Source organism: Candidatus Pelagibacter sp. PS_44, assembly GCF_059417735.1.
The window spans coordinates 401,241-456,887 of sequence record NZ_CM182063.1 but is presented as its reverse complement, the minus strand read 5'-3'; the positions used below and the strand labels follow the sequence as shown (position 1 = coordinate 456,887).

The 55,647-nt window shown below is 31.0% G+C and carries 67 protein-coding genes and 5 tRNA genes (2 of these 72 running past the window's edge); 18 read left to right on the top strand and 54 right to left on the bottom strand.

What is annotated here, in order from left to right; translation table 11 throughout:
* From secY to AC5SLO_RS02340, 36 genes are all read right to left on the bottom strand, one after another.
* Positions 1-820, bottom strand: partial view of a preprotein translocase subunit SecY gene (gene secY / locus AC5SLO_RS02515; protein WP_494573612.1) — the 5' portion only. Its footprint begins 461 nt before the window's first position; only the first 820 of its 1,281 coding nucleotides appear in the window; the start codon lies at positions 818-820; its stop codon lies off the left edge, out of view.
* Between the two features lie 10 nt (positions 821-830).
* Positions 831-1,289 (bottom strand): 50S ribosomal protein L15, encoded by a 459-nt coding sequence (gene rplO, locus AC5SLO_RS02510; protein ID WP_494573611.1) that lies wholly within the window; start codon positions 1,287-1,289, stop codon positions 831-833.
* Positions 1,289-1,801 carry a 30S ribosomal protein S5 gene (gene rpsE / locus AC5SLO_RS02505; RefSeq protein ID WP_494573610.1) on the bottom strand — a complete coding sequence of 171 codons (513 nt, stop codon included), beginning with the start codon at positions 1,799-1,801 and terminating at the stop codon, positions 1,289-1,291. Before rpsE ends, rplO begins: the two co-directional genes overlap by 1 nt.
* Positions 1,802-1,803: 2 nt before the next feature.
* A complete protein-coding gene (gene rplR, locus AC5SLO_RS02500) occupies positions 1,804-2,160 on the bottom strand; it encodes a 50S ribosomal protein L18 (RefSeq protein ID WP_494573609.1) in 357 nt (118 codons plus the stop codon).
* Positions 2,160-2,699 (bottom strand): 50S ribosomal protein L6, encoded by a 540-nt coding sequence (rplF, locus tag AC5SLO_RS02495; RefSeq protein WP_347186778.1) that lies wholly within the window; start codon positions 2,697-2,699, stop codon positions 2,160-2,162. Before rplF ends, rplR begins: the two co-directional genes overlap by 1 nt.
* Entirely contained in the window at positions 2,699-3,094 is a 396-nt protein-coding gene (rpsH, locus tag AC5SLO_RS02490) for a 30S ribosomal protein S8 (protein ID WP_347186777.1), read from the bottom strand. The genes rplF and rpsH overlap by 1 nt, the downstream gene beginning before the upstream one ends.
* Before the next feature lie 10 nt (positions 3,095-3,104).
* Entirely contained in the window at positions 3,105-3,410 is a 306-nt protein-coding gene (gene rpsN, locus AC5SLO_RS02485) for a 30S ribosomal protein S14 (RefSeq protein WP_347186776.1), read from the bottom strand.
* A gap of 2 nt (positions 3,411-3,412) precedes the next feature.
* Positions 3,413-3,967 carry a 50S ribosomal protein L5 gene (gene rplE / locus AC5SLO_RS02480; RefSeq protein ID WP_347186775.1) on the bottom strand — a complete coding sequence of 185 codons (555 nt, stop codon included), beginning with the start codon at positions 3,965-3,967 and terminating at the stop codon, positions 3,413-3,415.
* Complete coding sequence (gene rplX / locus AC5SLO_RS02475) at positions 3,967-4,215, bottom strand: 50S ribosomal protein L24 (RefSeq protein WP_347186774.1); 249 nt, start codon at positions 4,213-4,215, stop codon at positions 3,967-3,969. Before rplX ends, rplE begins: the two co-directional genes overlap by 1 nt.
* Positions 4,215-4,583 carry a 50S ribosomal protein L14 gene (rplN, locus tag AC5SLO_RS02470; RefSeq protein WP_347186773.1) on the bottom strand — a complete coding sequence of 123 codons (369 nt, stop codon included), beginning with the start codon at positions 4,581-4,583 and terminating at the stop codon, positions 4,215-4,217. Before rplN ends, rplX begins: the two co-directional genes overlap by 1 nt.
* Positions 4,580-4,816: a 30S ribosomal protein S17 gene (rpsQ, locus tag AC5SLO_RS02465; RefSeq protein WP_494573608.1), complete on the bottom strand. Its 237-nt coding sequence runs from the start codon at positions 4,814-4,816 to the stop codon at positions 4,580-4,582. Before rpsQ ends, rplN begins: the two co-directional genes overlap by 4 nt.
* Entirely contained in the window at positions 4,809-5,000 is a 192-nt protein-coding gene (gene rpmC / locus AC5SLO_RS02460) for a 50S ribosomal protein L29 (RefSeq protein ID WP_347186771.1), read from the bottom strand. Before rpmC ends, rpsQ begins: the two co-directional genes overlap by 8 nt.
* A gap of 2 nt (positions 5,001-5,002) precedes the next feature.
* Positions 5,003-5,413 (bottom strand): 50S ribosomal protein L16, encoded by a 411-nt coding sequence (gene rplP / locus AC5SLO_RS02455; protein WP_494573607.1) that lies wholly within the window; start codon positions 5,411-5,413, stop codon positions 5,003-5,005.
* 2 nt (positions 5,414-5,415) lie between these two features.
* Complete coding sequence (rpsC, locus tag AC5SLO_RS02450; RefSeq protein ID WP_494573606.1) at positions 5,416-6,096, bottom strand: 30S ribosomal protein S3; 681 nt, start codon at positions 6,094-6,096, stop codon at positions 5,416-5,418.
* On the bottom strand, positions 6,080-6,478 hold the full coding sequence (gene rplV, locus AC5SLO_RS02445; protein ID WP_494573605.1) for a 50S ribosomal protein L22: 399 nt from the start codon (positions 6,476-6,478) through the stop codon (positions 6,080-6,082). The genes rpsC and rplV overlap by 17 nt, the downstream gene beginning before the upstream one ends.
* A gap of 2 nt (positions 6,479-6,480) precedes the next feature.
* Complete coding sequence (rpsS, locus tag AC5SLO_RS02440) at positions 6,481-6,774, bottom strand: 30S ribosomal protein S19 (RefSeq protein WP_494573604.1); 294 nt, start codon at positions 6,772-6,774, stop codon at positions 6,481-6,483.
* The gene (gene rplB / locus AC5SLO_RS02435) at positions 6,774-7,619 is read right to left on the bottom strand and encodes a 50S ribosomal protein L2 (RefSeq protein ID WP_494573603.1); all 846 of its coding nucleotides are present in this window, start codon (positions 7,617-7,619) and stop codon (positions 6,774-6,776) included. Before rplB ends, rpsS begins: the two co-directional genes overlap by 1 nt.
* A 3-nt stretch (positions 7,620-7,622) precedes the next feature.
* Positions 7,623-7,916 (bottom strand): 50S ribosomal protein L23, encoded by a 294-nt coding sequence (rplW, locus tag AC5SLO_RS02430; RefSeq protein WP_494573602.1) that lies wholly within the window; start codon positions 7,914-7,916, stop codon positions 7,623-7,625.
* A gap of 1 nt (position 7,917) precedes the next feature.
* On the bottom strand, positions 7,918-8,541 hold the full coding sequence (gene rplD / locus AC5SLO_RS02425; RefSeq protein ID WP_494573601.1) for a 50S ribosomal protein L4: 624 nt from the start codon (positions 8,539-8,541) through the stop codon (positions 7,918-7,920).
* Positions 8,541-9,251: a 50S ribosomal protein L3 gene (gene rplC / locus AC5SLO_RS02420; RefSeq protein WP_494573600.1), complete on the bottom strand. Its 711-nt coding sequence runs from the start codon at positions 9,249-9,251 to the stop codon at positions 8,541-8,543. Before rplC ends, rplD begins: the two co-directional genes overlap by 1 nt.
* Before the next feature lie 2 nt (positions 9,252-9,253).
* The gene (gene rpsJ / locus AC5SLO_RS02415; protein WP_006996810.1) at positions 9,254-9,562 is read right to left on the bottom strand and encodes a 30S ribosomal protein S10; all 309 of its coding nucleotides are present in this window, start codon (positions 9,560-9,562) and stop codon (positions 9,254-9,256) included.
* Positions 9,563-9,567: 5 nt separating this feature from the next.
* Positions 9,568-11,646 (bottom strand): elongation factor G, encoded by a 2,079-nt coding sequence (fusA, locus tag AC5SLO_RS02410; RefSeq protein WP_494573599.1) that lies wholly within the window; start codon positions 11,644-11,646, stop codon positions 9,568-9,570.
* Positions 11,647-11,652: 6 nt separating this feature from the next.
* Entirely contained in the window at positions 11,653-12,123 is a 471-nt protein-coding gene (rpsG, locus tag AC5SLO_RS02405; protein ID WP_494573598.1) for a 30S ribosomal protein S7, read from the bottom strand.
* A gap of 5 nt (positions 12,124-12,128) precedes the next feature.
* Positions 12,129-12,500 (bottom strand): 30S ribosomal protein S12, encoded by a 372-nt coding sequence (gene rpsL, locus AC5SLO_RS02400; RefSeq protein ID WP_006996807.1) that lies wholly within the window; start codon positions 12,498-12,500, stop codon positions 12,129-12,131.
* A gap of 172 nt (positions 12,501-12,672) precedes the next feature.
* Complete coding sequence (gene rpoC / locus AC5SLO_RS02395; RefSeq protein WP_494573597.1) at positions 12,673-16,842, bottom strand: DNA-directed RNA polymerase subunit beta'; 4,170 nt, start codon at positions 16,840-16,842, stop codon at positions 12,673-12,675.
* 2 nt (positions 16,843-16,844) lie between these two features.
* A complete protein-coding gene (rpoB, locus tag AC5SLO_RS02390) occupies positions 16,845-20,936 on the bottom strand; it encodes a DNA-directed RNA polymerase subunit beta (RefSeq protein ID WP_494573596.1) in 4,092 nt (1,363 codons plus the stop codon).
* Between the two features lie 57 nt (positions 20,937-20,993).
* Positions 20,994-21,362 (bottom strand): 50S ribosomal protein L7/L12, encoded by a 369-nt coding sequence (gene rplL, locus AC5SLO_RS02385; protein WP_494573595.1) that lies wholly within the window; start codon positions 21,360-21,362, stop codon positions 20,994-20,996.
* 20 nt (positions 21,363-21,382) lie between these two features.
* The gene (rplJ, locus tag AC5SLO_RS02380; RefSeq protein ID WP_494573776.1) at positions 21,383-21,889 is read right to left on the bottom strand and encodes a 50S ribosomal protein L10; all 507 of its coding nucleotides are present in this window, start codon (positions 21,887-21,889) and stop codon (positions 21,383-21,385) included.
* Between the two features lie 5 nt (positions 21,890-21,894).
* Positions 21,895-22,584, bottom strand: coding sequence for a 50S ribosomal protein L1 (gene rplA / locus AC5SLO_RS02375; protein WP_494573594.1), 690 nt, complete (start codon positions 22,582-22,584; stop codon positions 21,895-21,897).
* Positions 22,584-23,009, bottom strand: coding sequence for a 50S ribosomal protein L11 (gene rplK, locus AC5SLO_RS02370; protein WP_494573593.1), 426 nt, complete (start codon positions 23,007-23,009; stop codon positions 22,584-22,586). Before rplK ends, rplA begins: the two co-directional genes overlap by 1 nt.
* Complete coding sequence (gene nusG, locus AC5SLO_RS02365) at positions 23,009-23,539, bottom strand: transcription termination/antitermination protein NusG (protein ID WP_494573592.1); 531 nt, start codon at positions 23,537-23,539, stop codon at positions 23,009-23,011. Before nusG ends, rplK begins: the two co-directional genes overlap by 1 nt.
* Positions 23,539-23,730, bottom strand: a complete 192-nt coding sequence (secE, locus tag AC5SLO_RS02360) for a preprotein translocase subunit SecE (protein WP_006996799.1) — start codon at positions 23,728-23,730, stop codon at positions 23,539-23,541. Before secE ends, nusG begins: the two co-directional genes overlap by 1 nt.
* An 18-nt stretch (positions 23,731-23,748) precedes the next feature.
* Positions 23,749-23,824 (bottom strand) — tRNA-Trp (locus tag AC5SLO_RS02355).
* Between the two features lie 7 nt (positions 23,825-23,831).
* The gene (gene tuf, locus AC5SLO_RS02350; RefSeq protein ID WP_494573591.1) at positions 23,832-25,022 is read right to left on the bottom strand and encodes an elongation factor Tu; all 1,191 of its coding nucleotides are present in this window, start codon (positions 25,020-25,022) and stop codon (positions 23,832-23,834) included.
* A gap of 46 nt (positions 25,023-25,068) precedes the next feature.
* Positions 25,069-25,142: transfer RNA gene (locus AC5SLO_RS02345), tRNA-Gly, on the bottom strand.
* A gap of 46 nt (positions 25,143-25,188) precedes the next feature.
* Positions 25,189-25,274: transfer RNA gene (locus tag AC5SLO_RS02340), tRNA-Tyr, on the bottom strand.
* A 130-nt stretch (positions 25,275-25,404) separates the two neighbouring features.
* Between AC5SLO_RS02340 and rlmB the strand changes: the two genes are divergently transcribed.
* Positions 25,405-26,148: a 23S rRNA (guanosine(2251)-2'-O)-methyltransferase RlmB gene (gene rlmB, locus AC5SLO_RS02335; RefSeq protein ID WP_494573590.1), complete on the top strand. Its 744-nt coding sequence runs from the start codon at positions 25,405-25,407 to the stop codon at positions 26,146-26,148.
* Between the two features lie 33 nt (positions 26,149-26,181).
* A tRNA-Thr gene (locus AC5SLO_RS02330) sits at positions 26,182-26,257 on the top strand.
* Between the two features lie 188 nt (positions 26,258-26,445).
* Here AC5SLO_RS02330 and AC5SLO_RS02325 read toward each other — a convergent pair.
* Genes AC5SLO_RS02325 through AC5SLO_RS02315 form a run of 3 tightly spaced genes read right to left on the bottom strand, consistent with a single transcriptional unit; the run spans position 26,446 to position 27,321 of the window.
* On the bottom strand, positions 26,446-26,721 hold the full coding sequence (locus tag AC5SLO_RS02325; RefSeq protein ID WP_494573589.1) for a hypothetical protein: 276 nt from the start codon (positions 26,719-26,721) through the stop codon (positions 26,446-26,448).
* A gap of 43 nt (positions 26,722-26,764) precedes the next feature.
* Positions 26,765-27,040 (bottom strand): hypothetical protein, encoded by a 276-nt coding sequence (locus AC5SLO_RS02320; RefSeq protein ID WP_494573588.1) that lies wholly within the window; start codon positions 27,038-27,040, stop codon positions 26,765-26,767.
* Positions 27,040-27,321 (bottom strand): hypothetical protein, encoded by a 282-nt coding sequence (locus AC5SLO_RS02315; protein WP_494573587.1) that lies wholly within the window; start codon positions 27,319-27,321, stop codon positions 27,040-27,042. Before AC5SLO_RS02315 ends, AC5SLO_RS02320 begins: the two co-directional genes overlap by 1 nt.
* A 231-nt stretch (positions 27,322-27,552) precedes the next feature.
* On the opposite strand from AC5SLO_RS02315, the gene AC5SLO_RS02310 reads away from it, so the two are divergent.
* Together AC5SLO_RS02310 and AC5SLO_RS02305 are read left to right on the top strand one after the other, a co-directional pair.
* The gene (locus AC5SLO_RS02310; protein ID WP_494573586.1) at positions 27,553-27,711 is read left to right on the top strand and encodes a hypothetical protein; all 159 of its coding nucleotides are present in this window, start codon (positions 27,553-27,555) and stop codon (positions 27,709-27,711) included.
* A gap of 195 nt (positions 27,712-27,906) precedes the next feature.
* Positions 27,907-28,851: a phytanoyl-CoA dioxygenase family protein gene (locus tag AC5SLO_RS02305; RefSeq protein WP_494573585.1), complete on the top strand. Its 945-nt coding sequence runs from the start codon at positions 27,907-27,909 to the stop codon at positions 28,849-28,851.
* Between the two features lie 188 nt (positions 28,852-29,039).
* Here AC5SLO_RS02305 and AC5SLO_RS02300 read toward each other — a convergent pair whose 3' ends face one another.
* From AC5SLO_RS02300 to AC5SLO_RS02285, 4 genes are all read right to left on the bottom strand, one after another.
* On the bottom strand, positions 29,040-29,810 hold the full coding sequence (locus tag AC5SLO_RS02300) for an NAD kinase (protein ID WP_494573584.1): 771 nt from the start codon (positions 29,808-29,810) through the stop codon (positions 29,040-29,042).
* A 5-nt stretch (positions 29,811-29,815) separates the two neighbouring features.
* Positions 29,816-29,901: transfer RNA gene (locus AC5SLO_RS02295), tRNA-Leu, on the bottom strand.
* Positions 29,902-29,979: 78 nt separating this feature from the next.
* Positions 29,980-30,381 (bottom strand): gamma-glutamylcyclotransferase family protein, encoded by a 402-nt coding sequence (locus tag AC5SLO_RS02290; RefSeq protein ID WP_494573583.1) that lies wholly within the window; start codon positions 30,379-30,381, stop codon positions 29,980-29,982.
* 5 nt (positions 30,382-30,386) lie between these two features.
* Positions 30,387-31,136, bottom strand: a complete 750-nt coding sequence (locus AC5SLO_RS02285; RefSeq protein ID WP_494573582.1) for a competence/damage-inducible protein A — start codon at positions 31,134-31,136, stop codon at positions 30,387-30,389.
* Between the two features lie 21 nt (positions 31,137-31,157).
* Between AC5SLO_RS02285 and sfsA the strand changes: the two genes are divergently transcribed.
* Genes sfsA through grxD form a run of 9 tightly spaced genes read left to right on the top strand, consistent with a single transcriptional unit; the run spans position 31,158 to position 38,387 of the window.
* Positions 31,158-31,856 (top strand): DNA/RNA nuclease SfsA, encoded by a 699-nt coding sequence (gene sfsA / locus AC5SLO_RS02280; protein ID WP_494573581.1) that lies wholly within the window; start codon positions 31,158-31,160, stop codon positions 31,854-31,856.
* Complete coding sequence (gene map, locus AC5SLO_RS02275; RefSeq protein ID WP_494573580.1) at positions 31,849-32,619, top strand: type I methionyl aminopeptidase; 771 nt, start codon at positions 31,849-31,851, stop codon at positions 32,617-32,619. The genes sfsA and map overlap by 8 nt, the downstream gene beginning before the upstream one ends.
* Before the next feature lie 3 nt (positions 32,620-32,622).
* Positions 32,623-33,915, top strand: coding sequence for an adenylosuccinate lyase (gene purB, locus AC5SLO_RS02270; RefSeq protein ID WP_494573579.1), 1,293 nt, complete (start codon positions 32,623-32,625; stop codon positions 33,913-33,915).
* Positions 33,915-34,697, top strand: coding sequence for a phosphoribosylaminoimidazolesuccinocarboxamide synthase (gene purC, locus AC5SLO_RS02265; protein ID WP_494573578.1), 783 nt, complete (start codon positions 33,915-33,917; stop codon positions 34,695-34,697). The genes purB and purC overlap by 1 nt, the downstream gene beginning before the upstream one ends.
* A gap of 1 nt (position 34,698) precedes the next feature.
* Entirely contained in the window at positions 34,699-34,941 is a 243-nt protein-coding gene (gene purS / locus AC5SLO_RS02260; RefSeq protein WP_494573577.1) for a phosphoribosylformylglycinamidine synthase subunit PurS, read from the top strand.
* A 6-nt stretch (positions 34,942-34,947) separates the two neighbouring features.
* Positions 34,948-35,631: a phosphoribosylformylglycinamidine synthase I gene (gene purQ / locus AC5SLO_RS02255; protein ID WP_494573576.1), complete on the top strand. Its 684-nt coding sequence runs from the start codon at positions 34,948-34,950 to the stop codon at positions 35,629-35,631.
* The gene (purL, locus tag AC5SLO_RS02250) at positions 35,631-37,823 is read left to right on the top strand and encodes a phosphoribosylformylglycinamidine synthase subunit PurL (protein WP_494573575.1); all 2,193 of its coding nucleotides are present in this window, start codon (positions 35,631-35,633) and stop codon (positions 37,821-37,823) included. The genes purQ and purL overlap by 1 nt, the downstream gene beginning before the upstream one ends.
* A 1-nt stretch (position 37,824) precedes the next feature.
* Entirely contained in the window at positions 37,825-38,055 is a 231-nt protein-coding gene (locus AC5SLO_RS02245; RefSeq protein ID WP_494573574.1) for a BolA/IbaG family iron-sulfur metabolism protein, read from the top strand.
* Positions 38,055-38,387: a Grx4 family monothiol glutaredoxin gene (gene grxD / locus AC5SLO_RS02240; protein WP_494573573.1), complete on the top strand. Its 333-nt coding sequence runs from the start codon at positions 38,055-38,057 to the stop codon at positions 38,385-38,387. The genes AC5SLO_RS02245 and grxD overlap by 1 nt, the downstream gene beginning before the upstream one ends.
* Positions 38,388-38,394: 7 nt before the next feature.
* On the opposite strand, the gene rpsD is transcribed toward grxD, so the two are convergent.
* Genes rpsD through AC5SLO_RS02200 form a run of 8 tightly spaced genes read right to left on the bottom strand, consistent with a single transcriptional unit; the run spans position 38,395 to position 47,407 of the window.
* Entirely contained in the window at positions 38,395-39,012 is a 618-nt protein-coding gene (gene rpsD / locus AC5SLO_RS02235) for a 30S ribosomal protein S4 (protein WP_494573572.1), read from the bottom strand.
* A 40-nt stretch (positions 39,013-39,052) separates the two neighbouring features.
* Positions 39,053-39,766, bottom strand: a complete 714-nt coding sequence (locus tag AC5SLO_RS02230; RefSeq protein WP_494573571.1) for an RNA methyltransferase — start codon at positions 39,764-39,766, stop codon at positions 39,053-39,055.
* The gene (gene cimA, locus AC5SLO_RS02225) at positions 39,766-41,367 is read right to left on the bottom strand and encodes a citramalate synthase (protein WP_494573570.1); all 1,602 of its coding nucleotides are present in this window, start codon (positions 41,365-41,367) and stop codon (positions 39,766-39,768) included. Before cimA ends, AC5SLO_RS02230 begins: the two co-directional genes overlap by 1 nt.
* Positions 41,364-42,725: a cysteine--tRNA ligase gene (cysS, locus tag AC5SLO_RS02220; RefSeq protein WP_494573569.1), complete on the bottom strand. Its 1,362-nt coding sequence runs from the start codon at positions 42,723-42,725 to the stop codon at positions 41,364-41,366. Before cysS ends, cimA begins: the two co-directional genes overlap by 4 nt.
* Positions 42,726-42,770: 45 nt before the next feature.
* Complete coding sequence (nadE, locus tag AC5SLO_RS02215; RefSeq protein WP_494573775.1) at positions 42,771-43,508, bottom strand: NAD(+) synthase; 738 nt, start codon at positions 43,506-43,508, stop codon at positions 42,771-42,773.
* Between the two features lie 41 nt (positions 43,509-43,549).
* A complete protein-coding gene (locus tag AC5SLO_RS02210) occupies positions 43,550-44,929 on the bottom strand; it encodes a class II 3-deoxy-7-phosphoheptulonate synthase (RefSeq protein WP_494573568.1) in 1,380 nt (459 codons plus the stop codon).
* A gap of 35 nt (positions 44,930-44,964) precedes the next feature.
* Positions 44,965-46,785, bottom strand: coding sequence for a glutamine--fructose-6-phosphate transaminase (isomerizing) (gene glmS, locus AC5SLO_RS02205; protein WP_494573567.1), 1,821 nt, complete (start codon positions 46,783-46,785; stop codon positions 44,965-44,967).
* A 1-nt stretch (position 46,786) separates the two neighbouring features.
* Entirely contained in the window at positions 46,787-47,407 is a 621-nt protein-coding gene (locus tag AC5SLO_RS02200) for a DapH/DapD/GlmU-related protein (RefSeq protein ID WP_494573566.1), read from the bottom strand.
* A gap of 70 nt (positions 47,408-47,477) precedes the next feature.
* On the opposite strand from AC5SLO_RS02200, the gene AC5SLO_RS02195 reads away from it, so the two are divergent.
* From AC5SLO_RS02195 to AC5SLO_RS02180, 4 genes are read left to right on the top strand one after another with little or no spacing between them, the layout of a single operon-like run.
* Positions 47,478-48,167 carry an HAD-IA family hydrolase gene (locus AC5SLO_RS02195; RefSeq protein ID WP_494573565.1) on the top strand — a complete coding sequence of 230 codons (690 nt, stop codon included), beginning with the start codon at positions 47,478-47,480 and terminating at the stop codon, positions 48,165-48,167.
* A 50-nt stretch (positions 48,168-48,217) separates the two neighbouring features.
* A complete protein-coding gene (locus AC5SLO_RS02190; RefSeq protein WP_494573564.1) occupies positions 48,218-49,720 on the top strand; it encodes an MmgE/PrpD family protein in 1,503 nt (500 codons plus the stop codon).
* On the top strand, positions 49,720-50,616 hold the full coding sequence (gene prpB / locus AC5SLO_RS02185) for a methylisocitrate lyase (RefSeq protein ID WP_494573563.1): 897 nt from the start codon (positions 49,720-49,722) through the stop codon (positions 50,614-50,616). Before AC5SLO_RS02190 ends, prpB begins: the two co-directional genes overlap by 1 nt.
* Positions 50,616-51,740: a bifunctional 2-methylcitrate synthase/citrate synthase gene (locus tag AC5SLO_RS02180; protein ID WP_494573562.1), complete on the top strand. Its 1,125-nt coding sequence runs from the start codon at positions 50,616-50,618 to the stop codon at positions 51,738-51,740. Before prpB ends, AC5SLO_RS02180 begins: the two co-directional genes overlap by 1 nt.
* Here AC5SLO_RS02180 and AC5SLO_RS02175 read toward each other — a convergent pair whose 3' ends face one another.
* Genes AC5SLO_RS02175 through AC5SLO_RS02165 form a run of 3 tightly spaced genes read right to left on the bottom strand, consistent with a single transcriptional unit; the run spans position 51,741 to position 55,297 of the window.
* Positions 51,741-52,352, bottom strand: coding sequence for an FkbM family methyltransferase (locus AC5SLO_RS02175; RefSeq protein WP_494573561.1), 612 nt, complete (start codon positions 52,350-52,352; stop codon positions 51,741-51,743).
* A 6-nt stretch (positions 52,353-52,358) separates the two neighbouring features.
* Positions 52,359-53,369 carry a ribonucleotide-diphosphate reductase subunit beta gene (locus AC5SLO_RS02170; RefSeq protein ID WP_494573560.1) on the bottom strand — a complete coding sequence of 337 codons (1,011 nt, stop codon included), beginning with the start codon at positions 53,367-53,369 and terminating at the stop codon, positions 52,359-52,361.
* Entirely contained in the window at positions 53,360-55,297 is a 1,938-nt protein-coding gene (locus AC5SLO_RS02165; protein ID WP_494573559.1) for a ribonucleoside-diphosphate reductase subunit alpha, read from the bottom strand. The genes AC5SLO_RS02170 and AC5SLO_RS02165 overlap by 10 nt, the downstream gene beginning before the upstream one ends.
* A gap of 157 nt (positions 55,298-55,454) precedes the next feature.
* Here AC5SLO_RS02165 and AC5SLO_RS02160 point away from each other — a divergent pair, with 157 nt between their 5' ends.
* Positions 55,455-55,647: the 5' portion of a phosphomannomutase/phosphoglucomutase gene (locus AC5SLO_RS02160; RefSeq protein ID WP_494573558.1), read on the top strand. 1,262 nt of this gene lie beyond the right edge of the window; the window shows 193 of its 1,455 coding nt (coding positions 1-193); the start codon lies at positions 55,455-55,457; its stop codon lies off the right edge, out of view.

The window sequence follows — 55,647 nt, the reverse complement described above, 5'->3', positions numbered from 1 at the left end:
ATAACAATAAAGCAGAAGCAAAAATAGCAGGGATAACTCCAGCTTGGTTTATCTTTAAAGGTAAATGAGAAGACTCTCCACCATACATTTTGTTACCCATTTGTCTTTTTGGATAGTTTATAAGAATTTTTCTTAATGCTCTTTCCATAAAAACGATAAACATTATTGTGGCAATTAATAAAACAAATATTGCTATAATCATGAATGTTGAAACAGCTCCTGTTCTACCTAACTCAAAAGTAGTAACTAAAGCTCTTGGTATTTCAGCAACTATACCAGCAAAAATAATTAGCGAGATACCGTTTCCAATCCCTCTTTGTGTAATTTGCTCACCTAACCACATTAAAAACATTGTGCCAGCAACAATAGTTGAAACAGTAGTTATTTTAAAAAATAGACCTGGGTTTATAACTAAGTTTGGTGAAGACTCTAGACCAATCGATAATCCGTAACCTTGAATTGTAGCAAGCAAAACAGTTCCGTATCTTGTAATTTGAGTAATTTTTGCTCTACCTGTTTCACCTTGAGATTTTAAGTGCTTAAAGTAATCAGAAACACCAGTTAACAACTGAACAATAATAGATGAGGAAATATAAGGCATTATACCTAATGCAAATATAGCCATTCTACTAACAGCTCCTCCTGCAAAAACATTAAACATGCCTAGCAACCCTTTTTGATTACCATCCATCATTACCTGCAATTGATCTGGGTCAATACCTGGAAGAGGTACAAATGTACCAAATCTGTAGACTGCTAGAATAAATATTGTAAAAATTATTCGATTTTTAAGATCATTAGTTTGAGAAGATGCACTCATAATATCTTAATTATTTTTTTAACTGTATTGATCCACCTGCTTTTTCAAGTTTTTCTACTGCGGACTTTGAGATTAAATCAGCTTCAATATTTATTTTATCTTTGATCTCTCCTGTACCAAGGATTTTTAATTTATCTGAGTTTTTATTAATCAATTTTAATTTTTTTAATAAAGCTATATTAATAACATCACTTGAATTGATAGTTTTTTCATCAATAAATGATTGAATTTTTTCTAAATTAATAATTGCAATTGCTGCCTGGTATCTTTTGATTGCATTAAATCCTCTTTTAGGCAGTCTTCTATATAAAGGCATTTGTCCACCTTCAAAAGCTTTTATTGCTACACCAGATCTTGACTTTTGACCTTTCACACCTCTTCCAGATGTTTTACCCTTACCAGATCCAATACCTCTACCTACTCTAATTTTTTTCTTTGTAACTTTTCCAGTTGTATTAAGTGTGCTCATTATCCTCTTTTTTCAATTACATCAGAAATTTTTTTATTTCTAATCGTTGCTATGTGTTTTGGTGAATTTTGTTTTGATAAAGCTTTCATTGTTGCTCTAATCATATTATGTGGGTTAGATGTTCCCATAGATTTTGCAACAATATCTTTTATACCTAAAACTTCGCAAACAGACCTAACAGGTCCACCAGCAATAATACCGGTTCCTTTAGGAGCTGATCTTAAAACAATTTTACCAGCACCATCTTTACCATAAACATCATGGTGAATAGTTCTTCCTTCTCTAAGTGGAATATGTATTAATTTTCTACGTGCTGTTTCATTAGCTTTCTTTATAGCATCAGGTACTTGTTTTGCTTTTGCGTGAGCTATACCAATTTTTCCTGCTTGATTTCCAACAACCACAAGTGCTGAAAAACCAAACCTACGTCCACCTTTTACAACTTTTGTAATTCTATTGATGTGAACTAATTTTTCTAAGATACCGTCATCGTTCTTATTTTTAAAATCCATAATTAAAATTCCATTCCATTTTTACGTAAAGTATCAGCAAAAGCCTTAACTCTACCGTGATATTTATATATTCCTCTATCAAAATATATTTTTGTTATCTTTTTTTCTTGTGCTTTTTTTGCTAATTTTTCAGCTACAATTTTTGAAATTTCAGTTTTGTTAGTTTTATCCATTGCCCTGATATCTTTTTCTACAGATGAGCATGAGACCACAGTTATATTTTTTGTATCATCAATAATTTGAGCTGAAATATTATTTGCAGATCTAGAAATACTCAATCTTAGTCTGTCTGGAGAAGATACCTTTTTTAACTTTCCAGTTACTCTAAACTTTTTTCTTTGAATTGTGTTTAATTTCATTATTTTTTCTTTCCTTCTTTTCTTAAAATATACTGTCCTTTTTCTCTTATACCTTTGCCCTTATAAGGTTCTGGCTTTCTAAAAGATTTTATTTTTGAAACAACCATTCCCACTTGTTGTTTGTCTGATCCACTAACTTTAACTATAGTTTGTTTTTCTACAGCAATTTTAATACCTTCAGGGATATCAAAGTTTATATCATGACTGTAACCTAGCTGTAAATTTAGCTGTTTGTCTTTAAGGGCAGCTCTATAACCAACTCCTACAAGCTCAAGTGTTTTTTCATAGCCTTTACTTGAACCAATTACTGCATTATTTATTAGACTTCTATTCATGCCCCATAATCTTTTTGAATTTTGATCTAATTTTTTTGGTTTAATTGATATTTCTTTGCCTTCAGCAATATCTACATTAAACATATCTAAATCAACGTTTAACGATTTTTTACCTAATGGCCCCTCTATGTTCAAAACATTGCCAGATAGAACTGCTTTTACTTTTTCTGGGATTGAAATACTTATTTTACCAATTTTAGACATTAAAATACCTTACAAATAATTTCGCCACCTACTTTTTGTTTTCTAGCTTCAATATCAGTCATTACACCTTTTGGTGTTGATACAATTGCTATTCCAAGACCACCGTTAATTTTTGGTAAGCTATCAGCACTAGAAAATATTCTTCTTCCTGGTTTAGACACTCTTTCAAAAGTGCTAATTACTGGATTTCCTGAGTAATACTTAAGGTCAACAGATAATGTTGGTTTTTTATCATCTGTTTCAATTTTATAATCTTTTATAAAGCCTTCACTTTTTAAAATATCTGCAATCTTAACTTTAAAGTTAGAAGAAGGCAGTGATACTTTTTTATGGTTTCTAAGTAGAGCGTTCTTTATTCTTGCAATCATATCCCCAATTGGGTCACTTAAACTCATATTATCCTTTCTACCAACTGGACTTAGTCATGCCAGGAATTAATCCATGCAGTCCCAAGTCTCTTAAGGCTATTCTTGATATTTTTAATTTTCTGTAAACACCATGCGGTCTACCTGTAATTTGACATCTGTTCATAACTCTATTTTTTGCAGAATTACGTGGTAAATTTGATAATTTTTGTTGAGCTTTAAATCTTTCTTCTAATGATATTTTCTTATCCATTACAATCTTCTTTAAAGCTTGTCTCTTTTTATAAAGCCTATCAGAAAGTTTAATTCTCTTATTGTTTTTATTAATTGCGCTTACTTTTGCCATTTTTAATTATCTCCTTTTTTAATGAACGGGAAATTAAGTTTTTCTAGTAGAGCAAAACTATGCTCTTTACTTATCGCAGAAATCACGACAACAATATCAAGACCTCTAATTTTATCAATTCTATCGAAGTTAACTTCAGGAAAAATTATATGTTCTTTGATTCCAAAAGTATAATTTCCAAACTTATCAAAACCCTTAGGTGATAAGCCTCTAAAATCTTTAATTCTAGGTAAGGCAATATTCACTAATCTATCTATAAATTCATACATCTTGTTACCTCTTAACGTAACTTTTAATCCTGCATTTGTGCCTTTTCTTGTCTTAAAATTTGCAACTGATTTTTTAAATTTAGTAACAACTGGTTTTTGGCCAGCAATTTTTCCTAAATCTTCTTCGGTAGATTTCATGATTTTTGCATCCGCACCATCTAAACCTAGGCCCATATTTATAACTACTTTTTGTAATTTTGGACCCATGTAAGTGTTTTTAAAACCAAGCTGCTCTTTTAACTGTGGCTGGATTTCTTTGTAATAAAGTTCTTTTAATCTAGGTGTCATTATTTCTTAGCCTCAATTTTTTTTGCTTTCGATTTGTCATCAACAAGTTTTAAATTAGATAAATGAATAAAGCTTTCTTTAGAAATTATTCCACCTTTTTTTTCTTTTGTTGTTTTGACATGTTTTTTAACAATGTTAATTCCTTGAACTTTTGCTCTATTATTAGGTCTATCAATTTCTATAACTTCACCTTCTTTTTTTCTATCTCTTCCAGTTAAAATTCTCACTTTTAAACCTTTTTTAATCATTATAAAACCTCTGGAGCCAATGAAATAATCTTCATTTGACCTCTATTTCTTAATTCTCTTGTTACAGGACCAAAAATTCTTGTGCCAACAGGTTCACCTTTATCATCAACTAGAACAGCTGCATTGTTATCAAATCTAACTTTAGACCCATCATCTCTATGAATGCCTTTCTTAACTCTTACTACTACAGCTTTATGAACTGATCCTTTTTTTACCTTACCTTTTGGTAAAGCTTCTTTAACAGCAATTACAATGGTATCTCCAATACTTGCATATCTACGTTTAGAACCACCTAAAACTTTGATACATTCAATTCTTTTTGCACCAGTGTTATCAGCTACTAATAATTCCGTTTGTACTTGTATCATTTAGATCCATCCATTACTTGAAACTTTTTATTTTTTGAAAAAGGTTTACTTTCAATAATTGAAACTGTGTCTCCAATTTTATATTTATTTTTTTCATCATGAGCGTTATATTTTTTTCTTACTTTAACAACTTTCTTTAATACAGGATGTGAATATTTTCTTTCAACTGAAACAGTTATAGTTTTATTGGCTTTATCGCTAGTTACTACTCCTGTTAATATTTTTTTAGGCATTTAACTTTCCTTTTAGTATAGTTTTTAATCTTGCTATAGTTTTTTTAGTCTGTCCTATTTTAGATGGATTTGTAACTTGTGAGTTAATTTTTTGAAATCTAAAATTAAATAAATCTTTTTTTAATTTATCAATATTCTTGATAACTTCATCTTTTGATAATTTTTTAATTTCTTGTTTTTTCATTTTTATACAAATCTTTTAATAAATTTAGTTTTAATTGGTAATTTAGCTGAAGCTTTGTAAAGGGCTTCTTTAGCAATAGTTTCTGAAACACCATCAATTTCAAATAAAATTCTGCCTGGCTTAACTCTACAAGCCCAATATTCTGGTGCACCCTTACCTTTTCCCATACGTACTTCTACAGGTTTTTTTGAAACAGGAATATTTGGAAAAATTCTCGTCCAAACTCTGCCTTGTCTTTTCATGTGTCTAGTTAAAGCGACTCTGGCAGCTTCAATTTGTTTACCAATAATTCTTTCTGGGGCCATTGCTTTCAAAGCATAAGATCCATAATTTATTTTACTTGCACGTGTTGCTGTACCATGAATTCTTCCTTTATGCGCTTTTCTGTATTTTGTTCTAACTGGCTGTAGCATAATTATTCTTTAACCTCTTTTGGTACTATTTTATTTGTTTCTTGGCTAAATTCTTTAGCAAAAACTTCTCCTTTATAGATCCATACTTTGATACCAATAATCCCAAAAGTAGTTAGTGCTTCAGCTTCAGCATAATCAATATCAGCTCTTAAAGTGTGAGAAGGAATGCTTCCGTCTCTTAACCATTCAGTTCTTGCAATTTCATTTCCACCTAATCTCCCACTAATAGATACTTTAATTCCTTTTGCTCCTAACCTTAGACAAGATTGCATAGCTCTTTTCATTGCTCTTCTATATGAAATTCTTTTAACAAGTTGCTGAGCAATATTTTCTGCAACTAAATATGCATTAGTTTCAGGTTTTTTTACCTCTTTAATATTTAGAGTAACTTCATTGCTAGTAAATTTTGATAAATTATTTTTAATTTTATCAATATCACTACCTTTTTTACCAATCACAAAACCTGGTCGAGAAGTATAAATGGTAACGTAACATTTGTTTGATGTTCTTTCGATCATAACTTTTGAAACACCAGAATTAACTACATTTTTTTTGATATATTCTCTTATTTTAAAATCTTCTATTAAATAATTTCCAAAATCTTTCTTTTTTGCATACCAAACAGAGTCCCATCCTCTATTCACACCAAGTCTAAAACCTACTGGATTAACTTTTTGTCCCATGACTCTCCATTTTTTTTGCTTCTGATAAAATTATAGTAACTGTTGAATATGGTTTCAAAATCGGAGCTGCTCTTCCTTTGGCTCTTGGTCTAAACCTTTTCATAACAACTTTTTTTCCACAATATGCCTCTTTAACTATTAGTTTATCTATATCGTATTGATTATTATTTTCTGCATTTGCAACTGCAGATGAAACTGTTTTTCTGATTTCTTTAGTAATTCTTTTAGCAGAAAATTGAAGTTCTCGAATTGCAACATCAACTTTTTTGCCTACTATAGCTTTTAAAATTGGATTTAGTTTTCTAACACTAGATCTGATGTTGTTATTAACTGATCTAACAGTGTTTTCTTTTAATTTATTAATTTTTTTTGTCTTACTCATAATTATTTTTTCGTTTCAGCTGGTTTTGCTTTTTTATCAGCTGGTGTATGTCCAAAAAATGTTCTTGTTGGAGAAAATTCGCCAAGTTTATGTCCGACCATATCTTCTGATATCGTTACAGGAATAAATTTTTTACCATTGTAGATTAAAAAGCTTACTCCAACAAATTCCGGAATAATTGTAGACTTTCTTGACCATGTTTTAATAGGCATTTTTTTTGGATCTAATTTTTGTTTTTCAACTTTTTTGATCAAGCTTTCTTCAACAAATGGTCCTTTCCACACTGATCTAGACATTATTTTTTAGAATCCTTCCTATTATTTCTTCTTCTTACAATAAATTTGTCAGTACTCTTATTATCTCTTGTTTTTAATCCTTTGGCTGACTGACCCGTAGGTGATACAGGGTGTCTTCCACCTGCTGTTTTACCTTCACCACCACCGTGAGGGTGATCAACTGGGTTCATCACAACTCCTCTAGTATGAGGTCTTCGACCAAGCCATCTAGATCTACCAGCTTTACCTATTTTTATATTTTTTTGATCAGGATTTGAAAGTACCCCAATAGTTGCCATACATCTTGAGTCAATTTTTCTAACTTCTCCAGAGGTCATCTTAATTAATGAATAATTTCCATCTAGACCGCTGATTGTAACTGAAGTTCCTGCAGATCTTGCAATTTTTCCACCTGCTCCGGGCTTTAATTCAACATTATGAATGTTTATACCTACTGGAATATCTCTTAGTGGCATACAGTTACCAACTTTAATTTCTTTTTCAGGACCATTTTCAACTTTATCTCCAACTTGAATTTTTTGAGGAGCTAAATAGTAAAAATGTTGTCCGTCATCAAACTTAACAAGCATGATGTAGCAAGATCTATTTGGATCATACTCAATTCTTTCTACAGTACCTGGCATATCAATTTTTTTTCGGTAGAAATCTACAACTCTATACATTTGCTTATGTCCACCACCTGACATATTACGAGAAGTTATGTGACCATTATTATTTCTTCCACGCATAGAACTTTTTGGTTCTACTAAAGCTTTAAAAGGTTTTCCCTTCCATAGTCCAGTTCTATCAACTAAAATTGTTCCTCTAGTTGATTTTGTATATGGTTTAAAAGTTTTTAATGCCATTTCTTAAATTCCTGTTGTTAGGTCAATACTTTGACCTTTTTTAAGTGTTACTATTGCTTTTTTGTAACCTTGGACATTAACTTTTTTGCCTCTTGTTACTTTAGATCTATTCTGTTTATTGATAATATTTATTTTTGTTACATTCACTTTAAAAATTTTTTCAATATTTTTTTTTAAGTTTGTTTTGTTTGCAGCACGAGGCACCCTAAACACAATTTTATTTTGCTCAGATAAATTTGTGGTTTTTTCAGTAACCATCGGTGATAAAATCTTATCGTATAGATGTATCTTGTCCATATTACGAATATCTCTTTTCTAGCTCTTTAACTGAACTTTCAGTAAAGACTACTTTTTTAAATTTTATTATATCAAAAGCACTAAAATGATTAATATCTGTAACTTTAACATTTGGAATATTTCTTACAGATTTTTCTATTTTTTCTTTAGATAATTTATCTAAAACAATTAATGAGTTTGTAATTTCAAATTTCTTGATTATTAAATTCATCTCTTTTGTTTTTTTAATCTCACTTCCAAAATCATTAAAGATTAATAGATTATTTAATTTATTTTTTTCAGTTATCAATGAAGCAATACTTAGTTTTTTTTCACTTTTATTTAATTTTCTTTTTTTGTAGGCTAACTCTCCCTTTGGACCATGTGCGACACCACCACCTACGAAAATAGGCGCTTTTCTACTAGCATGTCTAGCACCACCAGTTCCTTTTTGAGCATAAATTTTAGAGGTAGATCCAGTAATTTCATTTTGTTGTTTGGTTTTTGCGTGTCTACCCTTGTAGTTTGCATTTGTTTTAAATAAAACATTATCAACTAATTTCTTATTGATTTTAGCTCCAAAAACTTTGTCTAAAACTTCAATAGAAACTTTTTTTCCGTCTAAATTTATTTTATCAATTTTCATTATTTTTTCTTTTTATCCGGTGTTTTTTTAGCTTCTTCTGCAGCAACAATTTTTTCATTAATAGTCATTTTATTAATAACTTTAACTGATTTTTTAACCAAAATTTCAGTGTTTTTTGATCCAGGAATTGAACCTTTTAAATATAATAATTCATTTTCTAAATCGGTTTTAACGATTTCTAAATTTTGCATAGTTCTTAATCTGTCACCCATATGTCCAGCCATTTTTTTTCCTTTAAAAACTTTACCTGGATCTTGTCTTTGACCAGTTGAACCATGAGATCTGTGAGAGACTGAAACACCATGTGTGGCTCTTAATCCCCCAAAATTATGTCTTTTCATTGCTCCAGCAAAACCCTTACCAATAGTTTTGGATGTGGTATCAACAAATTTTACTTCATTAAATATTTCTAATCCAAACTCATTGCCTTCTTTATACTGTTCGGTATCTTCTACTCTAAATTCTTTTAATTTCTTTTTTGCTTCTGTATTTTTTTTAGCATAAAAACCTTTCATTGCCTTGGTAAGTTTTGAAGCCTTAATTTTACCGAAACCAAGCTGCACAGCCTTGTATCCTCGTTTATCCTCGTTAATTACTTGAATAACTCTTGCTTTTTCCATCTTAATGACTGTAACGGGTACTAGTCGTCCTGTTTTATAGAACTCCCTAGTCATACCAATTTTTTTTCCAATTAAAGCAATTTCACTCATAATTAAATTTTAATCTCCACATCAACACCTGATGCTAAATCAAGTTTCATTAAAGCCTCAACAGTTTGAGGTGTTGGCTCTATAATATCTATTAGTCTTTTATGCGTTCTTGTTTCAAATTGTTCTCTACTTTTTTTATCGATATGTGGACCTTTTAAAACTGTATATCTTTCAATTCTAGTTGGTAAAGGTATTGGACCCTTAATCGTAGCACCTGTTCTTTTTACTGTGTTTACAATTTCTTCTGTAGAAGCATCTAAAATTTTATTATCGTATGCTCTTAATTTAATTCTTATATTTTGTTTTTCCATAATGATTAGCCTGCAATCTTTTTAGTTACTTCATCCTGAACGTTTTGTGGGACTTTAGAATAATGGTCAAAAAACATTGAATATTGAGCTCTACCTTGTGACATTGATCTTAAGCTATTAATATAACCAAACATATTAGCTAGAGGTACCATTGCTGTAATAACTGTGGCATTTCCTCTTTGCTCTTGAGTGCTAATTTGACCTCTTCTACTATTTAGGTCTCCAATAACATCACCCATATAATCTTCAGGAGTTACAACTTCAACTCTCATTACTGGTTCTAATAGTTTTAAAGTTCCTCTTGTACAGGCTTCTTTAAAACAAGCTCTTCCAGCTAATTCAAAAGCTAAAACACTTGAGTCGACATCGTGGTGTAAACCATCAAGTATTGTCACTTTATAATCAATCATTGGAAATCCAGCTAAAATTCCACCATCAGAAATTGTTTCAATTCCTTTTTCAACACCTGGAATAAACTCTTTAGGAATAGCTCCTCCTTTAATTTTACTTTCAACTAATCTTCCAGAACCAGGTTCTTGTGGTTCTACTAAAAGCTTAACTTTTGCAAATTGTCCAGCACCACCACTTTGTTTTTTATGAGTGTACTCAAATTCAGAAGGATTTTGTAAAGTTTCTCTATAAGCAACTTGAGGAGCTCCTACATTTGCTTCAACTTTAAATTCTCTTTTCATTCTATCAACGATAATATCTAAGTGTAACTCTCCCATACCTTTAATAATAGTTTGTCCTGACTCTTCATCAGAGGTAACCCTAAATGAAGGATCTTCTGCTGCTAATCTACCAAGGGCTTCACCCATTTTTTCTTGGTCAGCTTTTGTTTTTGGTTCAACTGCAATCTCTATTACTGGTTCAGGGAATTCCATTGGTTCAAGTAACACTGGATTGCTTTCATCACATAATGTGTGACCTGTAATAGTATATTTAAGACCAGCTAAAGCAACTATATCTCCAGTATTAGCTTCTTTGATATCTTCTCTAGAGTTTGCATGCATTAATAACATCCTGCCAACTCTTTCCTCTTTGTCTTTTGATGTATTATATACAGCTGTACCAGTTTTAATTGTACCAGAATAAATTCTAATAAATGTAAGAGATCCAACAAATGGATCGTTAGCAACTTTAAAAGCTAACGCAGAAAATGGCTCTTTATCATCAAACTTCATATCTAACTCATCTTCTGTTCCAGGTTTTGTACCTTTAATTGATCCAATATCAATTGGACTTGGAAGATAATTTATTGTTGCATCAAGAAGTGGTTGTACACCTTTATTTTTAAAAGCAGAGCCAGTTGTTATTGGTACAAAAGTGAAATTTAATGTACCTTTTCTTATACATCTAATTAAATCTTCTTCTTTAATTTCTTCACCATTTAAATAGGCTTCCATTAATTTCTCATCTTGCTCAACAGCCAACTCAACTAATTCTGTTCTATATTTTTGAGAAATTTCTTTTAAATCATCAGGGATTTCTTTGTACTCCCACTCTGCACCTAGAGCTTCATTTTTCCAAATTTGTGCTTTCATTTTTACTAAATCTACAACACCCACTAAATCTGCTTCAATACCAATAGGAATTTGAATAGGCAGAGGTGTACAACCTAGTCTATCTTTAATCATTTCAACGCATCTATAGAAATCAGCACCTGTTCTATCTAATTTATTAACAAAACATATTCTTGGAACTTTATATTTGTCAGCTTGTCTCCAAACAGTTTCTGATTGAGGTTCTACACCTGCTACACCATCAAAAACACAAACAGCTCCATCTAAAACTTTAAGAGATCTTTCAACTTCGATAGTAAAATCTACGTGGCCAGGGGTATCAATAATATTAATTCTATGATCGTTCCAGAAACAAGTTGTAGCGGCAGAGGTAATTGTTATTCCTCTTTCTTGTTCTTGTTCCATCCAGTCCATTGTTGCAGCACCATCATGTACTTCACCAATTTTATGACTTTTACCAGTGTAGTATAATATTCTCTCTGTAGTAGTAGTTTTTCCAGCATCAATGTGTGCCATGATACCAATGTTTCTGTATTTATCTAAAGTATGTGTTCTAGCCATAATTTTTTACCACCTGAAATGAGCAAATGCTTTATTTGACTCAGCCATTTTGTGAACATCTTCTCTTTTTTTAACTGCAGAACCTTTTTTTTCATAAGCATCATACAGTTCGTTAAAAATTTTATCAGACATTTGTTTATCTTTTCTTTTTCTAGATGCATCAACTAACCATCTAATTGCCAGAGCTTGTGCTCTTTTTGATTTTACTTCAACTGGCACTTGATATGTTGCGCCACCAACTCTTCTAGATCTAACTTCTACAGTTGGTTTGATGTTATTAATTGCTTCATTAAAAACATTAATTGGCTCTTCTTTTGTTTTTGATTTAATTTTTTCTATTGCTTCATAAACTATTTTTTCAGCTACAACTTTTTTTCCATCATACATAATCGAGTTTATCAGTTTTGGAATAATTGTAGAGTTAAATATCGGGTCTGGAGTAACAACTTTTTTGGGTTGTGTTTTTTTTCTAGACATTTTTATTATTTACCTTTTTTAGTTCCATACAAAGATCTACGCTTCTTTCTATTTGCAACACCTTGAGTATCTAAATTTCCTCTTAGAATATGATAACGTACACCTGGTAAATCTTTTACACGACCACCTCTGATCAATACAACAGAGTGTTCTTGTAGATTGTGACCCTCGCCACCAATGTAAGCAGTAACTTCGAAACCATTTGATAATCTAACTCTTGCAACTTTCCTTAATGCTGAGTTAGGTTTTTTTGGAGTTGTTGTATAAACTTTTACACAGACACCTCTTTTTAAAGGCTGCTTCTGCAAAGCTGGAACTTTGTTCCTAGCCACAGGTTTAATTCTTTTTTTTCTTAACAACTGGTTAATAGTTGGCATAAATTTTTATAATTAATTAATATATTTTTGAATGAAAATAACTGACAGGTTATTTTGTGGCAGCGTTTAGTTCCATAAAGTAGGTACTACATTCCAACCAAAAACATCGCCAAACTACTATTTAATTCTAGTTTGTCAAACTAAAAACTACTTTTGAAGAGTGTTATTTTGTTTAGTTTGCTTGAGTTTCAGTGGGTTCTGCTGGTTCAATTTTATCTTGATCGGCCAAGAACTTATTATCTGCTTCTAAAGCATTCTTGTTCCATTTGTTCTTAATGTGACCTGTTCCAGCTGGAACTAATCTACCAACAATGACGTTCTCTTTTAAGCCATTAAGCGGGTCAACTTTACCTTTAATAGCCGCATCTGTAAGAACTCTTGTAGTTTCTTGGAATGAAGCTGCTGATATAAAAGACTCTGTTTGTAAAGATGCTTTAGTAATACCCATTAAAACTCTTTCTCCAGTTGCTGGATTTTTTCCTTCAGCAACAAGCTTTTCATTTGTATTATCAAATTTAATTCTATCTATCATCTCACCTGGTAAATAACTCGAGTCACCAGACTCTTTAACTTCTACTTTTTTAAGCATTTGTCTTAGAATCGTTTCAATATGTTTGTCGTTTATAATTACACCTTGTAACCTATAAACTTCTTGTACTTGGTTAACAAAGTATTCTGTTAAATCTTTTATACCAAGTATTCTTAAAATATCATGTGGTAATGGCTGTCCGTCTAAAAGATACTCACCTTTTTTAATTTTTTCACCTTGGTTGAAATTAATATGTTTGCCTTTTGGAATTAGATAGTTTGAAGGTTCTCCATTTTCAGGTTGAATAGAAATTCTTTGTTTTCCTCTTACTTCTTTACCAAATAAAACTTGACCATCATTCTCTGCAATTATTGCACTATCTTTTGCTTTTCTAGCTTCAAATAATTCAGCAACACGAGGTAGACCTCCTGTAATATCTTTTGTTTTAGTAGTTTCTTTTGGAAGTCTAGCTATTATGTCACCAGCAAATATTTTTTGACCATCTTTCACTGAAAGAATTGAGTCTGGAACTAAATAATATCTGGCTTCATTGTCATCAGCTTTTTTAATAACATTACCTTTGTCATCTCTTAGAGTAATTCTTGGTTTTAAATCAGTATTTTTAGATTGAGCTCTCCAATCAATAACTGATTTAGATGAAATTCCTGTTGCATCATCAGTAGTTTCTTGAATTGAAACACCGTCAATTAAATCAACATAACCTGCTATACCACTTTTTTCAGCAATAACTGGTGTTGTATAGGGATCCCATTCACAAATTTTTTCATTTGCTTTAACTTTATCTCCATTCTGGAAAAATAATTTTGAACCATAGGCGACTTTATAAACAGCAACTTGAACACCATTATCATCTTCAATTGATAGCTGAGTATTTCTTCCCATTACTATCAAATTCTTTTTAGAGTCTTCTAATAAGTTAGAATTAATTATTTTTAAAGTACCAGCTGATTTAGTGATGATTTGCGATTCTTGTTTAACAGAAGCTGTTCCACCAACGTGGAAAGTTCTCATTGTTAATTGCGTGCCTGGTTCACCAATAGATTGAGCTGAGATCATACCAATTGCTTCACCCACATGTACCATTTTTCCTCTAGATAAATCACGTCCATAACAAGTTGCACAAACTCCTTTTTTAGAGCTACAAGTCATAACAGAGTATGCTTTAATAAATTTAACCCCTGCTGCATCAATTTTATCGCAACCAGCTTCATCGATCATTGTTTCTTTTTTAATTACAACTTCACCAGTAATAGGATTTTTAACATCAAATGCTGTTACCCTTCCAAGAGCTCTTTCAGATAAACTGACAACAACATTTCCACCTTCAAGAATTTCTGCTAATTCAATAAAACCTGGATTATCACATTTAATTTTTGAAATTGTTAAATCTTGAGCAACATCACATAATCTTCTTGTTAGATATCCAGAACTTGCTGTTTTTAATGCAGTATCTGCCAGACCTTTTCTAGCTCCATGGGTAGAGTTAAAGTATTCTAAGGCTGTTAGACCTTCTTTAAAGTTTGATATAATAGGTGTCTCAATAATTTCACCAGATGGCTTAGCAATTAATCCTCTCATCCCAGCTAACTGTTTCATTTGGGCTGCAGATCCTCTTGCACCACTATCTGCCATCATAAATACAGAATTAATTTTCATTCCATCAGCAGTACTTTCAGTAGCAGAGATACCTCTCATCATTTCACCAGCAACTTTATCTGTACACTTAGACCAGGCATCAACTACTTTGTTATATTTTTCACCTCGAGTAATCAAACCTTCAGAATATTGATTTTCATAATCAGCAATTAGTTTTTTGGTATCTTCAATTAATTGACCTTTGTTTTCTGGAATAACTAAGTCATCTTTACCAAAAGAAATACCTGCTTTAAATGCATGTTTGAAACCTAAATCTTTTAAGTGGTCACAGAATATAACGGTAGTTTTCTGACCACAAAATCTAAATACGCTATCAATAATTTCAGATACCGTTTTCTTAGGTAGTAATCTATCAATCATTGAAAATGTAATATCTTTATGTTTAGGTAGTAAGTTTGCTAATAAAAATCTTCCAGCAGTTGTAGTGTGTTTTTCAACTTTCTTATTTCCATTTTCATCAAGAGTTTCAAATCTTGAAACAATAGTAGAATGAACTTTTATTTGACCTGTAGACAAAGCATGTTCAATTTCATCATTATTTATAAAATAGCCATCTGGTTTTTCTGTTTGAAAAGGAGCTTGAGACAAATAATATAAACCTAAAATCATATCCTGACTCGGTACAATAATAGGTTTTCCATTTGATGGACTTAAAATATTATTAGTAGAAAGCATCAAAATTCTTGCTTCTAGCTGTGCTTCCAAACTTAATGGAACGTGAACTGCCATCTGATCTCCATCAAAGTCAGCATTAAAAGCTGCACAACATAACGGGTGTAACTCAATGGCATCACCTTCAATTAACTTAGGTTCAAATGCTTGCACACCTAATCTATGAAGAGTTGGAGCTCGGTTTAATAAAACTGGGTGTTCTCTTACAATAAGTTCCAATGCATCCCAAACTGCATTAGTTTCTTTTTCAACTAACTTTTTAGCTTGTTTGATTGTTGATGCTAATCCTAATTTATTTAATCTTGCATATAAAAATGGTTTGAATAGTTCAAGAGCCATTTTTTTTGGTAAACCACATTCATGAAGTTTAAGGTCTGGTCCTACAACGATTACAGATCTTCCTGAATAATCTACTCTTTTACCTAATAAGTTTTGTCTAAACCTACCCTGCTTACCTTTAAGCATTTCAGCTAATGATTTAAGAGGCCTTTTGCCTGTTCCAGTAATTACTCTACCTCTTCTTCCATTGTCGAAAAGTGCATCCACTGACTCCTGAAGCATTCTTTTTTCATTTCTAACAATAATGTCTGGAGCCTTAAGATCCATTAATCTCTTTAGACGATTATTTCTATTGATTACTCTTCTATAAAGATCATTTAAATCTGAAGTAGCAAATCTACCTCCATCCAAAGGTACTAGAGGTCTTAATTCAGGCGGGATAACTGGAATTACAGTTAAAATCATCCATTCTGGTTTTTGACCAGTTTCAATAAATGACTCAATTAATTTTAGTCTTTTAATTGATCTTTCTTCATTAACTTTAGATTTTGTTTCTTTAATTGAGTTAATTAATTTAGTTCTTTCAAGTTCTAAATCCATTGCTTTAAGAATTGTTAAAATTGCTTCTGCTCCAATTCCAGCTTCAAATGACTCTTCACCAAATTCATCTTGATATTTAGCTAATTCTTCTTCGTTTAACAATTGATTTTTTTGTAAACCAGTTAAACCAGGTTCAATTACAATAAAGTTTTCAAAGTACAAAACTCTCTCAACTTCTTTTAACTTCATATCAACTGCGAGTGATATTCTGCTTGGTAATGATTTTAAGAACCATATATGTGCAACAGGTGTTGCTAAATTGATATGACCCATTCGCTCTCTACGAACATTAGATTTTGTTACTTCAACACCACATTTTTCACATATTATTCCTCTGAATTTCATTCTTTTGTACTTGCCGCACAAACATTCATAATCTTTAATTGGACCAAAAATTCTAGCACAAAAAAGACCATCTTTTTCAGGTCTAAAAGTTCTATAATTTATTGTTTCAGGTTTTTTAATTTCACCGTAAGTCCATGATTTTATCTTTTCAGGACTTGCTAAAGTAATTTTAATACTATTAAAATTTTGAGCTTCAGAAACTTCACTATTTTTAAATAAATCTGTTAATTCTTTTTTCATACTTAATTTAACTCAATGTTTAGTGCTAATGATTTTATTTCTTTTACTAATACGTTGAATGACTCTGGTATTCCAGATTCAAAATTTTCTTCACCTTTAACTATTGTTTCGTAAACTTTAACTCTACCAGCCACATCGTCTGACTTAACAGTTAAAATTTCTTGTAAAGTATAAGATGCTCCATAAGCTTCAAGAGCCCATACTTCCATCTCACCAAATCTTTGACCACCAAGTTGTGCTTTACCACCTAAAGGTTGCTGTGTAACAAGACTGTAAGGTCCAGTAGATCTAGCATGTATTTTGTCTTCAACTAAGTGATGAAGTTTTAACATATAAATTATTCCAACAGTCACTGGTCTATCAAACATTTCTCCTGTTCTTCCATCCCATAAATTAGTTTGTCCAGATGTTGGTAGTTTTGCTAAATTAAGCATCTCAGAAACATCCTTTTCTTTAGCACCATCAAAAACCGGTGTTGAGATAGCTATACCATTTTGAAGATTTTCACATAAATCACTAAATTCCGTTTTATTTAATTTGTCTATGGCACCGTCAAAAACATCATTTCCATAAACAGACTTTAAAAATGAAGAAATCTTCTCTGTTTTTTCAAATTTTTTATTATTTTCATTAACTAATCTTTTAACTTCTTCACCAAACTCTTTACATGCCCAACCTAGGTGAGTTTCTAAAATTTGACCAACATTCATACGACTTGGAACACCTAATGGATTTAAAACAATATCAACTGGTCTACCATCTTCTCTGTATGGCATATCTTCAACTGGAACAATTTTACTAACAACACCTTTGTTTCCGTGTCTACCCGACATTTTATCTCCAGGTCTTAGTCTTCTTTTAATAGCAACAAAAACTTTTACCATTTTCATTACACTTGGTAGTAAATCATCACCACTTCTAATTTTTAAAACTTTATCTTCAAATCTTTCTAAAATTGATTGTTTTGCTTTATTGTATTGATCTTTTAATTGAGCAAGACTTGCTTCATCATTGACATTTCCTACTGTTATTTTGAAAATATCATTTATGCTAATTTTGTTGATTGTCTCAAGATCTAATTTCGTTCCAACTTCTAAATCTTTAATTTTTTTTGTTAAAGATGAACCAGATAAGATTTGATTTGCTCTTTGCTTAATACTTCTCTCTAGAATTTCTTCTTCGACAATTTTATCTTGTTGAACAGTTTCGATTTCAGCTCTCTCAATTGTAATTGATCTTTCATCTTTTTCAATTCCATGTCTGTTGAAAACTCTAACATCAACAATAGTACCACTACTTCCTCTAGACATTCTTAAAGAGGTATCTGTAACATCAATTGCTTTTTCACCAAAAATTGATCTTAATAATTTCTCTTCTGGACCTGAAGCTGAGTCTCCTTTAGGTGTAACTTTACCAACAAGAATGTCTCCAGCTTTAACTTCTGCACCAATATAAACGATCCCTGATTCATCAAGATTTTTTAAAGCTTCTTCATTCACATTTGGTATATCTCTAGTAATTTCTTCTTCACCTAATTTAGTATCTCTAGCCATAACTTCATACTCAACTATATGTACCGATGTGAATACATCGTCTGTTACACATCTTTCTGAAATTAAAATAGAGTCTTCAAAATTGTAACCTTGCCAAGGCATAAATGCTACGGTAACATTTTTACCTAATGCTAATTCACCAAGCTTTGTAGATGGTCCATCAGCAATTATATCGCCAGATTTAACTTTATCACCAACTCTAACTAAAGGTTTTTGGTTTATACATGTATTTTGATTTGATCTTTTAAATTTTTGTAAATTATAAATATCTACACCAGACTTAGTAAAATCAGTCTCTTCTGTTGCTTTGATAACAATTCTTTTACCATCAATTTTATCAACTGTACCATCTCGTTTAGCAACAATTGTTACTCCTGAGTCTAGAGCAACATCCCTTTCTATACCGGTTCCAACTAATGGTGATTCAGGTTTTAATAAAGGTACAGCCTGTCTCATCATGTTAGATCCCATTAGAGCTCTGTTTGCATCATCATTTTCTAAAAAAGGAATTAATGATGCTGCAACTGAAACTAGTTGTTTTGGAGATACATCTATGTAATCAATATTCTCAGGTCTTGATAAAATAAAGTTTAAGTTTTCTCTACAAGAAACTAGATCTTCTATAATTTTTCCATTCTTATCTAATTTAGTGTTTGCTTGAGCAATAGTATATTTAGTTTCTTCCATTGCAGATAAATATTCCACTTTATCTTCTACAACTCCGTTTTTAACTTTTTTGTACGGGCTTTCAATGAAACCATATTTATTAATTTTTGCATAAGTAGATAAACTATTAATCAACCCAATGTTTGGTCCTTCGGGCGTTTCAATTGGGCAAATTCTTCCGTAATGCGTTGGGTGTACGTCACGTACTTCAAAGCCAGCTCTTTCTCTAGTTAAACCACCAGGTCCTAAAGCTGATACTCTTCTTTTATGAGTAATTTCAGATAAAGGATTGGTTTGATCCATAAACTGTGAAAGTTGAGAACTAACAAAAAAATCTTTTAAAGAAACTGTTAGAGGTTTAGCATTAATTAAATCTTGAGGCATTGCAGATTCAATATCAAGAGTTGTCATTTTTTCCTTGATAGCTCTTTCCATTCTGTAAACACCAATACGAGCTTGATTTTCTACAAGTTCTCCAACAGACCTAACTCTTCTATTTCCAAGATGGTCAATATCATCAACTTCATCTTTACCATCACGAAGATCTAACATTTTATGAACTATAGCTATAATATCGTCATTTCTTAAAATTGTAATTTTGTCAGAACATTCTAAATTTAATCTAGAGTTCATTTTTACTCTGCCTACATCAGAAAGATCGTATCTATCTGAACTGAAAAATAAGTTATTAAAAATTTGAGTAGCTATTTCAATTGTCGGTGGTTCACCTGGTCTTAAAACTTTATAAATTTCAGTAATAGCATCATTTTTGTTGTTATTTTTATCATTTAAAATTGTTGTTAGTAAGTAAGGGCCTTTATTAATTGAATTAGTTATAGAGATATCAATTGAATTGATGTTCGCTTCTAAGATTTGTTTAATGATTGTATCATTTAGCTCAGTTCCAATTCCAAAAGTACCTTCTTCCTCGTTGTCGCTAACAACAATTTCTTTATGAAGATATTTTCCATAAAGTGACTCTTGTGAAACTAAAATGTCTTTTAAACCATCGTTAGCAAGTTTTTTTGCAGTTAAAAAATTAATTTTATCACCTAGTTTAATAACAACATTGCCATTTTTTGCATCTATAACTTCTTCTGAAAAATTTTTAGCTTTATAGTTTTCTGGATTAAATTTTGTTTTCCATTTATTTGTTTTAGGATCAAATGTGTAAGTTTCTTTATCATAAAATTCATCAGCAATTTCAGTTTTGGTAAAACCTAGGGCCATTAATAAAGTTGATACAAAAATTTTCTTCTTTCTATCAATTTTAAAATATAAAAAGTCTTTTACATCATACTCAAGATCTAACCATGAGCCTCTATTTGGTATAACTCTACAATTAAAAAGAAGTTTACCACTTGCATGAGACTTTCCCTTATCATGATCAAAAAATACACCTGGACTTCTATGCATTTGATTGACAACTACTCTTTGAACACCGTTAGTAATAAAAGTACCACTATCAGTCATCATTGGAACTTCTCCCATGTAAACTTCTTGTTCTTTTGCAGATAAAATATCTTTAGTATTATTTTCTTGATCTATTTCATAAACAACAAGTCTTAAAGTACATTTAAGTGCAGAGCTAAAAGACAAACCTCTTTGTATACATTCTTCGGTATCAAATTTTGGTTTTTCTAATCTATAAGAAACATATTCTAAAGTAGCTTTGTCATTAAGGTCTTCAATTGGAAAAATGCCTTTAAAAACTCTATCAAAACCTTTTGTCAGATCTCCTGCATCTGAATCAAAGTCAGTTAATTGTTTGTATGAATTTTTTTGAACTTCAATTAAGTTTGGAATAGATAAAGTCTCAGCTAACTTACCAAAGCTTTTTCTTACATTTTTCTTTTCAGTAAAAGATAATTGCATTTATAATCAGTTACTAGTTAATTAAATTAACTAGCAATTAAGTTCTTTCTAATTAAATTATTTAAGTTCTACTTTTGCGCCAGCTGCTTCCAACTTAGCTTTGATCTCTTCAGCATCTTTTTTGTTTACACCCGATTTAACTTCTTTCGGTGCACCTTCAACTAGATCTTTTGCTTCTTTAAGACCTAAAGATGTTGCCGCTCTAACTTCTTTAATAACATTAATTTTTTTATCTCCTGCAGAAACCAACATAATTGTAAAATCATCTTTTGCTTCTTCAGCTGCTCCACCTGCTGCTGCTGCTGCTGGTGCTGCTGCAGCCATAGCTGTAACACCCCATTTTTCCTCAAGTTGTTTTGAAAGTTCAGCTGCTTCAACTACAGTTAAACTTGATAAATCTTCTATAATTTTATTTAGATCAGGCATAATTTTTATACTTCTTTAGGTTATTTTTCAGAATTTTCTGGGGACAAACTACTCATTTTTTCAGAACGTGCAAGTAAAATACTTACAAATTTTGATGCTGGTGTTGCTAGAATACCTACTATATTTGCTCTAGCTTCATCTAATGTTGGTAAATTAGCTACATTTTGAACTCCAGCTTGGTCCAAAACATCATTGCCCATTATTCCACCTAAAAGTTTTAGATTTTCATTAGTTTTCGCAAATTTGGATAAAATTCTAGCCGAGATAATAGCATCGTTAGAAAAAGCTACAGCAGTAGCTCCTGTAAATAAATTAGCAAGATCTTTACATTTAGTTTTTTCAATTGCCAACTTAGTAATTCTGTTTTTAGTAATTTTAAATTTTATTCCATGTTCTCTCATTTGAGCTCTTAACTCATCTAATTGAGACATTGTTAAACCTTGATAATGAGTAACCATAACCGCTTCATTATTTTGAAACTGAGTTTCCATTTCACTTATATAATTCTTTTTTTGTTCCTTGTTCATCATAACTATATAGCTTTTCCTAATTTGACTTTGTATGACACACCCATACTTGATGTTACAAAGGTATTTTTAATTAAATCACCTTTTAAAGTAAGATTTCCTTTTTCTTTTTCTAAAGTGTCTAAAATTGCATGATAATTTTTCAATAACTGATCATCGTGAAAAGATTTTTTTCCAATGCTAACACCAATATTACCATCTTTATCATTTCTAATTTCAGCTTGACCTGATTTTGCATCAGTTACAGCTTGCTTAATGTTGTCTGAAACTGAACCTAATTTTGGATTAGGCATTAAACCTTTAGGTCCTAAAACTTTACCTAACTTTGAGAGCTTAATCATCATCCCTGGCGTACAGATAAGTTTTTCAAAATCTAATTCACCTGATTTAATTTTTTCTACAAATTCATCGCTACCAACTATGTCGGCACCCGCATCTTTAGCTTCTTTAGCTTTTGCATCTTCACAGACAACAGCAACTTTTACTTTTTTTCCTGTTCCCCCTGGTAAATTTACTACAGTTCTAATATTTACCTCGCCTTTTTTTTGCTTATTATTAACTTGAAAACTTAAATCAATTGACTCATCAAATTTAGTGGTACAATTTTTTTTAACAATAGATAATAAACTTTCAATTGCATCAGCTGGCAAATTTTTAGTTTCTTTTGGTAATTGTTTGAATCTTTTTGATGCCATTAGTCTTTAACCTCAATTCCCATAGATCTTGCAGAACCAGCAATAATCTTTACAGCTTGGTCTAGGTCGTGCGCATTAAGATCTTTCATTTTTTGTGTTGCAATTTCTTCTGCTTGTTTTTTTGTAATTGAACCAGCTATACTTCTTCCTGGTTCTTTAGATCCACCTTTAAGTTTAGCTGCTTCTTTTATAAAATGTGAAGCTGGTGGTGATTTAATTTCAAAATCAAATTTTTTATCTTTATATACAGTAATGACAACTGGGATTGGTTTTCCAGCAAACGCCTTTGTCTTATCATTAAATGCTTTACAGAATTCCATTATGTTAATGCCACGTTGTCCTAATGCAGGACCAACTGGTGGAGCTGGGTTAGCTTGACCACCCATAATTTGCAATTTTATATATCCACTTATCTCTTTAGCCATTAACTTACTTTCTCAACTTGGTTATATTCTAAATCAACGGGTGTTGGTCTTCCAAATATCGACACAGAAACTTTAAGTCTTGATTTTTCTTCATCGATGTCTTCAACCATGCCACTGAATGATGCAAAAGGACCGTCAACAACCTGAACTTTTTCACCAATGGCATACTCTATACCAGATTTTGGCTGTGCTACACCATCTTTTATTTGTCCTAATATTTTTTCTATTTCTTTATCTGAAACAGGTACTGGAATGCCTTTTGAACCTAAAAATCCGCTTACTCTCTTCAGATTTTTAATTAAATGATATAGATCATTGTCCATCTCACTTTTAATTAGTACGTAACCAGGAAAATATTTCTTTTTTCTTTGAATTCTCTTTCCTCTTTTAACTTCTGTTACATCATGAGTTGGTACAACAATTTCCTCAATTTTATCTGAGATTTTAGCTTTTTCAGCCTCTTCTTTTATCAGTCCGGCAACCTTATTTTCAAAATTTGAGTGTGATTGAACAATATACCAATTTTTCATTAAATACTTACCTTTAGTAAAGCTTCCAATAAAAATTTAAGAACTTGGTCAAGAAGTAAAAAAAACAAAGACATAATAACAGCCATTGCAAATACCATTAAAGCACCTTGCATAGTCTCTTTTCCTGTTGGCCAAGAAACCTTAAAGGCTTCTTGCTTTACTTCCTGTATAAATTTTATCGGGTTTTTCATAATATACTGTTCACTTATTGGCAGGAGCGGAGGGACTCGAACCCTCAGCCTCCGGTTTTGGAGACCGGCGCTCTACCAATTGAGCTACACTCCTATAGAGTTTACTCTATAATTTTAGTTACTACTCCAGCTCCAACTGTTCTACCACCTTCACGAATAGCGAAGTTTAATTTTTCACTCATCGCAATTGGAGTAATTAATGTAACAGTGAACTTGGCATCATCACCTGGCATAACCATTTCAGTTCCAGCTGGTAATGTAACTTCTCCAGTTACATCTGTTGTTCTAAAGTAAAACTGAGGTCTGTATTTAGTAAAGAATGGAGTGTGTCTTCCACCTTCATCTTTTTTAAGTACATAAGCCTGAGCCTCAAATTTAGTGTGAGGAGTAACTGAACCAGGTTTACAAAGAACTTGACCTCTTTCAACATCAGTTCTTTCAACACCTCTTAAAAGCACACCGATGTTATCACCTGCTTCACCTGAATCTAAAAGTTTTCTAAACATTTCAACTCCAGTACAAACTGATTTTTTGGTGTCTCTAATACCAACGATTTCAATTTCTTCACCAGTTTTTACAACACCTGTCTCTACTCTTCCAGTAACAACTGTTCCTCTTCCAGAAATTGAGAATACGTCCTCAACTGGCATCAAGAAAGGTTTGTCAACTTCTCTTGCTGGCTGTGGAATAAAATCATCAACAGCTTTCATTAATTCTAAAATAGAATTTTTTCCAATTTCTTCATCTCTACCTTCAACAGCAGCTAATGCAGAACCTTTAACGATAGGAGTCTTGTCACCAGGATACTTGTATGAAGTTAGAAGTTCTCTAATTTCTTCTTCAACAAGTTCAATCATATCTTTATCATCAACTTGGTCTACTTTATTTAAGTAAACAACAATAGCTGGAATACCAACTTGTCTTCCTAAAAGAATATGCTCCCTTGTTTGAGGCATGGGACCATCAGCAGCATTAACTACTAAGATAGCTCCATCCATTTGGGCTGCACCTGTAATCATATTTTTTACATAGTCAGCGTGACCTGGACAATCAACGTGTGCGTAATGTCTTTTTTCAGTCTCATATTCGACGTGAGCAGTTGAGATTGTAATTCCTCTTTCTTTTTCTTCAGGGGCTTTATCAATCTGATCGTAAGCAACCGCTTTTGCTCCACCAGTTGCTGCTAATGTAATTGTGATAGCAGCTGTTAATGTTGTTTTACCATGGTCGACATGACCAATTGTACCAATGTTACAGTGTGGTTTATTTCTTACAAATTTTTCTTTTGACATTACTTTTTTACCTCAGTTTAGTTTTATTAATAATTTCTTTTTTTCTTGGAGCGGGTAAAGAGAATCGAACTCTTACATCCAGCTTGGAAGGCTAGCGTTCTACCATTGAACTACACCCGCACAACATCAAGAATAACACTCCATTGTTATAAAAAATTTTATTGAATGGTGGAGGGGGAAAGATTCGAACTTTCGAAGACCGAAGTCAACGGGTTTACAGCCCGCCCCATTTGACCGCTCTGGAACCCCTCCTTTTTGGGGAAGTGTCCCCTTGTTCAATAAAGCTTCAAACAACAGGCGTTTTATATATTTTTATTATGCAATTGCAACACGAGATTTACTGTGAAAATGGAGGAAAAAACGTATAAAACAAACTAATTTTATGAATAAATCATCTTTTTTAATCGTTGGTCAACATGCTGTAATTGAAGCATTAAGAAACCCTAAAAGGAAGGTTTTAAAAGTATTTTTAACAGAAGAAAGTAAAAAAAATATTCACAGAAAAAATCCAAAAAAAAATGTCCTTGAAGATGTTAAAGTTTATTTCAAATCAAAAAAAGAACTAGATAAATATACTTCTAAAGATCAAATTATGCACGGTGGATACGTTGCTGAAGTGGAACATATTGATCAACCCGACTTAAAAGAGTTTATAAAAGGAAAAAACAACTTAACATTTGTTTGTATTGATGAGGTAACAGACCCAAGAAATATTGGTTCATTAATTAGAAGTGCAGCATCATTTAATATTGATGGATTAATTGTTAAAGAAAGACAATTTCCATCAGATAGTAAGCTTATGTATAAAGCTGCAAGTGGTTGTATGGAACATATCAATATTTTTGAAGTGGCAAATATAAATTCCACACTAAAAAACTTGAGGGAAAAAAATTTTTGGGTTTATGGTTTTGATGCAAGAGGAGAAAAAGACTTCACAGATATAAAATGGGAAGGAAAAAATGTTCTTTTATTTGGTTCTGAGGGATTTGGCATGAGAGAGCACACGGGAAAGTACACAGATTTTTTTGTTAAGATTGATATAAATAAGGATGTAGAAAGCTTAAATATCTCAAATAGTGCTGCAATTGTGTTTCATCATTTAAGTTATTTAAAAAAAAATTCTTGATTAGTCTAAGATTTCTTAATAGAAATCGCTTATGCCCTTGTAGCTCAGCTGGTAGAGCAATTGATTTGTAATCAATAGGTCCGCGGTTCGACTCCGTGCGGGGGCACCATCACTCAATAAAATCAACAATAATTATTTTTACAAAGTTAAAGTTTAATCAACTTTTAAAGTTAATTGTGCCAGGATTGGACCAGGATTGTGCCAAGATCAAGTGGTCATTAATCTACTAAAATTTTGTAGGTCCAATAAACTACTTCGATTATGATAATTACTTCAAGTACTGACATTCTAATATTATTATTTACACTGAATTGTCATTATTCGACTAACAAAACCGCCAACAGAAATCCCACCATATGATATTCCAGGTGATATCTCTTCTCTGTAGTCTAAAACATTATAGCCACGTGTTTTGCAAATACTCCCAGCTTTTTTTTCACAAAGAGACTTTGATAAAGCTGAACCTGAACAATCTATTTTATAAGCTTTATCGCCTGATGGTGTGTAAACCTGACTTGATGTTGCACAGCTTGCTAAAAGAATAAATGCAAACAATAGATAAAATGATTTCATAGATTGAAAATACTTTTTCCTAATCTTTAATTCAATACATTTTTTAGTATTTTGAGGTACTACAAAAAGCACCCATGACACCAGAGTTTCTGATTGCTGCCATACACGAGTTATAACTTGTATATGGTCCATAAGATCTACCTTGGTGTTTAATATAATAATAAGTTTGATATGGGTTTGTCTGTTTTGTTTTATGACAATGATATTGTGCTGTTGTATAATTCATATGACAACCTCCAGCATTTGTCATTCCGGAGTGAGAGTTAGCATTACCCATCATCAATAAACCCAGAACCACGATCCCTAAAATTTTTTTCATTAACAACTTAATGATAATGCAGGACAGTTGCCGCCAAGAGAGTTTGACGTACCAAATGTAGTAGATCCATTGTTATAGCTATTAGACCCAACTTCTCCCGTGTAAGGATTAGTGTTACCAGAATAACTCCAATTATTTGAAACTGAAGAGTCCGGTGAAGATCTATAGTGTCCCTCTACATAAGTTCCATCACTTCTGTAGTATGGATTAACATACACGTCTGCAAATACAGAATTAATTAAAACCAATGAGAAAACTATACTCAAGATTATTTTTTTCATAAGAAATACTACCACTGTGCCCAGAGTGTGACCAGACTAAAAATATTTTATGATTATTGTTGCTAACAAATGTTTATTTAAACTTTAGCAATTGATTTGTAATCAATAGGTCCGCGGTTCGACTCCGTGCGGGGGCACCACACACCAAGTTAAACACCAGCAAACTATAAACTTTTGTTATAACTTTCTAATCCCATTATATATTACTTTACCCAAACTGACGTCTCTAATATGATAATTTGTAGTTTTCAAACTTTGCAAAAAGCAAATTATACGCCTTTAGTTTTATTGAACGGAAAACTAATAGGCTGGGGAGATGAAGCTTTAAGAAGAGCAAAAGATAAATATGATCTTACGATAAAACAAGATTTTGATATTAAAGTTGAATAAGGACTTATAATAGGCAAACATCAATTAATGCAGAAGGAATATCTTATCCAGGTACACATACATCTTATATTTATATTGAACGATATAGAAGTTTAGTACCAACTGCAGAGTTTACATACAATTATGATTGTATAATTTTAGATATTGGCTATGATAAATTAGTCTATACAAAAAACTTATAATATTTTTAATAATATGAAAAATAGTGAGATTTTTAATAATGAATTTCTTAATATTAATAATAGAGAAATGCTTTCAACATTAAGAGATGAGGGTGTTTTTTACATTAAGAATGCAGTTAATACTAATTTTTTAGATTCACTTTTAACTGAAATAGATAATAATAAATTTTCCGTTAATAAAAATTGGGCATCAGGTGTTTACACTGAACACCAATATTATGTTAATCATTTACTTGGTTGTTCAAAATCTTTCTACTCATTGATATCTAGTTCGAGCATTTTTGATATGTGTGATGAATTTTTTAAAAGTGAATATCGCTTAAAAGCTTTTAGGTATTACGAAACTTATTCTAAACATAAGATGGATTGGCATACAGATAATAAAATATCAAAGAAAAATGAACCTGGAAGTATATTGAAACAAATTCCAGGGATTATTCTTATTATTTATTTAGATGATGTCAAAGATGGCGAATTTCAATTTGTTAAAAAATCCCACAAACAATCAAATGTTAATAACTATAATGTTTACACTAATAAACAAATTCTTGAAAAATTTCAAAACGATGTTGTTTCTTTTCAAGGGTACAAGGGGGATTTAATAATTTATGATACTTATGGAATTCATAGAGCGAAACCAGTAATTAGTTATAAAAACTTTGTAAGAAAAAGTTTGTTCATTCAAATTGATGAAAGTTTAACTTCGGCAGTACCATCATTACTTAATCCTTCATATTTCGATAAACTAGATAATAAAACTTTAAAATATTTTGGTTTTGGTTTGCCATGTGAGTCTCAAACTGGTCCAAACACTAATATTAAAAGACTGCCTATAAAAATATTTTTTAAAGAAATACTTTTACCATATATTCCATACAAACTTCCAAGAGTAATCTATATGATGTTTCCAAGAAGAATTAGACAGTTTTTAAAAAATTTTTTTTTAAATAAAGCATAAAAGTGATTTGTTTTTCTTTAAGAAAAAATTATAAGTGTTCTAATAAAAAATTATTAAGATTGTGGAGTACATTTAAAATTTATTTGTAAGACAATTAGAATGTGCAAATGATAAAAAAAAAATTTTAAAAAAATAAAGTAATGAAATCCCACCAAATATATATTCCAGCTCCAATAAAAGCAAAACCACTAAGTAGTTTCTTTTCTTATTTGTTCTATTTTAATTTTCTTTTGGAGACTTCTATTAGAATCATAAAGTAAATTAAATTTTATTTTTTTATTTGTTTTAATAATTATATCTTTTGCATTTCTAAATTCTAAATTGTCTGCCACAGCGCTGATTGGTCTTTTTTTTGGATTTAAATTTTTTATTTTTATAATTGATTTGTCACTTATAATTTTACCTTTCCATCTTCTTGGTCTAAAAGGGCTTATTGGTGAAATAGAAAGTTTTTTGGAATTTAAACTTAGAATAGGACCATGAACTGATAAATTGTAGGCAGTACTACCTGCTGGTGTTGATACTAAAACTCCATCTGAAATTAATTTTTTAATAATTATTTTTGCTCCATTTTGAATTGATAAAGACGCAGCTTGCTTGCTTTGCCTTAAAATTGAAACTTCATTAATTGCAATAGATTTTTTAATTAATCCTTGTTTATTTTTTACAATCATTTCTAAAGCAGAAATAGTAATCATTTTAGCTTTTGAAAAATTTTTTATAGTGTGTTTTGGTGAAAATTTGTTCATTAGAAAACCATAATTTCCTGAATTTATTCCATAAAAAAATTTTGATGAATTTTTATTTTTCTTTAGTGTTTTAAGCATAAAACCATCTCCACCAATCACGATTACTAAATTTGAATTAAATATTGGTTTTTTTTTAAAATTTTTTATTAGAAAAGATTTTATCTTTAATGATTTTTTATTTGAATCAGAAATAATTATTGGTTTAATCATATTTGTGGTGCCCTCGGCCAGACTCGAACTGGCACTCCCAAAAGGGCAAGGATTTTAAGTCCTTTGTGTCTACCAATTTCACCACGAGGGCACGTATTATTTTCATTTGTTTAACTGTTTTTATTTATAACTCAACTTATTTTTGTTAACAATCTTAACCATATCTCAATTAAGCTTTTAATGCTCTTTTAAGAATTTGGTAATTTAAATTACAATCTTTATAACCTTTCTTTACAGTATTTAAATATCGTTCTGTTGGGTACGCAAACAAAGTTTTTTTTGTCATTGTATAGGTCATTACTTTCTTACCATAATAAGTAAAATAATATTTCTTATATAAAATTGGGTAGTCCTCATAAATATCTAATTTTTTTTCATCACTTTTAGATATTTCAAATAATGCTCCTGGAACTAATGAATTTTTTTTAGGCTCTATATCAGCCGCTCTGTATTTGCTTCTAAAAGTTAATTTAAAATCTTTAAGATTAATCTTTTTTAAAAAAACACTATCTTTGCATCTTCTTTTCATTTGAAAATGATTTAAATTACTACCGTAGGCAAAATACAGCATTCTTATTATCTAATAACTACTTCTATTTTTTTTTGATTAACAAATTTCAATATCTCGGTACTACATTTATCGATTTTTTTTTGGTCTTCTGATCGTATAACTATAGATACTCCTAATTTACCTGCCTGAAAAAAAGGGTAGCTTCCTATTTCAACATCTTTATTGTTGTCTTGAACGTTAGTTAAAGAGTTTGCAATTTCACTTTCAACAGTTTTTAAACTTATTGTATGACTTATTATTGGATTTCCCCCTACTATTTTATCTTTTAATCCACCTAACATTGACTTTAAAATTGATGGCACTCCAGGTAAACAAAAAACATTTTCAACACAAAATCCAGGGGCACCACTTGTTGGGTTAAGAATTAAGTTAGCATTTTTTGGCATCCAAACCATTTTCTGTCTTCCTTCATTAAATTCTCCAACTTTATAATAAGCCTCCAATATTTTAAATGCCTCCTGATGAATTTCATACTCAAGGTTAAATGCTTTTGATATAGATTGAGCGGTAATATCATCATGTGTCGGACCGATACCTCCAGTTGTAAATACGTAGTTGTTAACTTTTCTTAAATGGTTAACTGTTTCAACAATAGTGCTCTCAATATCTGGAATTACTCTAACTTCATTAACTGTCACTCCAATAGAGTTTAACCACTTGGCAATAGTTCCCGTATTAGTGTCTTGTGTTCTTCCTGAAAGAATTTCATTACCAATAATAAGAATTGCGGCATTAAATTTTGTATTTTCTGTCATTATTAAATATACATTTTATATATGGAATTTACCAAAGCTTTAATTAAAGGCAAACTTATCAAACGTTACAAGAGATTTTTTACTGATGTTAAAATTGGTAAGGAAATTGTTACAGCACATTGCCCTAATACAGGATCAATGAAGGGTTTGTTAGATGAGGGTAATGAAGTTTTTGTGTCCAAAAATGATGACCCAAAAAGAAAGCTAAAATATACGCTTGAGATCATTAAGGCTAAAAAAAATTTGGTTGGTGTAAATACTCATTTTGCAAATAAAATTGCTTATCATGGCTTATCAAATAATCTAGTGAAAGAGGTTGCAAATAGTGACAGTATTAAACCTGAGGTATTCTTTGATAAAGAAACCAGATTCGATTTTTTAATTGAAAAGAACAAGCAAAAAATATTTGTAGAGGTTAAAAATGTTACTTTATTTAGGGATGAAAAAACTGCAGAATTTCCTGATGCTGTAACGTCTAGAGGGTCTAAGCATTTAAAAACTCTTATTGAAGCTGTAAAAAAAGGTTATAAATCCTATCTATTGTTCTTAATTCAAATCCAAGGAGTTAATAATTTTAAAATAGCCAAAGATATTGATAAAGAATATTATGAAAATTATTTACTAGCAAAAAAAGCTGGTGTTACTTTTTTAGCTTATCAATGTAAAATAAGTGCAAAAGAAATTAAGATAGATAAAAAAATTAAAATTATTGATGTCTGATTATTTAGAAAAATTTGAAAAAATGAGAGTTGCTGGAAATCTTGCGGCGAGAACTCTTGATATGTTGACAGAAAATATTAAACCTGGAATTACAACTGATCATATTGATAAGTTGAGCTATGAATTTATAAAAGACCATGGTGGATATTCAGCTCCTCTTTATTATAGAGGTTTTAAAAAATCATTATGTACTTCTTTAAATCATGTTGTCTGTCATGGAATACCTTCGGACAGAGTATTAGAAGAAGGTGATGCTTTAAATGTTGATGTAACCGCGATAGTTGATGAGCATTATGGTGATACAAGTCGAATGTTTTGTGTTGGTAAAACCTCAGTTAAAGTAAATAATTTAATTGATGCAACGCACGAGTCTATGATGAGAGCTATAAATTTATTAAAACCAGGATTAAAACTTGGTGACATTGGTTATGAAATACAATCTTTTGTTGAAAAAAAAGGTTATTCTGTTGTTAGAGATTTTTGTGGTCATGGAATAAGCACTACCTTTCATGAGCCCCCTAATATATTGCATTATGGAAGAAAAAATACCGGAATGGAACTTAGGCCAGGCATGACGTTTACAATTGAACCCATGATAAATACAGGTGAATGGGATGTAAAAATGCTAAAAGATGGTTGGACAGCTGTTACAAAAGATAAATCTTTATCAGCACAATTTGAACATACATTAGGTATTACTGAAAATGGTTATGAAATCTTTACAGAATCTGTTAAAGGTTATTCAAAGCCCCCTTACTTATAATTAATGATTGAAAGATATTCTAGAAAACAACTCACTGACATATGGTCAGAACAAAATAAATACCAAATTTGGCTTGATGTAGAGGTTGCAGCAGCTGAAGCCATGGAAAAACTTGGTCAAATCCCTAAAGGGGTAGCATCAGTTGTTAAAAAAAAAGCCAAGATAAACGTTAAAAGAATTCATCAAATCGAGTCTAAGGTTAAGCATGATGTTATTGCTTTTTTAACTTCTGTTACTGAAAAAGCTGGTATTAAAGCAAGATACCTTCATCAAGGAATGACATCTTCTGATGTACTGGATACAAGTTTAAATATACAACTAGTTCAATCAGGCAGAATTTTACTTACTGATATTGATCAAATTTTAAAAGTTTTAAAAAAACAAGCAAAGAAATATAAATACACTCCTTGTATGGGTAGAAGTCACGGTATTCATGCCGAGCCTATTACTTTTGGATTAAAACTTGCGTCATTTTATGAGGAATTTAAGAGAAATAGAAAAAGGTTAGTTGATGCAATCGATGAAATTTCAACATGCGCAATATCTGGTGCGGTTGGAACATTTGCAAATATTAACCCTAATGTTGAAAAACATGTGGCTAAAAAACTAGGTTTAAAAGTTGAGCCTATATCAACACAGGTAATACCAAGAGATAGACATGCTTTTTATTTCTCAGTCCTTGGAATTATTGCAGGCTCAGTTGAAAGAGTTGCAATTGAAATTAGACATTTACAAAGAACTGAAGTTTATGAAGTTCAAGAATTTTTTTCAAAAGATCAAAAGGGTTCATCAGCAATGCCACACAAAAAAAATCCAATCTTAAGTGAAAATTTAACAGGGCTCGCTAGAATGGTTCGAAGCGCGGTAATCCCTGCTCTTGAAAATATTGCACTATGGCATGAAAGAGATATTTCTCATTCAAGTGTTGAAAGAAATATTGGCCCTGATGCAAATATTACTCTAGATTTTGCTTTAGTAAGACTAAGTAATATTTTAGATAAAATGATAGTTTATCCAAAAAAAATGATTGAAAATTTAAATATCACTAAAGGTTTAATTTTTTCTCAAGAAGTAATGCTGGAGCTTACAAAATCAGGATTGAGCCGAGAACAATCTTACAAAATGGTGCAAAATTATGCCAAAAAATGTTTTGCTGACAATTTAAATTTATTTGACGTTATATCAGGCGATAAATTTATAATGGCTAAAATTTCATCAAAAAGATTAAAAGCTATATTCAATTATTCATCCCATTTTAAAAACGTAGATTTAATCTTTAGAAGAGTATTTAAATAATGAAAAAAGGTAAAAAATTATATGAAGGTAAAGCAAAAATAATTTATGCAACTGCTGATAAAAGATTAGTTATTCAATATTTCAAAGATGATGCTACTGCTTTTAATAATTTAAAAAAATCAACCATTGAAGGCAAAGGTGTTTTAAACAATAGAATATCAGAACACATTCTAACAAATCTGTCTCAAATCGGAATAAAAAATCATTTAGTAAAAAGACTAAATATGCGAGAGCAAATTATCAAGTTAGTTGAGATTATACCTATTGAATTTATTGTACGTAACGTTGCTACTGGTTCTATTACTAAAAGATTAGGTATAGAAGACGGAACTGTTCTAAAGCAGCCTCTGTTAGAGTATTGTCTTAAAGATGATAAATTAGGTGATCCACTTATTGCTGAAGAGCATATTCTTGCATTTGATTGGGCTACAAAATCTGAATTAGAAAAAGTTAAAAAAATGATCCTAAGAATTAATGATTTTATGATTGGTATGTTCAGAGGAGTTGGGATTAAGTTAATTGATTTTAAACTTGAATTTGGCAGACTTAAAGAAAACGGTAAATCTGAAGTTATTTTAGCAGATGAAATTAGCCCTGATACTTGCAGATTATGGGATAGTATTACTGATAAAAAACTTGATAAAGATAGATTTAGAAAAGATCTTGGAGATTTAATACCCGCTTACACTGAAGTTGCTAAAAGGTTAGGAATTTTACACGAACAATCTAACATGAGTGCTGTAAACGTGACAAAATTAAGCTCAATAAAGAAAATAAAATAATATGAAAGTATCAGTTATCATCACTCTTAAAAAGGATGTTTTGGACCCTCAAGGTAAAGTTATTCATCAAACGCTTGATGGTATGGGGTTTGACAGCATTAATGAAGTTAGACAAGGCAAGTACTTTGAAATTGATACAAAAGAAACTGATAAAAAAAAAGCTGAAAAAAATGTTGAAGATATGTGTAAAAAGCTTTTAGCGAATTTAGTTATAGAAGATTATAAAATTATCGGATCAGAATAATAAATAATGCATTCATCCGTAATTACTTTTCCAGGATCCAATTGTGACAGAGATATGGATGTTGCCTTAAAGAAATTTGGCTTTAAAAATAAAATGGTTTGGCATGATGATGTTGAGCTTCCAAAAAGTGACTTAGTGGTTTTACCAGGTGGATTTTCATATGGAGATTATCTTAGATGTGGAAGTATGGCATCAAAATCTAAAATCATGAAATCTGTTTTAAATTTTGCTCAAGGGGGTGGTAAAGTTATGGGGGTTTGTAATGGGTTTCAAATTTTAGTCGAGTCAGGTTTGTTGCCAGGAGTTCTACTTAGAAATAAATACTTAGAGTTCATTTGTAAAAATGTTTTTGTAAAAGTTAATAATCAAGACAACTCTTATTTTAAGGATAACAAAAAAGAAGTTTATGAATTTCATATAGCCCACAATGAAGGAAATTACTTTTGCTCTAATGATCAAATTAAAGATATTAATGACAACAATCAAATTGCCATGTTTTATTCTGATGAAAATGGAAACGTTAATGAACAATCAAATCCTAATGGCTCATTACAGAACATAGCTGGAATATTTAATAAACAAAAAAATGTTTTAGGAATGATGCCTCACCCTGAAAGAATGATAGACCCTGCTCTATCAGGTGAAGATGGTTCTTTATTTTTTGAAAACTTAATTAATAATCTTAGATAATGATAGTAAACGAAAAACTTGCAATCGATCATGGTTTAAAAAAAGATGAGTATAAAAAGATCTGTGATTTATTAAAACGAGTTCCAAATATTACTGAATTAGGTATTTTTTCTGCAATGTGGAATGAACATTGCTCTTATAAATCTTCAAGATTTCATCTTAAAAACTTACCCACAAAAGGAAAAAATGTAATTCAAGGTCCTGGAGAAAATGCAGGTGTTATTGATATAGGAGATAATGATGCAATTGTCTTTAAAATAGAAAGTCATAATCACCCATCCTTTATTGAACCTTATCAAGGTGCAGCAACTGGAGTGGGTGGAATTATGAGAGATGTGTTTACTATGGGAGCTAGACCTATTGCTAATTTAAATTCAATTCACTTTGGATCTCCTCAACATAAAAAAACAAAGAATTTATTACGTGGTGTTGTTCATGGAATTGGTGGCTATGGAAATTGTATGGGGGTTCCAACTATTGCTGGTCAAACTAGTTTTGATGAGTCTTATAATGGAAATATTCTAGTAAATGCTATGACTTTAGGGCTTGTTAAAAAAGATAAGATTTTTTACTCTAAAGCTGCTGGATTAGGAAAGCCTGTCATCTATGTTGGTTCAAAAACAGGTAGAGATGGTATCCATGGTGCAAGTATGGCCTCTGCATCATTCGATGATAAAATTGAAGAAAAAAAACCAACAGTTCAGGTTGGTGATCCTTTTACTGAAAAACTATTATTAGAAGCTTGTTTAGAGTTAATGGCAGGAGATTCAATTATAGCAATTCAAGATATGGGAGCTGCTGGACTAACTTCTTCAAGTATTGAAATGGCTTCAAAAGGAAATTTAGGAATTGAGATTAATTTAAACAAAGTTCCATGTCGAGAAGCAAATATGACACCTTATGAAATTATGTTGTCAGAAAGCCAAGAGCGAATGTTGATAGTTCTAGAAAATGGCAAAGAAGATTTGGCTAAAAAAATATTTGATAAATGGAATTTAGATTTTGCAATAATTGGCAAAACTACAAAAAGTAAAAGAATAGAATTATATTTTGATGAAAAAAAAGTTTCTAACATTCCTGTTAATACCTTAGTTGAAAACTCTCCTATGTATGACCGTAAATGGAAGAAGGCAAAACTTCCTAAAAAAATTAAGATTCAAAAAGAAGATTTAAAAGGTCTTAAAGTCGTTAATGTTTTAAATAAAATTTTATCTAATCCAAATGTTTGCAGTAAAGAATGGATTTGGCAACAGTATGATCATACCGTTATGGGGGATACTATTCAAAAACCTGGTGGAGATGCTGGTGTTGTTAGAGTTCATGGTACCAAGAAAGCAGTTGCAGCCTCTGTAGACTCTTCAGCAGTTTATTGCTGGGCTCACCCTTTAAGTGGAGGGAAACAAATTGTTTGTGAGAGTTGGAGAAATTTAATTTCAGTTGGTGCTAAACCAATTGCTATTACTAATTGCTTAAATTTTGGTAGTCCTGAAAATGAAGAAAATATGGGTGAGTTTGTTGAATGTGTTCAAGGATTAGGTGAGGCAAGTGCATATTTGGAGTTCCCAGTAGTATCAGGAAATGTTTCTTTTTATAATCAAACAAAAGAAGTTGGAATTAAACCTACTCCCACTATTGGAGGTGTTGGTTTAATTAAAGATTATAAAAATATGGTAACCATGAATTTAAAAGAAGTCGATAATATACTTTTGGTTATTGGTAAAACTGAGGGTCACTTAGATCAAAGCTTATTTGCAAGAGAAATCTTAAGTGAAAAAAATGGACCGCCACCTGAAATTAATCTTTTTAATGAAAAAAATAATGGTGAAACAATCTTAAGATTAATTGATCAAAAATTTATAAAATCAGCTCATGATGTATCTCTTGGTGGAATAGTTACCGCTCTTTCAAAAATGTGTATTAAAGGAAAAAAGGGTGCAACTCTTAAAAAACCTAATTATTTGATAAATGAATTTGAATATTTATTTGGTGAAGATCAAGGAAGATATATTATTGAAATTAGTAAAGATGATCTTAAAAATGTAACTAAAATTCTTAAAGATAATTCTGTTCATTATGATGAGCTTGGAATGGTCAATGAAGGTGATTTAATCATAAATGATAAGACAAAAGTATCAATTGACGATTTGATTAAATCGCATACAACTTGGCTAACTAACTACATTAGTAACTAATATGGCAATGGATTTAAAAGAAATTGAGACACTAATTAAAGAAGCTATTTCTGATGCAATTGTTGTGATTGAAGATTTGGCAGGTGATGGTAATCATTATTCAGCAACAGTGACCTCTAAAGAATTCTCTGGAAAAAGTAAAATTGAACAACACAAAATGGTCTATAATTCTTTAAAAGGAAAAATGGGCAATGAACTGCACGCATTAGCAATTAAAACAAAGGAACAATAATGGATGATAACACAAAAAATTTAATTCAAGGTCATATTGATACAAACGAAGTCTGTTTATTTATGAAGGGAACTCCTGATGCTCCTCAGTGTGGTTTTTCTATGGCAGTATCAAACATGTTAAAAATTTTAGAAGTTAAGTATCAAGGAATTAATGTTTTAGAATCTCAGGCACTAAGAGAAGGTATAAAAGAATTTAGTGACTGGCCTACTATTCCACAAGTTTACATCAAAGGTGAATTTATTGGTGGCTGTGACATCGTTAAAGAAATGTATGAAAACGGTGAGCTCAAGAAAGTACTTGAGGATAAAGGAATAAATTTTAAAAAATAAATTTTTATTATCTAGAGTAATATTCGATTACTAGATTAGGTTCCATTACAACTGGATATGGAACTTCTTCAAACTTAGGTGTTCTAACAAAAGTAACTTTTTTGTTTTTTTCATCTAATTGAATATATTCAGGAGTTTCTCTTTCTTTATTTGCTAAAGCAATATCAATAAAAGCTAATTGTTTTGACTTGTCTCTAATTTCAATAACATCCTCTTCTTTAACAACATAACTACCAATATTAACTTTCTTGCCATTAACTCTTACATGGCCGTGGTTAATAAGTTGTCTTGCAGAAAAAACTGTAGTTGAAAATTTAGCTCTATATACAACTGAGTCTAATCTTCTTTCAAGCAAACCAATTAAATTTTCACCAGTATCTCCTTTTAACATAGTTGCTTTTTTATAAATATTTCTAAATTGTCTTTCGTTAATGTTGCCGTAGTAACCTTTTAGTTTCTGTTTAGCTTGAAGCTGAATTCCATAATCAGATGGCTTACCTTGTCTAGACTGACCGTGTTGTCCTGGTCCATAGGCTCTAGTGTTAAAAGGACTTTTGGGTCTACCCCATAAGTTTATTTTAAGTCTTCTGTCAATTTTGTGTTTAGAACTAATTCTTTTTGTCATTTGATAGGAGGGTTTATAAACTTACTCATTATTTTGTCAATCAACCTTTTTTGGCTAGACTTGCAAATACACTTGATAAAATACGCGTTTCCTTCTCTGAAAGCTCCATTTTAGAAAAAATACTTCTTAAGTTTTCAAGCATAATAGGTTTCTTTTCTAAAGGTTTAAAAAAGTCTTTTTCTTCAAGTTTGTTAATGCATAAGTTGGTCATAGCCTGCACATCTTTCTTGCTAGCTAAAGTTACTTTCTTTGATTTAGAGTAGTTTGCACCTTTTAAATTAATAATACTTGCAACTGTATGGGCAATAATAATAACACTGTGAGATAGGTTTAGTGACTTAAAATCTGGATTAGTTGGGATTTGCATAGTGTAATTAGCATAACTAATCTCATTGTTAGATAATCCAGACGCCTCAGAACCAAACAAGAAAGCAACTTTTTTACTGAAATCAATTTTTTTAAGATCTTCCAAATTTAAATGTTTGATATTCTTATTTCTAAACCTTGCTGACGTTGCAATAACATAATCTACTTTTTTTACAGCAGTCTCTAGGGTTTCGTGAACTTTAGCATTAGTGATTAAGTCTTTTGCACCTACAGAGGTTGCTAAAATTTTATCGTTTGGAAAAATTGGCTTTGGCTTAACTATAACTAATTTTTTAAAGTTAAAGTTTTTAATTGCTCTAGCGCAAGCACCGATGTTTTCAGATAGTTGGGGTTTGTGTAAAATAAATGAAATATTATTAAATGACATTAAAGACTAGCTGGAGCATTATCTTTGAATAATTTATAATCCAAACTATCAACTAATGCTTTAAATGAAGCATCAATTATATTTGCTGAAACTCCAATAGTAAACCAGTTCTTACCTTTTGAGTCAGTGCTCTCAATTGAAACTCTAGTGATGGCTTCTGTACCTGTATTTAAAATTCTAACCTTGTAATCTACTAATTTAAGGTCTTTCAAATAAGATGAGTATTTATTTAATCTCTCAACATTTTGTCTAATAGCATTATCCAATGCATTAACTGGACCATTTCCTTCACCAGTACAAACAATTTTTTTTCCATCAACCTCTAGTTCTGCTTTTGCAGATGAAATAATTTTTCCAGAAGAATCTTTTTTAACTGAAACATCGTATTCTTTAATTGAGATATATGTTGGTATTTTACTGATAATTCTTCGAGCTAGTAATTCAAACGATGCATCTGCCCCATCGTAACTATAGCCAATAAATTCTCTGTCTTTTACTTCATCTAATAATTTTTTAATCTTAGGATCGCTTTCCTCTATTTCAATACCAATAGATCTTAATCTTGAGATGATATTAGATTTTCCCGATTGATCTGAAATTACAATATTTCTAGAATTACCAACTTCTTCTGGATCGATATGTTCATAAGTCTTTGGATCTTTTTGAACTGCTGATACGTGAAGGCCACCCTTGTGAGAAAATGCAGCAGCACCAACATAAGGTAAATGTTTATTAGGTTTTCTATTTAATATTTCATCTAATAATCTAGAACATTGAGTTAAATTTTTGATATTGTTGGGCTTAATTTGTAATTGAAATTTTTCATTAAAATCATTTTTTAAAAAGAATGTTGGAATTAATGACATTAAGTTGGCATTACCACATCGTTCACCTAAACCATTAATTGTTCCCTGAACTTGTCTTACACCAGCCCAAACTGCAGCTAAAGAATTAGCAACTGCATTACCTGTATCATTATGAGCATGAATGCCTAAATTTTTTCCAGGTATAGTTTTTGTAACTTCTGTTACTATTTTGCTAATTTCATGAGGTAACGTTCCTCCATTAGTATCACATAAAACAATCCATCTTGTTCCCGCATCATACGCAGCTTTAAGACAAGACAATGCATAACTAGGGTTAGCTTTGTAACCATCAAAAAAATGTTCTGCATCAAACATAAACTCTTTATTTTCCTTAACAAAATGTTTTGCAGTCTCGCTAATATTTTCTAAATTTTCTTCATTACTAATACCAAGAGCAATATCGACATGAAAATCCCAAGCTTTACCAACAATGCAAACTGCTGGTGTGTTGGCATTTAATAGAGCAGATAAACCTGGATCATTATCAGAACTTCGACCAGTTCTTTTGGTCATGCCAAATGAAGTTAATTTTGCATTTTTAAACGAATGTTTTTTTTGAAAAAACTCAGTATCAGTAGGATTTGCTCCAGGCCATCCTCCTTCTATATAATCAACACCTAAAGCATCTAAGGCTTTGGCTATTTTAATCTTATCATCTACAGAAAAATCTACCCCTTGAGTTTGGGCACCATCTCTTAATGTTGTATCAAATATAAAAAGTTGTTCTTTGCTCATTTAAATTTCCAAACTGTTTTACCATCTTTGTCTTCTATTAAAACCCCTTTGTCTAAAAGTTCATCTCTAATTAAATCTGCCTGTTTATAATCCTTGTCTTCTCTAGCTTTATTACGAAGTTCAATTTTTTTTAAAATATCAGCTTCAGTTATTGATAATTTTTTCTTTTTAAATTCTAACCACTCTTCTTTTGTTTTATTTAAAATACCTATGAAGTTACAAGCTGAAACAAATAAATTTTTATCAGCATCATTTCCTTTAAAAGCTTTATCATATAGTTTGTGTAAATTTGCTATGTAACCTGGTGTATTTAAATCATCATAGAGTGGAGATAAAATATCTTCATTTAAAACAGATTTATCTTTTACAACTTTGTAGACCTCATACCATTTATCAATAGTATTTTTACAATCCTCTAAAAGTTTTTCATTCCAATCTAGAGGTTGCTTATAATGAGCACTCATAAGAGCAAGCTTTAAAACTTGGCCATCAATATTGTCCTTAAAATCTTTTATCTTTAAAATATTGCCAGTGGATTTAGCCATTTTTTCATTAGACATTGTAATAAATGCGTTATGAACCCAATAATTAGCAAAAACTTTTGTATCATTTACACATCTTGATTGAGCAATTTCATTTTCATGATGGGGAAAAATTAAATCAATTCCACCTCCATGAATATCAAATACATTTCCTAAATATTTCTTTGACATGGCCGAACATTCTAAATGCCAACCAGGTCTTCCTTTTCCCCAAGGAGAATCCCAAAAAGGCTCATCATTAATGGAAGGTTTCCATAAAACAAAATCTTCTGATTTTTTTTTATTTTTTGAAACTTCAACTCTTGATCCAGCAATCAAATCTTCTAATTTTTTATTAGATAATTTTCCATAATCAGAAAATTTACTTACTTCAAAATAAACATGATTGTTTGCTTCATAAGCAAAACCTTTGTTGATTAAAGAATTAATCATTTCTATCATTAGATCAATATGTTCTGTTGCTTTAGGTTGTTGAGATGGATTTTCTAAATTTAGATAATTACAATCATCATTAAATTCAGCAATAATGTTGTTAGTTAAATCTACTATTGAAACATTTTTTTCTTTAGAAGATTTTATAATCTTATCATCAATGTCTGTAATATTTCTAATATAGGTAATTTTGTCATGTCCATATTTGGATTTCAAAACTTTGTATAAAATATCAAAAATTACAAGAGGTCTTGCATTGCCTATGTGTGGATTATCATAGACAGTTGGACCACAAACATACATTCCAACATTGTTTTGATCTAGAGGAATAAATTTCTCTTTTTTATTACTTAGATTGTTTGTTAAAAAAATATCCTTATTCATTATCTTAGAATTATACTTTAATTATAGATTTGTGAATCTATAAGATTAGTTGGGAATCTTGCAAACTGGGATTGGCTCCATTTTGTGCAAGTTCATATTTCTTATTTTTTCGTATTTTTCTCGATTTATTGATTTAGGGTTATTCATTGCTTCTTCTAATTCTTCATATTTAAGACCAAGTTGACCCTCATCCGTTCTACCATCATCCCATAGACCATCTGTTGGTGGTGCCTCTATAATTTCATTTAATATATTAAGAGATTTACCAATTTCCCAAACATCTGATTTATTACAATCTGCAATTGGAGAAATATCAACTCCTCCATCTCCATATTTTGTGTAAAAACCTACACCAAAATCCTCTACTTTATTCCCAGTACCAACTACTATTCCTTTGTTAGCAGCGGCTACTTGATAAAGTGTGGTCATTCTAATTCTAGCTCTAGAGTTAGCCATTCCATGTTCATTGTCAAAATTAGACAATGTATTTTCAAATGTTTCAAAAAGCTTATCTAAATTTATAGTATGAGCTTCAACATTTTTAAAATTTTTAACAAGCCATTCTTGGTGCTTTAGACTTAAATCATGTTGAGCATCTTTTTGTTTAATTGGCATTGATAAAACAATTGTTTTTAAACCTGTCATGGCGCTCAAAGTGCTTGACACTGAAGAGTCAATTCCGCCAGAAATTCCAATAACTAAAGATTGAGCCTTACTTGGCATTTTTTCTACGTAATCCTTGATCCAATTACTTATAAATTGTGCTTTTTCTAAAGGTTTCATCATTTAAAGAAATTAAACAAAATTGTATTTAATACAATGGCTTAAGATGCCGCTTTAATATTTTTTTTAGAATAGGCAGCATTCTTCTTAATTTCATCAGAGATTAAGAATGCTAACTCTAAAGCTTGATTTGCATTAAGCCTTGGGTCGCAATGTGTATGGTAACGATGTGATAAATCTTGGTCAGATATTTTCTGAGCTCCACCAGTGCATTCTGTTACATCTTGACCAGTCATTTCAATGTGTAAACCACCTGCATAACTTCCTTCACTTTGATGGCATTCAAAAACATTTTTCACTTCTTTAACAACACTATTAAAAGGTCTAGTTTTAAATCCAGTTGTCGATTTAATAGTATTTCCATGGCAAGGATCACATGACCATATAACATTTAAACCTTCTTTTTTAATTGCTCTAATTAATTTTGGTAAAAATTTAGAAACATTCTCATGTCCAAATCTAGATATTAAAGTAATTTTTCCTTTTTCATTTTTTGGATTAATCTTATTACATAGATTTATTAAATCATCTGGTTTTAAAGTTGGGCCACATTTAATACCGATAGGATTTTCAATTCCTCTACAAAATTCAACATGTCCTCCATCTAATTGTCTTGTACGATCTCCTATCCAAACAAAATGAGCAGAAGTATCGTGATGTTCACCAGTTGTTGAGTCTATTCTTGTCATTGCTTGTTCAAAAGGAAGTAGTAAAGCTTCATGAGATGTCCAAAAATTTACTGTTTTCAATCTTCTATTAAAATCTGAGTTAATACCACAAGCATCCATAAAGGCTAAAGCATCGGCTATTCTATCCTCTAATTCTTTGAATTTCTTAGCTGTTGGAGTATTTTTAATAAAACTTAAATTCCAAGTATGTACTTTTTTAAGATCGGCAAAACCACCATGAGAGAATGCTCTTATGAGGTTTAATGTCGATGCTGACTGAGAGTAAGCTTTAAATAATCTTTTTGGATCTGGTGTTCTTGATTTTTCACTAAAATCCATTCCATTTATATTGTCACCTAAATAACTTGGTAACTCAACACCATTTATATTTTCAACAGGTGAACTTCTTGGTTTTGAAAATTGTCCAGCAATTCTTCCAAGTTTAATTACAGGCAATGATGCAGAGTAAGTAAGCACCAATGACATTTGTAAAATTAATTTAAATGTATCTCTAATATTGTCTGGATGAAATTCAGCAAAACTTTCAGCGCAATCGCCGCCTTGAAGTAAAAAAGCTTTTCCATCAACAACATCAGCTAATTGCTCTTTTAAATGTCTTGTCTCACCAGCAAAAACTAATGGTGGAAAACTTTTAATCTTACTTAAAACACCATCTAATTCTTTTTGATCCGGGTATTCCGGAATGTGTTTTACAGGATAATTTCTCCAGCTATTTATTTTCCAATTTTTCATGTTCAACCTGAGAGTGTTGTATCAGAGTTTATTTATTATTCAACTGTGACTGATTTTGCCAAATTTCTTGGTTTATCAATATCATAGCCTTTAAGGAGAGCTGAATAATAAGCTAATTTTTGTAAAGGAACAGTTAATAAAAATGGAAGTAAATCGTCATTTGCACTTTCAACTAATATTGTTTCCCAAATATTTTCTGAAAAAACTTCATCTTTACTTTTATTAGTAATTAATAAAACTTTTGCTCCTCTTGCTATTACTTCCTGCATATTAGAAATAGTTTTTTTATAATAATTATCTCTTGGAGCTAAAACTACCACAGGCATTCCATCTTCAATCAAAGCTAATGGACCATGCTTCATCTCACCAGCTGGATACCCTTCTGCATGCACATATGCTAACTCTTTTAACTTTAAAGCACCTTCCAATGCTATTGGATAAGAAAAACCTCTACCTAAAAACATTGAACCCTTGGCATCAGTAAAAGAACCTGAGACTGCTTGAATTTTATTTTCAGTTAACAAAGTATCTTCAACTAATTTAGGTAATTTTTTTAATTCTTTAATTTTATCTAAATATGTTTCTTTATCAAAATCCTCTCTTAATCTTCCAAGTTTTAATACTAAAATATAAAGCACTAACATCTGTCCCATAAATGCTTTAGTAGATGCTACTCCAATTTCTGGTCCACAATGAATAGGTAATACAAAGTTAGAGTCTCTTGCAATAGAGCTTTCAACAACATTTACAATGCTACAAGTTTTCATATCATTTTGATTACATAAATCTAATGCAGCGTACGTGTCTGCTGTTTCGCCTGATTGAGAGACAAATATATATAAGTTGTCTTTTTTAAATCTATTTTTTCGGTATCTAAACTCAGAAGCAATATCAACTGCAACTTCAAGAGAGGTATTTTCTTCAAACCAATATTTTGCCATTAAACAAGAGTGATAAGCTGTTCCACAACCAATTAAGGTAATTGATGAAATATCACTTATATTCCATGGAAAATTGTAAATATTTATATCGTTATTAATTTTGTCAACATATTCATTAATACAATTCTTAAGTGTTGTAGGCTGTTCTTCAATTTCTTTGGCCATGAAATGCTTAAAATCACCTTTGTCGTAATCCTGTTCTTTAGATGATAATTCTAAAACTTTTTTATTAACTTTTAATCCTTCTTCATCAAAAAATTCAACATGGTCTTTTTTAATTATGCAAAACTCTCCATCGTTTAAATATGAAATCTTATTAGTCATTGATTTTAATGCATACGAGTCTGATCCTAAATAATTCTCACTAGGACCATAACCAACTGCAAGGGGCGATCCTCTTCTGGCACCAACTATAAGGTCAGGCTGATCTTTAAAAATAATCCCCAATGCAAAACTACCATGAAGTTGTTTTAGAGTTTTAATAATTGCATCTTTTAAATTTAATTCTTTTAAATACTCAGTAATAAGATGAACTATTACCTCTGTATCAGTTTGAGACTTAAATATATGTCCCTTCCCTACTAAAAATTTTTTTAAAATAGTTGAGTTTTCTATAATACCATTATGTACAACAGATACATTTTCAGAAGAATGTGGGTGAGCATTAAGAGTGTTTGGCACTCCATGCGTTGCCCATCTCACATGGCCAATACCAATTGATCCAATCATATTTTTAACAATTGAGTTTTTTTCTAAAATATCAACTCGACCTTCAGATTTTGCTTCACTTACAATGCCATTTGACAATGTCGCAATTCCAGCTGAGTCGTACCCTCTATATTCCAATTTTTTAAGTGAATTTATGATTGTCGATGAAACTGGTTTATTACTAGCTATTCCAATAATTCCACACATATTATTTTTTTCCTCTATAATTTTTAACTGAGGTTTGAGGTGCTCTAGTTAAAGCTAATGAGTTTTTTTTTACATTTTTTGTAATTACAGAGCCCGCCCCAACAATACTGCTTTTTTCTAAAGTTACTGGTGCGACTAGTGATGAGTTTGAGCCTACAAAAACATTATCTTTAATTTTTGTTTTACTTTTTTTGATACCATCATAATTACATGTAATTGTGCCAGCTCCAATATTTACACCTTTTCCCAATTCACTATCACCAATATAAGATAAATGATTTACTTTTGATTTCTTTCCAATTCTACTTTTCTTAACTTCTACAAAGTTTCCAATTTTAGATCCTTCTTCTAAAATTGTTCCTGGTCTAAGTCTTGCATAAGGACCAACTTCAACTTTATTTTTTATATTGCAACCTTCTAAGTGAGAAAATGAATTTATAATTACATTGCTACCAATTTTAACTTTTGGTCCAATTACAACATAAGGATTAATTGTTACATTTTTTCCAATTTTAGTATCTTTGGAAAAAAAAACTGTCTCTGGTCCAATCATCTTTACACCCGACTTTATAAAAAATTTTCTAAGTTCATCTTGGTTGCTATTAGAATTTATTTGTTTCATCTGGAAATACTTTTATATTAAGTGTATAGGTATCTTAATTCACAATTTATTTCTTAAAAATACTTTATAAATGACTCAAAAATACACAATTATATTTGATCTTGATGGAACACTGGTTGATACAGCGCCAGACTTAATGAATGCTCATAACCATGTAATGAAAAAATATGGTTATCCCACAAAATCTACTGAAGAAATTAGAAATCTAGTTGGTCAAGGTGCGGGTGCTATGATTGGAAGATCTATATGGGGACAGGCAAAAAAAGAATTTGGCAAAATTGATGATCAAAAGATTAAAGTTGAAATGGTTAAGGATTTTATAAATTTTTATGGAAAAAATATTATCAATGAAAGCACACTTATTAATGGTGTTATAGAATTTTTGAAATGGTGCAAATCTCAGAATATTTCAATGGCAGTATGCACAAACAAACAAGAACACTTAGCAATAGATCTTTTAAGAAAAATTGGAATTTATGATTACTTTGAATATGTAGCTGGATCAGATACTTTTGATTATTGCAAACCTGATCCGAGACACGTCACAAATATAATCGAAATTGTGGGTGGAGAAATAAATAAATCTCTTATGTTTGGTGATAGTGAAACTGATGCAAATGCTGCAAAAGCTGCTTCAATTCCAGTTATTTTATTAGAAAATGGTTATACTGAAAAAAATACTAATGAAATTTATCATAATCATTTAATAAAAGACTTTATTGGTGTTGAAAAAATAGTTTCTACTTACTTAAAAGATTGATTTAATTTTTTTTCTTACTATTAATATGTGCAGACAATTTAGGAGTTCTAATGATTTCACATAAAGTAAAAGTTTATCCATCAAAAATTAAACTCCCTAAGAAAAATCAATTAGCATGGAAAATTGCTGAAATTGCCTCTGACAATGTAAAATTAGATAAAGCTGCAATTGAAATGGTCATCAATAGAATTATTGATAATGCATCAGTTGCTATAGCTTCTTTAAATAGAAAGGCAGTAATTTCTTCAAGAGAGATGGCCTTAAAACATCCAAGAAAAAATGGAGCAAATTTATTTGGTATAGATACAAAATTAAAATTTGATTGTGAATGGGCTGCATGGTCAAATGGTACCGCTGTAAGAGAACTTGATTTTCATGATACTTTTTTAGCTGCAGACTATAGTCACCCAGGAGACAACATTCCTCCAATTTTAAGTGTCGCTCAGCAAACTAAAAAAAGTGGTTTAGATTTATTAAGAGGGATTATTACTGGTTATGAAGTTCAGGTTAATTTAGTTAAAGGTATATGTTTGCATAAACATAAAATTGATCATATTGCACATTTAGGGCCTAGTGTTGCAGCAGGACTTGGTACGATGTTAAAATTAAATACTGAAACAATTTATCAAGCTGTTCAACAGGCTCTACACACAACAATTTCAACTCGGCAATCTAGAAAAGGAGAAATCTCTAGTTGGAAAGCTTACGCTCCTGCTCACGCAGGCAAACTTGCAATTGAAGCAGTAGATAGGGCCATGCGTGGTGAAGGTGCACCGAGTCCAATTTATGAAGGTGAAGATAGTGTTATTGCTAGAATTTTAGATGGTAAGAAAGCTTTATATAATGTGCCATTACCTAAAAAGAATGAGCCTAAAAAAGCTATACTTGAAACATATACTAAAGAATATTCTGCAGAATACCAATCACAAGCGTTGATAGATATTGCTAAAAAATTAAATAAAAAAATTCCAAACTTAGGTCAGATTAAAAAGATTGATATCTTTACAAGCCATCACACTCATTATGTAATAGGAACAGGCGCTAATGATCCTCAAAAAATGGATCCTAATGCAAGTAGAGAAACGCTAGATCACTCTATTATGTATATTTTTGCAGTAGCACTTGAAGATGCGGATTGGCATCATGTTAAATCTTATACAAAGCAAAGAGCAAGTAGAAAGAGTACTATAAAAATTTGGAAATCAATTACTACTTATGAAGATAAAAAATGGACTAAAAAATATCACGATCCAAATCCAAAGAATAAATCGTTTGGTGCAAAAGTGGTGGTTACTTTGAACAATGGGAAAAAAATTATCGAACAACTTGATAGAGCCGATGCGCACCCTTATGGAGCACGTCCTTTTAAAAGAGAAAATTATATTAAAAAGTTTTTAACTTTAACAGATGGAATATTAGAAAAGAAAGAGAGTGCTCGTTTTTTAAAAACAGTTCAAAACCTTAAGAATTTAAAAGCGGGAGAATTACATAAGTTGAACATTCAAGTTAAGAAAAAACAAATAAAGAAAAATACAAAACAAGGAATTTTTTAGTGCATTTTGTAGAAAAAGAACCTAATCAAAAGAGAGCTGACTTTGTCAGCAAATTAAAATCTAATAAAATTTTAAGAGTACCAGGTGCTTATAATCCTTTAACTGCAAAATTAATTGAAGAAATTGGTTATGATGCGGTTTATGTGTCAGGTGGAGTTATGGCAAATGATCTAGGGTTTCCTGATATTGGTTTAACAACGCTGCAAGATGTTAGTACAAGATCATATTTAATTTCAAGAGTTACTAATTTACCAACAATTGTTGATATCGATACTGGTTTTAAATCTTGTGAAGAAACTATTAAAACCTTTGAAGAGTTTGGAATATCTGCTGTTCATTTAGAAGATCAAGTGGAACGTAAGAGATGTGGCCACTTGGATAACAAAGAATTAATTTCAACTGAAGCAATGGTTAAAAAAATTAAAGAGTGTGTTGCTGCAAAACAAGATGAAAATTTTAAAATTATAGCAAGATCAGATGCTAAAGGGGTTGAGGGAATTGATAAAATGATTGATAGATGTAAAGCCTACATTGATGCTGGAGCAGAAATTATATTTCCAGAGGCTCTTTATGATGAAAAAGATTTTGAAAAAGTTAGAAAAGAATTATCATGTTATTTACTAGCCAATATGACCGAGTTTGGTAAATCAAAACTATTCAACTATAAAGAATTAGAAAATTTTGGCTATAATATTGTAATTTATCCAGTGACAACACAAAGATTAGCTATGAAAAATGTTGAAGATGGCTTGAAGGACATTTTTGTAAATGGACATCAGAACAATATTATTGATAAAATGCAGACTAGAAAACGATTATACGAATTAGTGGAATATGAGAAATATAACTCGTTAGATGAAAAGATTTATAACTTTAGTACGGAAGGACATGAATAATGAGCGATGATATAAAAAAAGGTTTACTGGGTATAATTGTTGATGAAACTGAAATCTCTAAGGTTATGCCAGAAATTAACTCTCTTACTTATAGGGGTTATGCTGCTCAAGATTTGTGTGCCAGATGTAACTTTGAAGAAGTTGCTTATTTAATATTAAATAAAGAACTACCAAAAAAGACTCATCTTAAGCAATTTGTTAAAGACTTAACAAAAGAGAGAGCATTATCTAAAAATTTAATCGAAATTTTAAAAAAAATTCCAAAAAATTCACATCCAATGGATGTTGCAAGAACGGCTGTTAGTGTAATGGGTTTGGAGGATAAAGAAAGTAAAGACAACTCTCCTAAAGCAAATTTAAGAAAGGCTTTAAGAATTTTTGCAAAAACTCCAACTGCTCTTGCTGCTTTTTATAGACTTAGAAAAGGAAAAAAAATTATAGCTCCTAAGAAAAATCTTTCTTTCTCTGAAAACTTTTTTCATATGTGTTTTGGCAAAGTGCCTGAAAAAGAAATTGTTAAAGCATTTGACGTATCTTTAATTTTATACGCTGAGCATAGTTTTAACGTATCAACTTTTACAGCAAGAACTATCACTAGTAGTTTATCAGATATCCATGGGGCAATCACCGGTGCAATCGCTAGTTTAAAAGGACCTCTTCATGGTGGTGCCAATGAAGAAGTAATGCACATGATGAAAAAAATTAAAAAACCAGAAAATGCTCTAAAGTGGATTACTAAAGCTCTTAAAAATAAAGATGTTGTGATGGGATTTGGTCATAGGGTTTACAAAAGTGGAGACTCAAGAGTTCCAACAATGAGAGAATATTTTAAAAGAGTGGCCATTATTAAAAAAGACAAAACTTTTGAAAAAATTTACGACATTGTAGAGAAAGTAATGATTAAAGAAAAAAATATTTACCCCAATGTGGATTACCCAACAGGACCTACTTACCACTTAATGGGATTTGATACAGATTTCTTTACACCTATATTTGTTATTTCGAGAATTACGGGTTGGTCTGCACATATTATGGAGCAACATGCGGCTAATAAATTGATTAGACCTCTTGCAAGTTACAAAGGTCAAAAACATAGAAAAGTTTTAGAATTAAATCAAAGATAATTATTTTTCCGCTAAAATATTTTCTTTATCAATTTGGGTTAATTTATAACCATTATTAGATAGTTTTTCTTTAATTAATGTTAACTTGGGACCTTGTAAAAAAGTTCCATCAAAGTGCTTTGACTCAAATTGAATAGAAGTAATTTTAATCATTTTAAAATCTATAGAATTTAAAATTTCATATTCTGCTCCTTCAGCGTCGATTTGTAAGTTGTCAATTGATTTAATTTCATATTCTTTAATTAAATTATCAAAAGTGATAAAATCTATTTCTATATTATCGATATCATTATTTTGAATATTAAATCTTTTGCTTTTATGATTTAAAATATGCTGCTTATCAAAAGATCCTATGCCACTCGCCCAGTGCTTTCCTAATTTTGGAATTGATTCTCCTTTTATATAATAAAAATTTTTTTTTAAATTTTTTGAAAAAACAGCTTTAGTGCAAATAAATATATTTTTAACTTCTTTAAACTTATTTTGTAAAATCTTATAATTATAAGGAACTGGTTCAACTAAAAGAATATTTGTATTTTTATATTCTAAAATTTTATCATTTAGCCAAACTCCAAAATGGGCGCCTATTACAACTAAACCGAAATCTTTCACTATTCGTTAGCTAAAGGCTTCTGTCCAAGTTCCTTGAGTTGATGCTTTAGAATATTCAGTTGCACGACCTTCAAAGAAGTTCATGTGCTCAACCGCATTTAACATCGTGTCTAACCATGTAAGTGGGTTTTTATGAACATTGTAAAGCGGTTCTAAACCTAACTGAGTTAATCTTCTATTAGCAATAAATCTAATATAGTCTTTAACTTCTTGTGCGGTTAGACCTTCCATTGGACCCATTTCAAAAGCTAAATCAATGAAAGCATCTTCGTGAGCAATAATTGTTTTACAAGCATGATATAATTCACTTGTTAACTTCTCAGTCCAGATACCAGGATTTTCATTAACGAACTCTTTGAATAGTCTAATCATAGAATTACAGTGCAATGTTTCATCTCTAACAGACCAAGTTACAATTTGGCCCATTCCTTTCATCTTATTGTGTCTTGGAAAGTTAAGAAGAATTGCAAAACTTGCAAACAATTGTAAGCCTTCAGTAAATGCACTAAACACCGCTATTGTTTTTGCAATGTCATGATTTGATTTAACATCAAAGCCTTGCATGTAATCGTATTTATCTTTCATTTCTTTGTACTGCATGAACGCTGAATATTCTGACTCAGGCATTCCAATTGTATCTAATAAATGAGAGTACGCAGCAATGTGAACTGTCTCCATTGAAGCAAATGCTGACATCATCATTAAGACTTCAGTTGGTTTAAATACATTCATGTAGTGACGAATATAACAATTGCTTACTTCAACATCCGCTTGAGTAAAAAATCTAAAAATTTGAGTTAATAAATTTTTTTCAGAAGCTGATAAATTTTTTTGCCAGTCTTTAACATCATCTCCAAGAGGCACTTCTTCTGGTAACCAGTGAATTCTTTGTTGAGTTAACCAAGCATCATAACACCATGGATATCTAAATGGTTTGTAAACTGGATTGGCTACTAATAAGCCGTTATTATTTTTTGGCTGAACAATTTCAGCTTTTATTTTTTCTGCTACTGACATGATAAACACTCCTCGTATTCCGGATCTTTCGCCGCTGTTGGTTTTTGTTTGTAAACGTTTGCAAGAATATCTGTTGATTTTTCATCATTAACATTTTCTGCACGCTGAATTGATTTTGATCTACAGTAATAAAGGCTCTTCAGGCCTTTTTTCCAAGCATCAAAATGAATTTTATGTAACTCTTTTTTATGAACATCTGCTGCTAAAAATAAATTAATAGATTGAGCTTGTGAGATGTGTGGAGTTCTGTCACCACTTAGTTCAATGATCCACTTTTGATCTAATTCAAAAGCAGTTTTAAAAACATCTTTTTCATGATCTGTTAAAAAATCTAAGTCAGAAACTGAACCCTGATTAGTTGTAATCCCAGACCAAACATCCTCATTATTTTTGCCATGTTTTTCAAGCAGTTCTACTAAATATCTATTTCTAACATTAAATGAACCTGACAATGTTTTATGTGTATAGCTATTTGCAGCAACTGGCTCAACCCCTGGAGAAGCTCCACCACAAATAATTGAAATTGATGCAGTTGGCGCAATCGCAGTTTTATTTGAAAATCTTTCATTAAATCCATATTCAGCAGCATCTGGACAAGGTCCTCTTTCATCCGCTAAATCTTTTGATGCTTGATCAACATGTTCTTGAATGTGTTTGAATATTTTTTTATTCCAAACTTTACTCATGACCGATTCAAGTGGAATGCTGTGCTTTTGTAAATAAGAATGGAAACCCATAACTCCAAGACCAACACTTCGTTCTCTTGCTGCAGAATATTTTGCATCTGCAAACTGATCTGGTGCTCTTTCGATAAAGTCAGTTAAAACATTATCTAAAAATCTCATCACATCATTAATCATCATCGCGTCATCTTTCCACTCATCATATTTTTCTAAGTTTAAAGAAGATAGGCAACAAACGGCTGTTCTATCTCTGCCATCTTTATCAATGCCTGTTGGTAAAGTTATTTCACTACATAAGTTAGAAGTTTTAACTGTTAGGTTTGCTAACTTATGATGTTGTGGAATTTGTCTGTTCACTGTATCGATATAGATGATGTAAGGCTCTCCTGTTTCCATTCTAGCCGTTAATAATCTAATCCATAAATTTCTTGCAGAGATCGTTTGTTGAACAGTTCCATCAGCAGGACTTTTTAGTGCCCACTGTTCATCTGTTTCAACAGCTCTCATAAACGCATCTGATACTAAAATACCATGATGAAGGTTTAATGCTTTTCTATTTGGGTCTCCACCAGTAGGTCTTCTCATTTCAATAAATTCTTCAATTTCAGGATGATCAATTGGTAGATAACAAGCAGCCGATCCTCTTCTTAATGATCCTTGGCTAATTGCCATCGTTAACGAGTCCATTACTTTAATGAAAGGAATAATTCCTGAAGTCTTACCCACTTTACCAATTTTTTCACCAATGGATCTAAGGTTACCCCAGTAACTTCCAATTCCACCACCCTTAGCAGCTAACCAAACATTTTCACTCCATAGATCTAAAATTCCACTTAAACTATCTGATGCTTCATTTAAGAAACAAGAAATGGGTAATCCTCTTTTAGTTCCACCATTTGATAAAACTGGAGTTGCTGGCATGAACCATAAATTACTAATGTAGTTATAAATTCTTTGTGCATGTAAATTGTCATCTGCGTATGAACTTGCAACACGTGCAAATAAATCTTGATAAGATTCATTGTGACCTAAGTAACGATCTTTTAAAGTTGCTTTACCAAAGTCTGTTAATTTAGAGTCTTTTGTTCTATCAATTTTAATAATGATGCCTTTTTCATTTTGAAAAAGTTCAGTGTCATTATTAAGTGAGAATAAATCAGGTCCTTTGTTTTTAGAAAGTTCGCTGTTATTTGGGCTATACTCGGAGACAGCTTTCTTGAGTGCCTGTGATAGTATTTTATTCATAAATTTTTAAGTTTTTCAGTTATTTTTAACAAAACAACTATATGTTGTATGCTAGAACCATTGATACACCATATAAATCATTATTCAACAGAACATTTATAGAACATATAAAAAAAATATCAATAAAAAAATAAAATGAATGTAAGAAAGGTTAGCAATGACAACAAAATTAAAAATAGATCCATATGGCTTCAGGGAGTACGACGCGAGATGGTTGTATGGAACAGATATTAATAGCCTTGGAATAGAGAATCTCGGCAAAGGTTTAGGCACACAAATTATAAAACATACTAAAAAAACGAATCCGAGAATAATTGTTGGTCACGATTATAGGTCCTACAGTGAAGAAA

Excerpts from the sequence above, each read along its gene's own strand:
- AC5SLO_RS02190 (WP_494573564.1), top strand. The coding sequence starts at position 48,218 with ATGATTTCACATAAAGTAAAAGTTTATCCATCAAAAATTAAACTCCCT.
- AC5SLO_RS02300 (WP_494573584.1), bottom strand. The coding sequence starts at position 29,810 with ATGATTAAACCAATAATTATTTCTGATTCAAATAAAAAATCATTAAAG.
- AC5SLO_RS02165 (WP_494573559.1), bottom strand. The coding sequence starts at position 55,297 with ATGAATAAAATACTATCACAGGCACTCAAGAAAGCTGTCTCCGAGTAT.
- AC5SLO_RS02305 (WP_494573585.1), top strand. The coding sequence starts at position 27,907 with ATGAAAAATAGTGAGATTTTTAATAATGAATTTCTTAATATTAATAAT.
- rplD (WP_494573601.1), bottom strand. The coding sequence starts at position 8,541 with ATGAAAATTGATAAAATAAATTTAGACGGAAAAAAAGTTTCTATTGAA.
- AC5SLO_RS02230 (WP_494573571.1), bottom strand. The coding sequence starts at position 39,766 with ATGTCATTTAATAATATTTCATTTATTTTACACAAACCCCAACTATCT.
- rplR (WP_494573609.1), bottom strand. The coding sequence starts at position 2,160 with ATGAAATTAAACACAATTCAAAGAAAAAAGTTTAGAGTAACTGGAAAG.
- cimA (WP_494573570.1), bottom strand. The coding sequence starts at position 41,367 with ATGAGCAAAGAACAACTTTTTATATTTGATACAACATTAAGAGATGGT.
- rplF (WP_347186778.1), bottom strand. The coding sequence starts at position 2,699 with ATGTCTAAAATTGGTAAAATAAGTATTTCAATCCCAGAAAAAGTAAAA.
- nadE (WP_494573775.1), bottom strand. The coding sequence starts at position 43,508 with ATGAAACCTTTAGAAAAAGCACAATTTATAAGTAATTGGATCAAGGAT.
- rplN (WP_347186773.1), bottom strand. The coding sequence starts at position 4,583 with ATGATACAAGTACAAACGGAATTATTAGTAGCTGATAACACTGGTGCA.
- AC5SLO_RS02170 (WP_494573560.1), bottom strand. The coding sequence starts at position 53,369 with ATGTCAGTAGCAGAAAAAATAAAAGCTGAAATTGTTCAGCCAAAAAAT.
- sfsA (WP_494573581.1), top strand. The coding sequence starts at position 31,158 with ATGGAATTTACCAAAGCTTTAATTAAAGGCAAACTTATCAAACGTTAC.
- rplX (WP_347186774.1), bottom strand. The coding sequence starts at position 4,215 with ATGATTAAAAAAGGTTTAAAAGTGAGAATTTTAACTGGAAGAGATAGA.
- AC5SLO_RS02310 (WP_494573586.1), top strand. The coding sequence starts at position 27,553 with ATGATAATTTGTAGTTTTCAAACTTTGCAAAAAGCAAATTATACGCCT.
- AC5SLO_RS02180 (WP_494573562.1), top strand. The coding sequence starts at position 50,616 with ATGAGCGATGATATAAAAAAAGGTTTACTGGGTATAATTGTTGATGAA.
- nusG (WP_494573592.1), bottom strand. The coding sequence starts at position 23,539 with ATGAAAAATTGGTATATTGTTCAATCACACTCAAATTTTGAAAATAAG.
- rplL (WP_494573595.1), bottom strand. The coding sequence starts at position 21,362 with ATGCCTGATCTAAATAAAATTATAGAAGATTTATCAAGTTTAACTGTA.
- rpsD (WP_494573572.1), bottom strand. The coding sequence starts at position 39,012 with ATGACAAAAAGAATTAGTTCTAAACACAAAATTGACAGAAGACTTAAA.
- rpsN (WP_347186776.1), bottom strand. The coding sequence starts at position 3,410 with ATGGCAAAAGTAAGCGCAATTAATAAAAACAATAAGAGAATTAAACTT.
- rpsQ (WP_494573608.1), bottom strand. The coding sequence starts at position 4,816 with ATGCCTAAAAAAATATTAACAGGAGTAGTAACTAGCGATAAAGCCAAT.
- grxD (WP_494573573.1), top strand. The coding sequence starts at position 38,055 with ATGGATGATAACACAAAAAATTTAATTCAAGGTCATATTGATACAAAC.
- purC (WP_494573578.1), top strand. The coding sequence starts at position 33,915 with ATGAAAAAAGGTAAAAAATTATATGAAGGTAAAGCAAAAATAATTTAT.
- rplC (WP_494573600.1), bottom strand. The coding sequence starts at position 9,251 with ATGAGTGAAATTGCTTTAATTGGAAAAAAAATTGGTATGACTAGGGAG.
- glmS (WP_494573567.1), bottom strand. The coding sequence starts at position 46,785 with ATGTGTGGAATTATTGGAATAGCTAGTAATAAACCAGTTTCATCGACA.
- rplV (WP_494573605.1), bottom strand. The coding sequence starts at position 6,478 with ATGAGTAAGACAAAAAAAATTAATAAATTAAAAGAAAACACTGTTAGA.
- purQ (WP_494573576.1), top strand. The coding sequence starts at position 34,948 with ATGCATTCATCCGTAATTACTTTTCCAGGATCCAATTGTGACAGAGAT.
- rplO (WP_494573611.1), bottom strand. The coding sequence starts at position 1,289 with ATGAGCACACTTAATACAACTGGAAAAGTTACAAAGAAAAAAATTAGA.
- rpsH (WP_347186777.1), bottom strand. The coding sequence starts at position 3,094 with ATGAGTTTAAGTGACCCAATTGGGGATATGATTGCAAGAATAAAGAAC.
- cysS (WP_494573569.1), bottom strand. The coding sequence starts at position 42,725 with ATGAATAAGGATATTTTTTTAACAAACAATCTAAGTAATAAAAAAGAG.
- rpsE (WP_494573610.1), bottom strand. The coding sequence starts at position 1,801 with ATGGATTTTAAAAATAAGAACGATGACGGTATCTTAGAAAAATTAGTT.
- rpsS (WP_494573604.1), bottom strand. The coding sequence starts at position 6,774 with ATGTCTAGATCAGTGTGGAAAGGACCATTTGTTGAAGAAAGCTTGATC.
- AC5SLO_RS02200 (WP_494573566.1), bottom strand. The coding sequence starts at position 47,407 with ATGAAACAAATAAATTCTAATAGCAACCAAGATGAACTTAGAAAATTT.
- AC5SLO_RS02320 (WP_494573588.1), bottom strand. The coding sequence starts at position 27,040 with ATGAAAAAAATTTTAGGGATCGTGGTTCTGGGTTTATTGATGATGGGT.
- rpsG (WP_494573598.1), bottom strand. The coding sequence starts at position 12,123 with ATGTCTAGAAAAAAAACACAACCCAAAAAAGTTGTTACTCCAGACCCG.
- rpmC (WP_347186771.1), bottom strand. The coding sequence starts at position 5,000 with ATGAAAAAACAAGAAATTAAAAAATTATCAAAAGATGAAGTTATCAAG.
- AC5SLO_RS02315 (WP_494573587.1), bottom strand. The coding sequence starts at position 27,321 with ATGAAAAAAATAATCTTGAGTATAGTTTTCTCATTGGTTTTAATTAAT.
- AC5SLO_RS02285 (WP_494573582.1), bottom strand. The coding sequence starts at position 31,136 with ATGACAGAAAATACAAAATTTAATGCCGCAATTCTTATTATTGGTAAT.
- rpoC (WP_494573597.1), bottom strand. The coding sequence starts at position 16,842 with ATGAAAAAAGAATTAACAGATTTATTTAAAAATAGTGAAGTTTCTGAA.
- rpsL (WP_006996807.1), bottom strand. The coding sequence starts at position 12,500 with ATGCCAACTATTAACCAGTTGTTAAGAAAAAAAAGAATTAAACCTGTG.
- rplA (WP_494573594.1), bottom strand. The coding sequence starts at position 22,584 with ATGGCATCAAAAAGATTCAAACAATTACCAAAAGAAACTAAAAATTTG.
- rpsC (WP_494573606.1), bottom strand. The coding sequence starts at position 6,096 with ATGGGACAAAAAGTTAATCCAGTAGGTTTTAGACTTGGTGTGAATAGA.
- rplK (WP_494573593.1), bottom strand. The coding sequence starts at position 23,009 with ATGGCTAAAGAGATAAGTGGATATATAAAATTGCAAATTATGGGTGGT.
- secE (WP_006996799.1), bottom strand. The coding sequence starts at position 23,730 with ATGAAAAACCCGATAAAATTTATACAGGAAGTAAAGCAAGAAGCCTTT.
- rpoB (WP_494573596.1), bottom strand. The coding sequence starts at position 20,936 with ATGCAATTATCTTTTACTGAAAAGAAAAATGTAAGAAAAAGCTTTGGT.
- AC5SLO_RS02325 (WP_494573589.1), bottom strand. The coding sequence starts at position 26,721 with ATGAAATCATTTTATCTATTGTTTGCATTTATTCTTTTAGCAAGCTGT.
- rlmB (WP_494573590.1), top strand. The coding sequence starts at position 25,405 with ATGAATAAATCATCTTTTTTAATCGTTGGTCAACATGCTGTAATTGAA.
- rplJ (WP_494573776.1), bottom strand. The coding sequence starts at position 21,889 with ATGAACAAGGAACAAAAAAAGAATTATATAAGTGAAATGGAAACTCAG.
- AC5SLO_RS02195 (WP_494573565.1), top strand. The coding sequence starts at position 47,478 with ATGACTCAAAAATACACAATTATATTTGATCTTGATGGAACACTGGTT.
- AC5SLO_RS02290 (WP_494573583.1), bottom strand. The coding sequence starts at position 30,381 with ATGCTGTATTTTGCCTACGGTAGTAATTTAAATCATTTTCAAATGAAA.
- purS (WP_494573577.1), top strand. The coding sequence starts at position 34,699 with ATGAAAGTATCAGTTATCATCACTCTTAAAAAGGATGTTTTGGACCCT.
- AC5SLO_RS02245 (WP_494573574.1), top strand. The coding sequence starts at position 37,825 with ATGGCAATGGATTTAAAAGAAATTGAGACACTAATTAAAGAAGCTATT.
- rplP (WP_494573607.1), bottom strand. The coding sequence starts at position 5,413 with ATGCTACAGCCAGTTAGAACAAAATACAGAAAAGCGCATAAAGGAAGA.
- purL (WP_494573575.1), top strand. The coding sequence starts at position 35,631 with ATGATAGTAAACGAAAAACTTGCAATCGATCATGGTTTAAAAAAAGAT.
- rpsJ (WP_006996810.1), bottom strand. The coding sequence starts at position 9,562 with ATGGAAAAACAAAATATAAGAATTAAATTAAGAGCATACGATAATAAA.
- fusA (WP_494573599.1), bottom strand. The coding sequence starts at position 11,646 with ATGGCTAGAACACATACTTTAGATAAATACAGAAACATTGGTATCATG.
- tuf (WP_494573591.1), bottom strand. The coding sequence starts at position 25,022 with ATGTCAAAAGAAAAATTTGTAAGAAATAAACCACACTGTAACATTGGT.
- rplE (WP_347186775.1), bottom strand. The coding sequence starts at position 3,967 with ATGACACCTAGATTAAAAGAACTTTATTACAAAGAAATCCAGCCACAG.
- rplW (WP_494573602.1), bottom strand. The coding sequence starts at position 7,916 with ATGGACAAGATACATCTATACGATAAGATTTTATCACCGATGGTTACT.
- purB (WP_494573579.1), top strand. The coding sequence starts at position 32,623 with ATGATTGAAAGATATTCTAGAAAACAACTCACTGACATATGGTCAGAA.
- map (WP_494573580.1), top strand. The coding sequence starts at position 31,849 with ATGTCTGATTATTTAGAAAAATTTGAAAAAATGAGAGTTGCTGGAAAT.
- AC5SLO_RS02210 (WP_494573568.1), bottom strand. The coding sequence starts at position 44,929 with ATGAAAAATTGGAAAATAAATAGCTGGAGAAATTATCCTGTAAAACAC.
- rplB (WP_494573603.1), bottom strand. The coding sequence starts at position 7,619 with ATGGCATTAAAAACTTTTAAACCATATACAAAATCAACTAGAGGAACA.